The 56,866-nt window shown below is 74.6% G+C and carries 51 protein-coding genes and 1 riboswitch (2 of these 52 only partly in view); of the genes, 26 read left to right on the plus strand and 25 right to left on the minus strand.

Going from position 1 to position 56,866, the window contains the following annotated elements; all coding sequences use genetic code 11:
• Positions 1 to 17: riboswitch (SAM riboswitch) on the plus strand; it begins 112 nt to the left of the window's first position.
• Positions 18 to 29: 12 nt separating this feature from the next.
• The 3 genes from thrC (at position 30) to groL (ending at position 3,637) form a co-directional block, all read left to right on the plus strand.
• Entirely contained in the window at positions 30 to 1,331 is a 1,302-nt protein-coding gene (gene thrC, locus O2V63_RS01345; protein ID WP_269165773.1) for a threonine synthase, read from the plus strand.
• 209 nt (positions 1,332 to 1,540) lie between these two features.
• Positions 1,541 to 1,741 (plus strand): cold-shock protein, encoded by a 201-nt coding sequence (locus O2V63_RS01350; protein WP_036334654.1) that lies wholly within the window; start codon positions 1,541 to 1,543, stop codon positions 1,739 to 1,741.
• 264 nt (positions 1,742 to 2,005) lie between these two features.
• On the plus strand, positions 2,006 to 3,637 hold the full coding sequence (gene groL / locus O2V63_RS01355) for a chaperonin GroEL (RefSeq protein ID WP_036334655.1): 1,632 nt from the start codon (positions 2,006 to 2,008) through the stop codon (positions 3,635 to 3,637).
• A gap of 228 nt (positions 3,638 to 3,865) precedes the next feature.
• Here groL and O2V63_RS01360 read toward each other — a convergent pair whose 3' ends face one another.
• Positions 3,866 to 4,501 carry a hypothetical protein gene (locus O2V63_RS01360; RefSeq protein WP_269165774.1) on the minus strand — a complete coding sequence of 212 codons (636 nt, stop codon included), beginning with the start codon at positions 4,499 to 4,501 and terminating at the stop codon, positions 3,866 to 3,868.
• A gap of 95 nt (positions 4,502 to 4,596) precedes the next feature.
• On the opposite strand from O2V63_RS01360, the gene O2V63_RS01365 reads away from it, so the two are divergent.
• Entirely contained in the window at positions 4,597 to 5,442 is an 846-nt protein-coding gene (locus O2V63_RS01365) for a DUF72 domain-containing protein (RefSeq protein ID WP_269165775.1), read from the plus strand.
• Here O2V63_RS01365 and O2V63_RS01370 read toward each other — a convergent pair.
• Positions 5,400 to 6,395 (minus strand): Gfo/Idh/MocA family protein, encoded by a 996-nt coding sequence (locus O2V63_RS01370; RefSeq protein ID WP_269165776.1) that lies wholly within the window; start codon positions 6,393 to 6,395, stop codon positions 5,400 to 5,402. The genes O2V63_RS01365 and O2V63_RS01370 overlap by 43 nt on opposite strands.
• 31 nt (positions 6,396 to 6,426) lie before the next feature.
• On the opposite strand from O2V63_RS01370, the gene O2V63_RS01375 reads away from it, so the two are divergent.
• A complete protein-coding gene (locus tag O2V63_RS01375; protein WP_269165777.1) occupies positions 6,427 to 6,702 on the plus strand; it encodes a DUF4031 domain-containing protein in 276 nt (91 codons plus the stop codon).
• Here the strand turns inward: O2V63_RS01375 and O2V63_RS01380 are convergent.
• Together O2V63_RS01380 and O2V63_RS01385 are read right to left on the minus strand one after the other, a co-directional pair.
• Positions 6,674 to 7,300: an HD domain-containing protein gene (locus O2V63_RS01380; protein WP_269165778.1), complete on the minus strand. Its 627-nt coding sequence runs from the start codon at positions 7,298 to 7,300 to the stop codon at positions 6,674 to 6,676. The genes O2V63_RS01375 and O2V63_RS01380 overlap by 29 nt on opposite strands.
• Positions 7,301 to 7,617: 317 nt before the next feature.
• On the minus strand, positions 7,618 to 9,042 hold the full coding sequence (locus tag O2V63_RS01385; RefSeq protein WP_269165779.1) for a glucose-6-phosphate dehydrogenase: 1,425 nt from the start codon (positions 9,040 to 9,042) through the stop codon (positions 7,618 to 7,620).
• Between the two features lie 392 nt (positions 9,043 to 9,434).
• On the opposite strand from O2V63_RS01385, the gene O2V63_RS01390 reads away from it, so the two are divergent.
• Together O2V63_RS01390 and O2V63_RS01395 are read left to right on the plus strand one after the other, a co-directional pair.
• On the plus strand, positions 9,435 to 9,566 hold the full coding sequence (locus tag O2V63_RS01390; protein WP_269165780.1) for a hypothetical protein: 132 nt from the start codon (positions 9,435 to 9,437) through the stop codon (positions 9,564 to 9,566).
• A 44-nt stretch (positions 9,567 to 9,610) separates the two neighbouring features.
• Complete coding sequence (locus O2V63_RS01395) at positions 9,611 to 12,580, plus strand: helix-turn-helix transcriptional regulator (RefSeq protein ID WP_269165781.1); 2,970 nt, start codon at positions 9,611 to 9,613, stop codon at positions 12,578 to 12,580.
• A gap of 53 nt (positions 12,581 to 12,633) precedes the next feature.
• On the opposite strand, the gene O2V63_RS01400 is transcribed toward O2V63_RS01395, so the two are convergent.
• On the minus strand, positions 12,634 to 12,978 hold the full coding sequence (locus O2V63_RS01400) for a PspC domain-containing protein (RefSeq protein ID WP_269165782.1): 345 nt from the start codon (positions 12,976 to 12,978) through the stop codon (positions 12,634 to 12,636).
• 247 nt (positions 12,979 to 13,225) lie between these two features.
• Positions 13,226 to 15,001 (minus strand): DEAD/DEAH box helicase, encoded by a 1,776-nt coding sequence (locus O2V63_RS01405; RefSeq protein WP_269165784.1) that lies wholly within the window; start codon positions 14,999 to 15,001, stop codon positions 13,226 to 13,228.
• Positions 15,002 to 15,229: 228 nt separating this feature from the next.
• Between O2V63_RS01405 and O2V63_RS01410 the strand changes: the two genes are divergently transcribed.
• Positions 15,230 to 15,484 carry a hypothetical protein gene (locus O2V63_RS01410; RefSeq protein ID WP_269165785.1) on the plus strand — a complete coding sequence of 85 codons (255 nt, stop codon included), beginning with the start codon at positions 15,230 to 15,232 and terminating at the stop codon, positions 15,482 to 15,484.
• Positions 15,485 to 15,594: 110 nt separating this feature from the next.
• Positions 15,595 to 16,794 (plus strand): aminotransferase-like domain-containing protein, encoded by a 1,200-nt coding sequence (locus O2V63_RS01415; RefSeq protein ID WP_269165787.1) that lies wholly within the window; start codon positions 15,595 to 15,597, stop codon positions 16,792 to 16,794.
• Positions 16,795 to 16,863: 69 nt separating this feature from the next.
• On the opposite strand, the gene O2V63_RS01420 is transcribed toward O2V63_RS01415, so the two are convergent.
• The 3 genes from O2V63_RS01420 to O2V63_RS01430 form a co-directional block, all read right to left on the minus strand.
• A complete protein-coding gene (locus O2V63_RS01420) occupies positions 16,864 to 18,549 on the minus strand; it encodes a DNA repair helicase XPB (protein WP_269165788.1) in 1,686 nt (561 codons plus the stop codon).
• A 233-nt stretch (positions 18,550 to 18,782) separates the two neighbouring features.
• Positions 18,783 to 20,066: an SAM-dependent methyltransferase gene (locus O2V63_RS01425; RefSeq protein WP_269165789.1), complete on the minus strand. Its 1,284-nt coding sequence runs from the start codon at positions 20,064 to 20,066 to the stop codon at positions 18,783 to 18,785.
• A gap of 141 nt (positions 20,067 to 20,207) precedes the next feature.
• The gene (locus O2V63_RS01430) at positions 20,208 to 22,466 is read right to left on the minus strand and encodes a helicase C-terminal domain-containing protein (RefSeq protein WP_269165790.1); all 2,259 of its coding nucleotides are present in this window, start codon (positions 22,464 to 22,466) and stop codon (positions 20,208 to 20,210) included.
• A gap of 94 nt (positions 22,467 to 22,560) precedes the next feature.
• On the opposite strand from O2V63_RS01430, the gene O2V63_RS01435 reads away from it, so the two are divergent.
• The 5 genes from O2V63_RS01435 to O2V63_RS20765 all read left to right on the plus strand — a co-directional run bounded on the left by O2V63_RS01435 (position 22,561) and on the right by O2V63_RS20765 (position 26,546).
• A complete protein-coding gene (locus O2V63_RS01435) occupies positions 22,561 to 23,394 on the plus strand; it encodes a hypothetical protein (protein WP_269165791.1) in 834 nt (277 codons plus the stop codon).
• Positions 23,395 to 23,509: 115 nt separating this feature from the next.
• Positions 23,510 to 24,028, plus strand: coding sequence for a hypothetical protein (locus tag O2V63_RS01440; protein ID WP_269165792.1), 519 nt, complete (start codon positions 23,510 to 23,512; stop codon positions 24,026 to 24,028).
• Positions 24,029 to 24,144: 116 nt separating this feature from the next.
• The gene (locus O2V63_RS01445) at positions 24,145 to 24,366 is read left to right on the plus strand and encodes a hypothetical protein (protein ID WP_036334673.1); all 222 of its coding nucleotides are present in this window, start codon (positions 24,145 to 24,147) and stop codon (positions 24,364 to 24,366) included.
• The gene (locus tag O2V63_RS01450; RefSeq protein ID WP_269165793.1) at positions 24,363 to 26,018 is read left to right on the plus strand and encodes an AMP-binding protein; all 1,656 of its coding nucleotides are present in this window, start codon (positions 24,363 to 24,365) and stop codon (positions 26,016 to 26,018) included. The genes O2V63_RS01445 and O2V63_RS01450 overlap by 4 nt, the downstream gene beginning before the upstream one ends.
• Before the next feature lie 144 nt (positions 26,019 to 26,162).
• Positions 26,163 to 26,546 carry a cold-shock protein gene (locus O2V63_RS20765; protein WP_442928855.1) on the plus strand — a complete coding sequence of 128 codons (384 nt, stop codon included), beginning with the start codon at positions 26,163 to 26,165 and terminating at the stop codon, positions 26,544 to 26,546.
• 37 nt (positions 26,547 to 26,583) lie between these two features.
• On the opposite strand, the gene O2V63_RS01460 is transcribed toward O2V63_RS20765, so the two are convergent.
• Both O2V63_RS01460 and O2V63_RS01465 read right to left on the minus strand, forming a co-directional pair.
• Positions 26,584 to 27,090: a DUF2771 family protein gene (locus O2V63_RS01460; protein ID WP_269165794.1), complete on the minus strand. Its 507-nt coding sequence runs from the start codon at positions 27,088 to 27,090 to the stop codon at positions 26,584 to 26,586.
• Positions 27,087 to 27,260 carry a hypothetical protein gene (locus O2V63_RS01465; RefSeq protein ID WP_269165795.1) on the minus strand — a complete coding sequence of 58 codons (174 nt, stop codon included), beginning with the start codon at positions 27,258 to 27,260 and terminating at the stop codon, positions 27,087 to 27,089. Before O2V63_RS01465 ends, O2V63_RS01460 begins: the two co-directional genes overlap by 4 nt.
• 86 nt (positions 27,261 to 27,346) lie before the next feature.
• Here O2V63_RS01465 and O2V63_RS01470 point away from each other — a divergent pair, with 86 nt between their 5' ends.
• A complete protein-coding gene (locus tag O2V63_RS01470) occupies positions 27,347 to 28,168 on the plus strand; it encodes a DUF3027 domain-containing protein (protein WP_269165796.1) in 822 nt (273 codons plus the stop codon).
• 96 nt (positions 28,169 to 28,264) lie between these two features.
• Here O2V63_RS01470 and O2V63_RS01475 read toward each other — a convergent pair whose 3' ends face one another.
• Positions 28,265 to 28,474, minus strand: a complete 210-nt coding sequence (locus O2V63_RS01475; RefSeq protein WP_166753698.1) for a DUF2530 domain-containing protein — start codon at positions 28,472 to 28,474, stop codon at positions 28,265 to 28,267.
• 165 nt (positions 28,475 to 28,639) lie between these two features.
• Between O2V63_RS01475 and O2V63_RS01480 the strand changes: the two genes are divergently transcribed.
• The 6 genes from O2V63_RS01480 to O2V63_RS01505 all read left to right on the plus strand — a co-directional run bounded on the left by O2V63_RS01480 (position 28,640) and on the right by O2V63_RS01505 (position 34,164).
• Positions 28,640 to 30,199: an NCS2 family permease gene (locus O2V63_RS01480; RefSeq protein WP_269165797.1), complete on the plus strand. Its 1,560-nt coding sequence runs from the start codon at positions 28,640 to 28,642 to the stop codon at positions 30,197 to 30,199.
• Positions 30,200 to 30,256: 57 nt separating this feature from the next.
• Entirely contained in the window at positions 30,257 to 30,691 is a 435-nt protein-coding gene (locus O2V63_RS01485) for a MarR family winged helix-turn-helix transcriptional regulator (RefSeq protein WP_269165798.1), read from the plus strand.
• Positions 30,688 to 32,067: an MFS transporter gene (locus O2V63_RS01490; protein ID WP_269165799.1), complete on the plus strand. Its 1,380-nt coding sequence runs from the start codon at positions 30,688 to 30,690 to the stop codon at positions 32,065 to 32,067. Before O2V63_RS01485 ends, O2V63_RS01490 begins: the two co-directional genes overlap by 4 nt.
• Before the next feature lie 102 nt (positions 32,068 to 32,169).
• Entirely contained in the window at positions 32,170 to 32,718 is a 549-nt protein-coding gene (locus tag O2V63_RS01495) for a hypothetical protein (RefSeq protein WP_269165800.1), read from the plus strand.
• Between the two features lie 35 nt (positions 32,719 to 32,753).
• Complete coding sequence (gene thpR / locus O2V63_RS01500) at positions 32,754 to 33,296, plus strand: RNA 2',3'-cyclic phosphodiesterase (protein WP_269166935.1); 543 nt, start codon at positions 32,754 to 32,756, stop codon at positions 33,294 to 33,296.
• Positions 33,297 to 33,339: 43 nt separating this feature from the next.
• Complete coding sequence (locus O2V63_RS01505; protein WP_269165801.1) at positions 33,340 to 34,164, plus strand: thioesterase family protein; 825 nt, start codon at positions 33,340 to 33,342, stop codon at positions 34,162 to 34,164.
• A 1-nt stretch (position 34,165) separates the two neighbouring features.
• Here O2V63_RS01505 and O2V63_RS01510 read toward each other — a convergent pair whose 3' ends face one another.
• The 8 genes from O2V63_RS01510 to O2V63_RS01545 form a co-directional block, all read right to left on the minus strand.
• Complete coding sequence (locus O2V63_RS01510) at positions 34,166 to 36,853, minus strand: FtsX-like permease family protein (RefSeq protein ID WP_269165802.1); 2,688 nt, start codon at positions 36,851 to 36,853, stop codon at positions 34,166 to 34,168.
• Positions 36,850 to 37,536: an ABC transporter ATP-binding protein gene (locus O2V63_RS01515; RefSeq protein WP_269165803.1), complete on the minus strand. Its 687-nt coding sequence runs from the start codon at positions 37,534 to 37,536 to the stop codon at positions 36,850 to 36,852. The genes O2V63_RS01510 and O2V63_RS01515 overlap by 4 nt, the downstream gene beginning before the upstream one ends.
• A complete protein-coding gene (locus O2V63_RS01520) occupies positions 37,533 to 38,276 on the minus strand; it encodes an ABC transporter ATP-binding protein (RefSeq protein WP_269165804.1) in 744 nt (247 codons plus the stop codon). The genes O2V63_RS01515 and O2V63_RS01520 overlap by 4 nt, the downstream gene beginning before the upstream one ends.
• 12 nt (positions 38,277 to 38,288) lie before the next feature.
• Entirely contained in the window at positions 38,289 to 38,858 is a 570-nt protein-coding gene (locus O2V63_RS01525) for a TetR/AcrR family transcriptional regulator (protein WP_269165805.1), read from the minus strand.
• 74 nt (positions 38,859 to 38,932) lie between these two features.
• Complete coding sequence (locus O2V63_RS01530) at positions 38,933 to 39,700, minus strand: ABC transporter permease (protein WP_269165806.1); 768 nt, start codon at positions 39,698 to 39,700, stop codon at positions 38,933 to 38,935.
• Positions 39,697 to 40,407 (minus strand): ABC transporter ATP-binding protein, encoded by a 711-nt coding sequence (locus O2V63_RS01535; RefSeq protein ID WP_269165807.1) that lies wholly within the window; start codon positions 40,405 to 40,407, stop codon positions 39,697 to 39,699. The genes O2V63_RS01530 and O2V63_RS01535 overlap by 4 nt, the downstream gene beginning before the upstream one ends.
• 87 nt (positions 40,408 to 40,494) lie before the next feature.
• Complete coding sequence (locus O2V63_RS01540; protein ID WP_269165808.1) at positions 40,495 to 42,570, minus strand: putative bifunctional diguanylate cyclase/phosphodiesterase; 2,076 nt, start codon at positions 42,568 to 42,570, stop codon at positions 40,495 to 40,497.
• Between the two features lie 169 nt (positions 42,571 to 42,739).
• On the minus strand, positions 42,740 to 43,714 hold the full coding sequence (locus tag O2V63_RS01545) for an NAD(P)/FAD-dependent oxidoreductase (protein ID WP_269165809.1): 975 nt from the start codon (positions 43,712 to 43,714) through the stop codon (positions 42,740 to 42,742).
• 62 nt (positions 43,715 to 43,776) lie between these two features.
• On the opposite strand from O2V63_RS01545, the gene O2V63_RS01550 reads away from it, so the two are divergent.
• On the plus strand, positions 43,777 to 44,586 hold the full coding sequence (locus O2V63_RS01550) for a TrmH family RNA methyltransferase (protein ID WP_269165810.1): 810 nt from the start codon (positions 43,777 to 43,779) through the stop codon (positions 44,584 to 44,586).
• A 53-nt stretch (positions 44,587 to 44,639) separates the two neighbouring features.
• Positions 44,640 to 44,852, plus strand: coding sequence for a hypothetical protein (locus tag O2V63_RS01555; protein WP_269165811.1), 213 nt, complete (start codon positions 44,640 to 44,642; stop codon positions 44,850 to 44,852).
• Positions 44,853 to 44,875: 23 nt separating this feature from the next.
• On the opposite strand, the gene O2V63_RS01560 is transcribed toward O2V63_RS01555, so the two are convergent.
• From O2V63_RS01560 to sepH, 4 genes are all read right to left on the minus strand, one after another.
• Positions 44,876 to 45,349, minus strand: coding sequence for a general stress protein (locus tag O2V63_RS01560; RefSeq protein ID WP_036334692.1), 474 nt, complete (start codon positions 45,347 to 45,349; stop codon positions 44,876 to 44,878).
• A gap of 150 nt (positions 45,350 to 45,499) precedes the next feature.
• Positions 45,500 to 47,368, minus strand: coding sequence for an ABC transporter ATP-binding protein (locus O2V63_RS01565; RefSeq protein ID WP_269165812.1), 1,869 nt, complete (start codon positions 47,366 to 47,368; stop codon positions 45,500 to 45,502).
• Positions 47,365 to 49,188 carry an ABC transporter ATP-binding protein gene (locus O2V63_RS01570; RefSeq protein ID WP_269165813.1) on the minus strand — a complete coding sequence of 608 codons (1,824 nt, stop codon included), beginning with the start codon at positions 49,186 to 49,188 and terminating at the stop codon, positions 47,365 to 47,367. Before O2V63_RS01570 ends, O2V63_RS01565 begins: the two co-directional genes overlap by 4 nt.
• Before the next feature lie 69 nt (positions 49,189 to 49,257).
• Positions 49,258 to 50,295: a septation protein SepH gene (gene sepH / locus O2V63_RS01575; RefSeq protein WP_269165814.1), complete on the minus strand. Its 1,038-nt coding sequence runs from the start codon at positions 50,293 to 50,295 to the stop codon at positions 49,258 to 49,260.
• A 299-nt stretch (positions 50,296 to 50,594) separates the two neighbouring features.
• Between sepH and O2V63_RS01580 the strand changes: the two genes are divergently transcribed.
• The 3 genes from O2V63_RS01580 (at position 50,595) to O2V63_RS01590 (ending at position 55,842) form a co-directional block, all read left to right on the plus strand.
• Entirely contained in the window at positions 50,595 to 52,379 is a 1,785-nt protein-coding gene (locus tag O2V63_RS01580; protein ID WP_269165815.1) for an N-acetylglutaminylglutamine amidotransferase, read from the plus strand.
• A 138-nt stretch (positions 52,380 to 52,517) separates the two neighbouring features.
• Positions 52,518 to 54,374, plus strand: coding sequence for a S9 family peptidase (locus O2V63_RS01585; protein WP_269165816.1), 1,857 nt, complete (start codon positions 52,518 to 52,520; stop codon positions 54,372 to 54,374).
• A 7-nt stretch (positions 54,375 to 54,381) separates the two neighbouring features.
• Positions 54,382 to 55,842: a circularly permuted type 2 ATP-grasp protein gene (locus O2V63_RS01590; RefSeq protein ID WP_269165817.1), complete on the plus strand. Its 1,461-nt coding sequence runs from the start codon at positions 54,382 to 54,384 to the stop codon at positions 55,840 to 55,842.
• Between the two features lie 32 nt (positions 55,843 to 55,874).
• Here the strand turns inward: O2V63_RS01590 and serC are convergent, their stop codons facing one another.
• Positions 55,875 to 56,866, minus strand: the 3' portion of a protein-coding gene (serC, locus tag O2V63_RS01595; protein ID WP_269165818.1) for a phosphoserine transaminase. The gene runs 124 nt beyond the window's last position; the window shows 992 of its 1,116 coding nt (coding positions 125-1,116); its start codon lies beyond the right edge, outside the window; it ends in the stop codon at positions 55,875 to 55,877.

Raw genomic sequence — 56,866 nt, forward strand, 5'->3', positions numbered from 1 at the left:
CGCGGGGAAGATGAGGAGGTAGTCGTCGAATGACCCTGACCGCTCCCGGTTCCGCCCAGGCAGACTCCACCGCCGGTGGACAGATCTCCCCCAACCCGGCCCGTGGCCTGGTCTGTCGCAACTGCGGCGCCACCTTCGGGCTCATCGCCGAGCACGCCTGCGCGGAGTGCTTCGGCCCGCTCGAGGTCGACTACGACCCCGAGCTCATGCGCGCGGTGACCCGCGAGGAGATCGAGGCCGGGCCGCAGAACATCTGGCGGTACGTCGCCCTGCTCCCGGTGGGGCACGACCCGGCCTCCCGGGTCAGCCTCGACCCGGGCATGACCCCGCTGGTGCGCGCCGACCGGCTGGCCGCCGAGCTCGGCCTCACCGGTGGGCTCTGGGTGAAGGACGACTCGGCCAACCCCACCCACTCCTTCAAGGACCGGGTGGTGAGCCTGGCCGCCACCGCGGCCAAGAGCTTCGGCTACACCAAGATCGCCTGTGCCTCCACCGGCAACCTGGCCAACTCCGTCGCCGCGCACGCCGCGCGGATGGGGCTGCCCTCCTTCGTGTTCGTGCCCAGCGACCTCGAGCCCGGCAAGATCACCCAGTCGGCGGTCTACGGGCAGGCGCTGGTCGCCGTCGACGGGTCCTACGACGACGTCAACCGGCTGACCAGCGAGCTCGCCGAGACCGACGAGTTCGAGGACACCGCCTTCGTCAACCAGAACGTCCGGCCGTACTACGCCGAGGGTTCCAAGACGATGGGCTACGAGATCGCCGAGCAGCTGGGCTGGCGGATCCCGGCCCAGGTGGTCATCCCGATGGCCTCGGGCTCGCTGCTCACCAAGGTCGACAAGGCCTGGCGGGAGCTGGTCGCGGCCGGCATCGTCGCCGACACCGAGTGGAAGGTCTTCGGCGCCCAGTCCGCCGGCTGCGACCCGATCGCCACCGCGTTCGACAACGGCTGGGACGTCGTCAAGCCGGTCAAGCCCACCGGGATCGCCAAGTCGCTGAACATCGGCAACCCTGCGGACGGCCCGTACGCGCTGGATGCCATCCGGCGCACCGGCGGCTCGGTCGGCCGGGTCGGGGACGACGAGATCGTGCAGGGCATCCGGGACCTGGCCCGCACGACCGGTGTGTTCGCCGAGACCGCTGGTGGCGTGACCACCGCGGTGCTGCGGCAGCTGGTGGAGAAGGGGCTGATCGACCCCACGAAGGAGGTCGTCGTCCTCAACACCGGCGAGGGGCTGAAGACCCTCGACCCGCTGCTGCCGGTGGTCGGCCCCTCGCACCACGTGCAGCCGTCGCTGAAGTCGCTGCGCGAGGCCGGACTCATCGCCTGAGGGAGGGGGCCCCTGCCGGGGCCCGGAACGCAGCCGCGGCAGCACTCGGACGGGTGTATGGCGTGGTCAGGGCCGTGACCTGGGACACCCCCTGCTGTACCGTTCCGCGCGGTTCGAGTTCCACGTTCGTGTTCGGCGGGCGGAAGAGCGAGACCCCGGCCCCTCGAGTCTCAAGGGGCCGTCCGCACGCACTGAACGTGGGAGCACACGTGGCACAGGGCACCGTGAAGTGGTTCAACGCCGAGAAGGGCTTCGGCTTCATCGCCGTCGACGGCGGCCAGGACGTCTTCGTCCACTACTCGGCCATCCAGATGGACGGGTACAAGAGCCTCGAAGAGGGCCAGCGGGTCAGCTTCGAGGTCGTCCAGGGCGACAAGGGCCCGCAGGCGGACGCCGTCCAGAGCGCCTGATCCGGTCAGCACCACGAGGCCCGGTCCCCGGTCGGGGGCCGGGCCTCGCTGCGTCCCGGGGCGGGCGCTCCCACCCCCCCTTCTTGCACTCGCCTGGGGCGAGTGCCAGACTTTGGGCTGGCACTCGGGCTACCCGAGTGCCAGCCAGGTCGGAACGGTGAGGCACCGGGACGCGGACCGCAGGAGCGTTCGCAGCACCGGTGTCGTCCGTCGCGGGCGCCGGACCTGACCAGCCAGCGATCCACGCATGGAGGACATCACCACATGGCCAAGATGATCGCGTTCGACGAAGAGGCGCGCCGCGGACTCGAGCGGGGCATGAACACCCTCGCCGACGCCGTCAAGGTGACGCTTGGCCCCAAGGGCCGCAACGTCGTCCTGGAGAAGAAGTGGGGCGCCCCCACCATCACCAACGATGGTGTGAGCATCGCCAAGGAGATCGAGCTCGAGGACCCGTACGAGAAGATCGGGGCCGAGCTGGTCAAGGAGGTCGCCAAGAAGACCGACGACGTCGCAGGTGACGGCACCACCACCGCCACCGTGCTGGCTCAGGCCCTCGTCCGCGAGGGGCTGCGCAACGTCGCCGCCGGCGCCAACCCGATGGCCCTGAAGAAGGGCATCGAGAAGGCCGTCGCCTCGGTCTCGGAGTACCTCCTCTCGACCGCCAAGGACGTCGAGACCAAGGAGCAGATCGCGGCCACCGCCTCGATCTCCGCCGCTGACCCCGCCATCGGCGAGCTCATCGCCGAGGCGATGGACAAGGTCGGCAAGGAAGGTGTCATCACCGTCGAGGAGAGCAACACCTTCGGCCTCGAGCTCGAGCTCACCGAGGGCATGCGCTTCGACAAGGGTCACCTGTCGGCCTACTTCGTGACCGACACCGACCGTATGGAGACCGTGCTCGACGACCCGTACATCCTGGTCGTCAACAGCAAGATCTCCACGGTCAAGGACCTGCTCCCGCTGCTGGAGAAGGTCATGCAGTCCGGCAAGCCGCTGGCGATCATCGCCGAGGACGTCGAGGGCGAGGCCCTCGCGACCCTGGTGGTCAACAAGATCCGCGGCACCTTCAAGTCGGTCGCCGTCAAGGCCCCCGGCTTCGGCGACCGTCGCAAGGCCATGCTGGGCGACATCGCGATCCTCACCGGTGGTCAGGTCATCAGCGAGGAGGTCGGCCTCAAGCTGGACACCGCCGATCTGTCGCTGCTGGGCCGGGCGCGCAAGTTCGTCACCACCAAGGACGAGACGACCATCATCGAGGGCTCGGGTGACGCCGACCAGATCCAGGGTCGCGTCAACCAGATCCGCGCCGAGATCGAGAAGTCGGACTCCGACTACGACCGCGAGAAGCTGCAGGAGCGCCTGGCCAAGCTGGCCGGTGGCGTCGCCGTCATCAAGGCCGGCGCCGCGACCGAGGTCGAGCTCAAGGAGCGCAAGCACCGCATCGAGGACGCGGTGCGCAACGCCAAGGCCGCCGTCGAGGAGGGCATCGTCGCCGGTGGTGGCGTCGCTCTCGCGCAGGCCACGGCCGTCGCGTTCGACAAGCTCGAGCTCGAGGGTGACGAGGCGACCGGTGCCAACATCGTGCGCGTCGCGCTCGAGGCCCCGCTGAAGCAGATCGCCATCAACGCCGGCCTCGAGGGCGGCGTCGTGGCGGAGAAGGTCCGCAACTCCGAGACCGGCTGGGGCCTCAACGCCGCCACCGGCGAGTACGTGGACCTGATCGCGGCCGGCATCATCGACCCGGCCAAGGTCACCCGCTCGGCGCTGCAGAACGCCGCCTCCATCGCGGCGCTCTTCCTCACCACCGAGGCCGTCATCGCCGACAAGCCGGAGAAGAACGCCCCGGCCATGGCCGGTGGCGGCGACGGCGGCATGGGCGGCATGGACTTCTGAGTCCGCACCGCTCAGCGTCCCGCTGAGCACTGCACCACCAGCACTGCCCGGCAGGGGCGGTCCCGCACTCGCGGGGCCGCCCCTGTCGGCGTTCTGGCCTGATCTCCCCGACGATCATGGGTCTGCGGTGGCGACCCGCCGCTGTCGCTCGGCATGTCGGCCCGCTGACTCCATGATCGTCAGCGCCGTGGGTCGGGCGCCGGCGACCACCTCCGTGGTCGCCCGCACCTACCCCGGGTCGCCGATCGCGGGGCCGTCGAGGTCGTGGCCGTTCGAGCGCATCTGCGTCCGCAGCTCGGTGAGCCGGTCGACCACGAGTTCCGCGGCCCACTGTGCCTCGCCGAGTCCGGCCAGCACCCAGGACGGCGGCTCGCCGAGCTTCCCGCTCAGCGCGCTGACCTTGCCCACCGCCAGGACGGCGAGCGTCTGCTGACTCGCATCCGCGTCGGGCTCGCCGGTCCGGCCCCGGGCCCGGTCGGCTTCCGTGCGAGCCGGGTCGCCGTCGTCGTAGCTGCGGAACGGCCGCAGTGGTGACCACGGGCGCAACTGCCAGACCCCGGCCAACACCAGCCGGCCGACCCACTCGTCGAAGCCCGGCGCACCCCAGTCCAGCCAGTCCTGCAGCGAACCGTCGCCCTCGTCGGCCTGCGCGGCGACGTCGGCCAGGCCGATCGCGGCTGCTCGCTGGTGGTCCATCTCCACCGCGTCGTCGGTCAGGGTCAGTGCCCCACCGATCGCCAGGTCGAGGATCAGCCCGCCGCGCACGACGTGGTCGTCGAACGTGAGGCCGCGGGGACGGCCGCGCCGGTTCAGGCACAGTGCCGTCAGCCGGGTGGCGACCAGGTCGCGCAGCGGCTCGGTCACGCGTTGGCCAGCGCCTGGTGGTCGACGGCGTCCAGGCAGAGGTCCTTGAAGCGCGCCGGGGAGTCGCTCATGGTCGAGCAGGGTAGGCGGCTGCGGTGACGGTGATCATCGGGACGTCGGGCTGGCAGTACCGCGACTGGCGGAGCCGCTTCTATCCGCCGGTGCTGCCGCAGCGACTCTGGCTGGAGCACCACGCCGAGCACTTCGCCACCGTCGAGAGCAACAACGCCTTCTACCGGCTGCCCGAGCAGGCCACCTTCGAGCGCTGGCGCGATCGCACCCCGCCGGACTACCGGTGGGCGGTGAAGGCCTCCCGCTTCCTCACCCACCTCAAGCGGCTGCGTGAGCCGGCCGAGCCGGTGTCCCGGCTGATGGACCGGGTGGCCGGCCTCGGCGACCGGCTGGACGTCGTCCTGCTGCAGCTGCCGCCCACGCTCAAGGCCGACGTCGACCTGCTCAGCGAGTGCCTCGGCCAGTTCCCGGCGGGCACCCGCGTCGCGGTGGAGCCCCGGCACGAGAGCTGGTGGACCGACGAGGTCCGCGGCCTGCTCGAGCGGTACCAGGCCGCGCTGTGCTGGGCCGACCGCGCCGAGCAGCCGATCGCGCCGCTGTGGCGCACCGCCGAGTGGGGCTACCTACGGCTGCACACCGGCGAGCACGGGTGGGGCTACCGGCCGGAGACGCTGCAGCTGTGGGCGCAGCGGCTGGCGGAGACCTACGGCGACGACGACGTGCTCGTCTACTTCAACAACGACCCCGGCGGCGCGGCCACCGTCGACGCGGTCACCTTCGCCGACGCGGTCCGGGCCACCGGGGGCACGCACACCCGGGTGCCGACGATGGCCCAGGCCAGCGGTGCGGCCTGGCCGCCCAAGCCACCGCCCAAGACGCCGAGCCGTCAGAGGGCGGCGGGGTCCTCGGCGAAGGTCACGCCCAGCTGACCGGCGGCCTGCTCGAGCACCGACTGGACGGCCAGGGTGTCCGCCAGCGGCATGACGGTGCTCTCGGTCCGCCCGGCCCGCAGGCACTCGGTGACCTCGATCAGCTCGTGGGAGTAGCCGCCACCGACCTGGGGGAGGGTGATCTCCTCCGCCTCCGCCCCGGCCCGGTGCAGCACGATCGTCTGCGGGTGGTGGAAACGGGGGAGGACGTCGATCCAGCCCGCCGTCCCGAACACCCGCGCCTGCCCGGGCAGGGCGTTGCGCAGCGAGGTCATCAGGGTGGCCGAGCGGCCGTCGGCGTAGCCGAGCAGCAGCGAGGACTCGGCGTCGACGCCGGTCTCGAACAGCGAACCGGTGGCGGTCACGGTGTCCGGGTCACCGAGCAGCATCTGGGCGAAGGAGACGACGTAGACGCCGAGGTCGAGGAGGGCACCGCCGCCGAGCTCCTTGGCGAACAGCCGGTCGGTGGGGTCGAACTCGCGGGACACGCCCAGGTCGGCCTGCACGGAGCGCACCTCACCGATGGCGCCCTCGGCGATCAGCTCCCGCGCCCGGACGACGGCCGGCTGGAACCGCGTCCACATCGCCTCCATCGCGAAGACGCCGGACGCGCGCGCTGCGTCGACCACCTCCGTGGCCCCGGCGACGGTCGCGGTGAACGACTTCTCCACCAGCAGTGCCTTGCCGGCCCGGATCGCGCCGAGCGAGACGGCGTGGTGCTGCGGGTGCGGGGTGGCGATGTACAGGACGTCGACGTCCGGGTCGGCCAGGATCTCGGCGTAGGAGCCGTGCGACCGCTCGATCCCGTGCCGACCGGCGAAGGCCTGCGCGCGGTCCAGCGAGCGGGAGGCGACGGCGACCGCCCGCGCGCCGTCGACGTGCGTGAAGTCCTTCACCACCTGCTCGGCGATGCGGCCCGGCCCGACGACTCCCCAGCGGATCTCCTCAGTCACGCCCAGACCGTAGCCGGGGCACACTGTCGGGGTGGCACTGCTGATCGACACCCCCGTGTGGCCATGGCGGGGGCGGCGGTGGTCGCACCTGGTGAGCGACACCGACTACGACGAGCTGCACGCCTTCGTCCAGCAGCACCTGGAGATCCCGCGCCGGGCGTTCCAGGGTGACCACTACGACGTGCCGGAGGAGCTCTACGCGCGGGCGGTCGCCGCCGGGGCGGAGCCGGTGGGCTGCCGGGAGCTGCTCCAGCGGCTGCTCGCCGCCGGCCTGCGGGTCAGGAAGAACGCGCCCGCAGCAAGGTGAGCTCGGCGGTCAGGTTGGCCCGGGCAGGCTCGGTCCACCGCTCGGCCGCCGCGGGCACCCGGAACAGCGCCGGCAGGGCCAGCAGCTGCTCCAGCACGGCGACCCGGCCGGCGGTGAAGTCCTCGTCGGAGAGGTGGCCGTACTCGGCGCGCACCGCCGACGCGTAACCGGCGTAGGCCGCCGGGGGGCTGGCCAGCACGGCGAGGTCGGCGTCGCAGAGCACCGCGCCGTCGGCGTCGTCCGGCTCGGGGTCGTGCCCGGCGGTGAGCAGCACCAGCCGCTCGACCTGGGCGACCGTGGCGTCGTCCACCAGCCCGAGCAGGCCGATCCGCGCCCGCGCGGCGCTGACCTCCTCGTTGTCGCTGCGCTGCGGGTCGTAGGCGACGTCGTGGTACCAGGCGGCCAGCCGGACGGCGACCGGGTCGGCGGCGTGCCCGGCCAGCTCGTCGACGATGCCCAGCACCGCCGCGAGGTGGGCGAGGTCGTGGTAGCTGCGGTGCGGCTCGGACCAGGCGCCGACGACCGCGGCCCACTCGGTGCGCGAGGTGGGGGAGTCGCCGACCAGCGCCGTCCACGCGTCGAAGTCCACCCCGCTCATGCGCGGCAGTCTGGCACGCCGAGGGACTGGACACCGACGGCGTCCGCCCGTGTGGAGCAGGACGACCGCGGGTTCGACTGAGGCACTCGCCACGTGTGTCGGGCCGGACTGCGCGGGTACGGTGGACGACGTCCGGGCCGGGCGACCTGTGTCCCCGGGCTCCACTAGATAACTGCCGCCGTGGAATACCGCTCCGACTCCGGTCGGGGGCTGGAGCCGCGGATGTGCAAACCGCCGCGAGGCGACCAGCGCCCGGTCCGGACCTCAACGCAGAACGGCCCCTCTCCTGCAGGAGAGGGGCCGTTCTGCGTCCTTGCTCAGGCTCCGGTCTCGCCCAGCAGCCAGCCGTGTTCGCCGGCCAGCGCGTTGGCCGCCGCCGGACCCCACGAACCCGGGGCGTAGGAGTGCACCTCGGGGCGGTGGTCCAGCACCGGCTGCAGCGCCCGCCAGGTCTGGGCCAGGCCCTCGCTGGTGGTGAACAGCGAGCGGTCGCCGACCAGCACGTCGTGGATGAGGGAGACGTAGGGCGCCAGCGGCCGGCCACCGGGCACCTTCGACAGGTCCAGGGAGACCCGCGCCGGGGCCATCGCCAGGTCCGGGCCGGGCCGCTTGGCCATGATGTCCACGTCGAGCTGGCCGGCACCGGCCAGGGACAGCGAGATCACGTTCCCGTTCGGCGGCACCTCGTGGACCGGGCCCTTCGGGCGGTGCAGCACCAGGCTGACCCGCTGCTGCTTGTCGGCCAGCCGCTTGCCGGTGCGCAGCAGGAACGGCACGCCGCGCCACCGGCCGGAGTCGATGAACAGCCGGGCCGCCACGAAGGTGTCGGTCTGGCTGTCGTCGGGGACGCCGTCCAGCTCGCGGTAGCCCTCGAACTGGCCGAGGACCACGTCCTCCGGAGCCAGCGGGCGGAAGTGCTTCAGCACCGACTCGCGGGCGGAGAGGATGTCGTCGGCGGAGAAGCTGACCGGCGGCTCCATGGCCACCTCGGCGGCCACCTGGAACAGGTGGGTGACCAGCATGTCCAGGGTCGCGCCGGTGGCGTCGTAGAAGTCGGCACGGTCGGCGACGTCGAGGTCCTCGGGGACGTCGATCTGCACCTGGGCCACGTGCTCGCGGCTCCAGATGTGCTCGAACAGCCCGTTGGCGAACCGGGCCACGTGCAGGTCCTGGGTGCCCTCCTTGCCCAGGAAGTGGTCGATCCGGAAGACCTGCTCCTCGTCGAACACCGAGTGCACCACGCCGTCGAGTTCGCGGAAGCCCTCCGGGGAGTCGCCGAAGGGCTTCTCGTAGACGACCCGGGACCCCTCGGCCAGCCCGTGCGCGCCCACGGCGCGGGTGTAGTCGGTGAAGGCCTTGGGCGGCAGCGAGAGGTAGTGCACCAGTTGGGCGTCCTCGCCGAGCTCCTTGCGGGCGGCGGCCACGGCGTCGACCAGCTGACCCGGGTCGTCGGCGGTGAAGCCGCCGCCGGCGAACCGCAGCCGGCCGCAGAACTCCTCCCACGGGCCCTGCTCCGGGTCCGGCCCGAACTCCTCGAGGGCGCCGCGGACGTGCTCGACGAACTCCTCGTCGGAGCGCTCGCCACGGCCGCTGCCGATCAGCCGCCAGTCGTCGGGCAGCAGCCCGTGCTGGGCGAGCTCGAAGAAGGCCGGCAGCACCATCCGGCGGGCCAGGTCGCCGGTCGCGCCGTAGAGCACGAAGACGGTCGGGGTCAGGTCGTTCGTCGTCCCGGTGTCAGGCACGGGGGCTCCTCTCGGGCACGGGCCGAGCTCCGCGGGTGGTGGCTCGGTCCTCGTCGGCCCGTGCGCCGGTGCACGGTGTCCTGGTCGTGTGCCCACGCGCGGGTACGGGCACCCGCGACGTGGGGATCTGCTGTGCATGAGACCACGCGCAGCGCCGCTTTGTTCCGCGGGTGCGACCGCCCTGCTGCTGACCGGCCGTGGTCGGGACGGGGCCGAGCCCGCTCCCCGTCTCCGAGGACGCCGAGCACACGCTGGGCTGACCCCCGGCTGAGGCCCCTCAGACGCCGGCCGGTCCCGGGCGGGGTCAGGACTGCGTGATCGTCCGATGTGCCGGGCACCCCCTCAGGACGACCGTCCTCCTCGTCCCACCCGGACGACACGAGGAGAAGGTCATGGCGATGCACTACCCGAACCCGGCACTGGAAGCAGAGCTCGCCTACCGGCAGGAGCTGGTCCGGGCGGCGTCCCGGCGCGACGGGAGCCGCCGCGGCTCCTGGTTCGGCACCCGGCGGCGGCCCCGCTGAACGGCCCGGCGTCGCTGTCGGTGGTCTCTGCCACGATCGGCGCCGTGCCGCGCTGGGAGGAACCCCCGCTCATCGGCCGGGCCGGCGAACTGGCCCGGCTGATGACGCACGTCGACCGGGCGGTCGAGGGGCGCCCGTCCGCCGTCCTGGTCGCCGGTGACGCGGGGGTCGGCAAGACCCGGCTGCTCGACGAGCTGGGCCGCCAGGCCACCGCGCGCGGTGCCCGGGTGCTCAGCGGGCACTGCGTCGACCTCGGCGACGTCGGGCTGCCGTACCTGCCCTTCGTCGACCTGCTGCGGCCGGTGGTCGCCGACCCGGAGCTGGCGCCGGTGCTGGCCCGCCACCCGGTGCTGGCCGGTCCGCTCACCGGTCGGCCCGGCGCCGTGGTGCCCGACAGCGCGGCTGCCGACCTGGGCCGCTCGCTGCCGCGGTCGGCGCTGCGCCCGCCGGACGACGACGGACGCCTGCAGCTGTTCGAGTCGGTGGCCGCCCTGCTGGGCGACCTGGCCGTCCAGCAGCCGCTCGTGGTGGTGCTGGAGGACCTGCACTGGGCCGACCGGTCCAGCCGGGACCTGCTTCGCTACCTGCTGGCCCGGCTGGTCGACCGGCAGGTCGACGAACCGGTCACCGTCGTCGCCTCCTACCGCGCCGACGACCTGCACCGCCGGCACCCGCTGCGCCCGCTGCTGGCCGAGCTGGTCCGGCTGCCCGGGGTCGAGCGGCTTCAGCTCGGCCCGTTGCCCGACGCCGAGGTGGAGCAGCTGGTCCGCCGGCTGGCCGCCGACGCCGGGAGGGCGTCCGTCGAGGACGTCGTCGCCCGGGCCGAGGGCAACGCCTTCTACGCCGAGGAGCTGGTCGCCGCGGGGCGGGCCGGTGAGGTCCTCCCGGGTGGGCTGTCCGACGTCCTGCTGGCCCGGGTGGAGCAGGTGAGCCCGGCCGCTCAGCAGGTGCTGCGGGTGGCCGCCGTCGCCGGTCGCCAGGTGCGGCACGAGCTGGTGGCCGCCGTCTCCTGGAAGAGCCCGGAGGAGACGGAGCAGGCGCTGACCGAGGCGGTGCACCACCACCTGCTGGTGGTCTCCGACGACGGCCGCTACCGGTTCCGGCACGCGCTGCTGCGGGAGGCAGTGCTGGCCGACCTGCTGCCCGGGGAGCGGGTCCGGCTGCACGCCGCCGTCGCCGCGCACCTGGCCACCCGGCCGGAGGCGGGCACGGCGGCCGAACGGGCCCACCACCTGCGGGAGAGCAACGACCTGCCCGGTGCGCTGAGCGCGTCGCTGGAGGCCGCCGACGCCGCCCGCCGGGTGGGCGCACCGGCCGAGCAGCTGCAGCACCTGGAGGCGGTGCTCGCGCTGTGGACGGCGGTGCCCGACGCGCCCGAGCGGGCCGGCCGCTCGCAGTGGGCGGTGCTGCTGGACACCGCGGCAGCGGCCCGCGCGGTCGGTGACCTGCACCGGGCCGTGGCGTTGCTCCGCTCGGCCCAGGAGCTGCTGGGCGCCGACGGTGACCCCGAGGCGCGGGCGCGGGTGCACTACACGGCGGCCCAGGTGCTCGGTCGGATCGAGGAGGCGGCCGAGGCCCACCGGGAGAGCAGCGCGGCGATGCAGCTGGTCCCGGCCCAGCCGCCCTCGGTGGTGCGCACCTGGGCGGCGGCGACCCACGCCCGCACCAGCTACAGCATGGGCCTGGTCGCCGAGGCGGACGCAGCGGCGGAGGAGGCACTGGCCGCGGCCGACGCCCTGGGGCTGGACAGCGCGTGGGCCGACACCGCGGTCTCGCTCGCCCGTGGCTCGGGCACCGGTGACCGGGCCGCTGTCCGGGCGCGCTTCGCGGAGGCTCGGGCGCGGGCGGAACGGTCCGGCGACGCCGACGTCGAGATGCGGGTGTGGTTCAGCCAGGCGGTCACCGCGCACGACGCCGGCGAGGTGGCCGAGGCGCTGGAGCACGCCACGGCAGGGTTGGCCCGGGCCCGGGCGCTGGGCGTCGAGTGGTCGTTCTACGGCGCGGAGCTGCGGCACCTGGAGGTGCTGGCCCGGTACGTCCTCGGCGACTGGGACGGCAGCCTGACCGCCGCCGACGCGCTGGCCCGGGTGCCCGACATGGCCGCGCACGTGCGCGCCGACGGGCTGCTGGTGCTGGTCGGGCGGGGCGACCCGCGTGCCGCCGAGCGGCTGGGCTGGGCGCAGGGGCCGGCCGCCCGCTGGGACAACCACGTGCTGCTGATGCTGGCCACGGTCGCGGCGGAGATCGAGCTGGCCGACCAGGCCGGGGACGCCGCGACGGCGGGGGAGCGTGCCCGGTGGACCGATGGTCGGCTGCGGGAGCTGTGGGGGGACGAACGGCTCGCCTCGGTGCGGCTGGTGGCCACCGCGCTGGCGGCGGTCGCCGACGCGGCCACCTCGGCCCGCCGGTCCGGGGACGAGACGGCCGTGGCCCGGTGGGTCGCGGAGGCCGCGGAGCTGGCCGAGATCGGCCGGTCGGCGGCCGAGGTGCAGTACCCGTTCGGGATCGAGGCGCGCGCCTGGGGGACGCGGCTGGCAGCCGAGCTGGCCCGGGTGCGCGGCGAGGCGGCCGTGGAGCTCTGGCGGCAGGCGGTCGCGGAGTTCGGCTACGGGCACGTGTACGAGCAGGCGCGCTCCCGGTTCCGGCTGGCCGAGGCGCTGCTCGCCGTGGACGACCGCCCCGGCGCGGCCGCCGAGCTGGCGGCCGCCCACGAGGTGGCTGTGCAGCTGGGGGCGGTGCCGTTGCGGACGGCGATCGAGGCGCTGGCCCGCCGGGGGCGGCTGGAGCTCCCCGGGGTGCTGACCATCGCGACGACCGTCTTCACCCCACGCGAGACGGAGGTGCTGGCGCTGGTCGCGCGGGGCCGCACCAACCGGCAGATCGGGGCGGAGCTCTTCATCAGCGAGAAGACCGCCAGCGTGCACGTCAGCAACATCCTGGCCAAGCTCGGCGCCTCCGGCCGCACCGAGGCGGTCGCCCTCGCCGCCGCCCGCGGCCTGCTCGGCTCCAGTTGATCATCGGCGAACGGCTGCGCCCGGCGGCGTGTCACCCAGCCGTTCGCCGATGATCAACGCGCGATGTCCGTCTTCGGCCGGGTGAAGCGGGCGCGGAGCCGCTCGACCCACTCGTCGAGCACGTTCGTGCGGTCGGTGGGGCCGGCGGGCGCGACCGGCATCAGCAGCCACAGCGCCAGGTAGAGGAAGAACCCGGCGCCACCGGCGAACGTGAGCGCGACGAACCCGAGCCGCCAGAGCAGCACGTCGATCCCGGTGTGCCGGGCCAGCCCGCCGCTGACGCCGCCGAGCCAGAGGTCGCTGCGGCTCCGTCGCAACGGCGGGCGCACGTTCTCGGTGCCCGGGGTGGGGGTCGGGGTCTCGGTCTGGACGGTCTCGGTCTGGACGTTCTCGGTCATGACACGAGCCTGCGCCCGGCGACGTCCCGCCGGCATCGGGGAACCCCCGGATCCGCCCCTGGTCCTGCAGCTCAGGGTCGCGGGGTGCTGCGGTCACCCCGCCGATCTGCGTCGAGTGACAGCAGAGCGGGCTTCCCGGCTCCGGGATCCCCGCTCAGCTGTCACTCGGTGACGGCAGCGGGGACTGGGGTCGGGGCGGCCTGGCGCCGCTCGCGGGGGTTGGCCCCGGACTGCGGAGGGCGCGACCTCAGAGCATGGTGCGGAGGCGCTCGCGGCGGGCGCGGAGGACGTCGACCGACGCCGAGGCCGAGGGCGGGCCGGGCACCGACTGGCGGAGCTGGGTGTGCACGACTGCCTGCGGCTGCGACGTCTTCGCCGCGACGCGGTTGACCAGCCGGTTGATCTCCCGGCGCAGCTCGGCCGCGTCGCGCCAGGAGCGGCCGGCCTCCTCTTCCTCGGGGTGGTCCTCGACGACCATGAAGTCGTCGTCCCCCCGCGCGTGCGAGGCGGCGATCCGGATCCGGAGCTCGTCGTCCCGCTTGGCCAGCAGCTCGGCCGTCTGCGCCGGGGTGAGCAGCCCGGGGATGCCCAGGAAGTCCTCCGCGTCGGCCTCCAGCGGCACCACCGCAGGGGAGCCCTCGCCGGTGTGTGCCGTCCCGCTGGACAGGACGTGCGCGAACCGGGCGTCGGCCTCCAGCGCCTCCCACTGCTTCATCTCGCCCTCGCGCGGCTCCCGCGGCGGCAGGTCGAGCGCCTCCAGTTCCTCGTCGGGCTGGCTCTTCGGCGGCGGCATGACGTGGTTGCGCTGCTCCTCCATCGACGCGGCGAGCGACAGCAGCGGGCGCACCGCGGGGAGGAAGACGGTCGCCGACTCGTGCGGCGCCCGGGCGCGCACGACGCGGCCGACGGCCTGGGCGAAGAACAGCGGGGTCCGGTAGGAGGTCATCCAGGCCAGGACGGCGGCGCGCGGGACGTCGACGCCCTCGGAGACCATCCGCACGCAGACCGCGATCCGGGCACCGCCCTTGTTGAACTTCTCGATCTTCTTCGACGCCTTGGGATCGTCGGAGAGGATCAGCTCGGGTGCCTTGCCGGTCACCCGGCGCACGATCTTCGCGTACTCGCGGGCGTCGTCCTGGTCGCTGGCCAGCACGAGCCCGGCGGCGTCGGGCATGCCGCCCTCCTCGCGGAGGTGGGTGATCCGGTCGTCCATCGCGGCGATCACGTGCGGCACCCACTGGCCCTTGGGGTCCAGCGCGGTGCGCCACGCCTGCATCTCCACCGACCGGGTGCCGGCCTCGCTCAGCGATGCGGCGACGACCTCGCCGGCGGAGTTCCGCCACCGGGAGGTGCCGGTGTAGGCGGCGAAGACGACGGGGCGGACGACGCTGTCGGCCAGCGCCTCCTTGTAGCCGTAGGTGAAGTCGGCCGTCGACATCAGGCCGCCCTGGCCCTCGAACCCGTCCTCCACGTACTTCACGAACGGGATCCGCTCGTCGGCCTTGGTGCGGAACGGCGTCCCGGTCAGGCAGAGCCGGCGGGCCGCGCGGCCGTAGGCCTCCTCGACCGCCTCACCCCAGGACAGGCCGTCGCCGGCATGGTGCACCTCGTCCAGGATCACCAGCGTCTTGACGGTGGTCGCCCGCGCCGAGTGCAGCATCGGCTTGCCGGCGACCTGGGCGTAGGTGGTCACGTAGCCCTGCGTGCCGGCGCGCACCGGACCGACGGCGTTGGTCAGGTTCGGGTCGAGCGCGATGCCCATCGCGTCGGCGGCGTCGGCCCACTGCATGCGCAGGTGGTCGGTCGGGCAGACCACGATCACCCGGGCGACCTCGCGCTTGGCGAGCAGCCGGGCGGCCAGGGTCAGCGCGAACGTGGTCTTCCCGGCACCCGGGGTCGCGGTGACCAGGAAGTCCTTCGGGGACTCCTCCTCGTACTTGCCGAGGGCCGCCTGCTGCCAGGCCCGGAGCGGTCGGCTGTTCGTCTGCGGGGCCCGGGCCGCCGCCTGTGTCACAGTCGCCATGTCGGGGCCCATTCTGGTCGGCGGGGGAGCAACACGCCCAACCGGGTGCCTCCGGCGCGCCCCCTCCGGCAGGGCGTATGGGGCTCGGCCACCGGGCCGCTGAGCTGCACGTTCGCCGTCCTGGTCGGCTGGTTGTGGCGCTCGTCATGCTCGGGTCGGACCGGCTCGTCACGCCCCGCCCGCCCCGTCGCCCACAGGCGACCCGGCGGCCGCTGGGAGACTCCGACGGTGACCGATCGGACCGGCCTGTCCCCGTCCTGGCTGACCTCTCCTCAGACGGTGGCGGAGCAGCTGCGGGCCGAGCTGGCCGCGCGCTGGCGGGAGGTCGCGAACGCCGGGGGAGCGGGGCACGACGAGTCCTGCGCCGGGTCCGGCTGGCAGGTGGTCGGCCGCTGGCCGAGTGCCCTGCAGATCACCCCGGAGGACCGGCGTGACGAGTTGCTCATGTCCCTGACGCTGACGGCGGCGCCCGGGGCGTCGTAAGGTGGGGGTGGCCCCTTGACCAGGAGGCCCCTCGGCGCGGACCCGGGCGGGACACCCCCCGCCCCCCAGCGCCGCCTTCCCCTCGCTGCGCCGTGCCTCCTGGAGCCCTCGTGTCTGCTGCCGTCCTCGCCCCGCCCACCCCTGCGCTCGCCCAGCGGCTGACCGGGGTCGCCAGTTCCCCGGTCCGCGAGCTGCTGGCCCTGCTCGACCGGCCGCAGGTCATCTCCTTCGCCGGTGGCCTGCCCGCCCCCGAGCTGTTCGACCTGGACGGCGTCCGCGCCGCCTACGACGCCGTGCTCTGGAGCCCGAACGCCCGTCGCGCGCTGCAGTACGCCCCGACCGAGGGCGACCGCGGCCTGCGGGCCCGGGTGGCCGGCCGGATGACCGCGCGCGGCATGTTCAGCTCCGTCGACGACCTGCTGGTCACCTCGGGCTCGCAGCAGGCCCTCACCCTGCTGGCGACCGCGCTGGTCGACCCGGGGGCGGTCGTGCTGGTCGAGGACCCGACGTACCTGGCCGCGCTGCAGTGCTTCCAGCTGGCCGGCGCCCGGGTCGTGCCGGTGGCCACCGACGGGGACGGCATGGACCCGGACGCGCTGGAGGAGGCGATCCGACGGGAGCGGCCGGCGCTGGTCTACCTGGTCCCGACCTTCGCCAACCCGACCGGCCGGACCATGCCCGCCGAGCGTCGCGCCGAGGTCGTCGCGCTCACCGAACGGCACGGGGTCTGGCTGGTCGAGGACGACCCCTACGGCGAGCTGCGCTACCGAGGCCACGACGTCGCACCGCTCGCCGCCCAGCTGGGCGCCGACGGCCACGTCGTCCACGTGGGCAGCTTCTCCAAGATCGCCGCTCCCGGGCTGCGGCTGGGCTGGCTGCGGGCGCCGTCCCGGCTGCTGCCGGCGCTGACCGTCGCCAAGCAGGCGGCCGACCTGCACACCTCGACAATCGACCAGGCGGCCGCGGCGGCCTGGTTCGCCACGGCCGACGTCGAGACCCACCTCGCCCGGCTGCGGACCGCCTACCGGCAGCGCCGGGACGCGATGGTGGACGCGCTGCCGGCGGCCCTGCCGGCGGGCAGCACCTGGACCGAGCCGGCCGGAGGCATGTTCGTCTGGGTCCGGCTGCCCCGCGGCGTGGACGCCGCCGAGCTGCTGCCCCGGGCCCTCGCCGCTGACGTCGCGTTCGTGCCGGGGGCCGCGTTCTACGCCGGCGTCCCGGACCGAGCCACGCTGCGGCTGTCGTTCACCACCCACACGCCGGAGCGGATCGCCGAGGGCATGACCCGGCTGGGCACCGTCCTGAGGTGACGCGCGGGAAAGGCCCCGCCCAGAGGCTCACCCCGAGCGTGCGAGGGCTGAGGAGGGCGGGGTCCTCCCTCAGTCGGCGGGCTCGTCGACCCAGTCGGGGCCGTTGACCTCGCCCGGTCCGGCCAGGTCGGCGGCGTCCACGATCGTGTACGCGTAGCCCTGCTCGGCCAGGAACCGCTGTCGGTGGGCGGCGTACTCGCTGTCCAGGGTGTCCCGGCTGACCACGGTGTAGAAGTGCGCCTGGCGGCCATCGGCCTTGGGGCGCAGCACCCGGCCGAGCCGCTGGGCCTCCTCCTGCCGGGAGCCGAACGTGCCCGACACCTGCACCGCGACCGCGGCCTCGGGCAGGTCGATGGAGAAGTTCGCGACCTTGGAGACGACGAGGGTGCGGATCTCGCCGGTGCGGAACGCCTGGAACAGTCGCTCCCGCTCCTTGTTCGTCGTCGACCCCTGGATCACGGGGGCGTCCAGGGCGGCGCCGAGCTCCTCCAGCTGGTCGAGGTAGGCGCCGATCACGAGGGACGGCTCGTCGGGGTGCCGCTCCAGCACCCGGCGGATCACCGGCAGCTTCGAGTGGGCGGTCGCGGCGATCCGGTAACGCTCCTCGGGCTCGGCGACGGCGTAGGTCATCCGCTCCTCGTCGTCCAGGCTGACCCGCACCTCGACGCACTCGGCCGGCGCGATGTGCCCCTGCGCCTCGATGTCCCGCCACGGGGCGTCGTAGCGCTTGGGCCCGATCAGCGAGAAGACGTCGTCCTCACGCCCGTCCTCGCGGACCAGCGTCGCGGTCAGCCCGAGCCGGCGACGGGACTGCAGGTCGGCGGTGAGCCGGAAGATCGGCGCCGGGAGCAGGTGCACCTCGTCGTAGACGATCAGGCCCCAGTCCTGGGCGTCGAAGAGGTCCAGGTGCCGGTACTCGCCCTTCCGGCGGGTGGTGATGACCTGGTAGGTGGCGATGGTGACCGGCCGGATCTCCTTGCGCTCCCCGGAGTACTCGCCGATCTCCTCCTCGGTCAGCGTGGTGCGGGCGATGAGCTCGCGCTTCCACTGCCGGCCGGAGACGGTGTTGGTGACCAGGATCAGCGTGGTCGCCTTGGCCTCGGCCATCGCGGCGGCGCCGACCAGGGTCTTCCCGGCGCCACAGGGCAGCACGACGACGCCCGAGCCGCCGGCCCAGAAGCCGTCCACGGCCTGCTGCTGGTAGTCGCGCAGGTGCCAGTCCGACTGGTCGAGCTCGATCGGGTGGGCCTGCCCGTCGACGTAGCCGGCGAGGTCCTCGGCCGGCCAGCCGATCTTCAACAGCGCCTGCTTGAGCCGGCCCCGCTCGGAGGGGTGGACGACGACGGAGTCGGCGTCGATGCGCGCGCCGAGCATCGGGGCCACCCGCTTGCTGCGGACGACCTCCTCCAGCACGGCCTTGTCGGTGCTGGTCAGCGTCAGCCCGTGCACCGGGTGGTTGGCCAGGGTCAGCCGGCCGTAGCGGTCCATCGTGTCGGCGATGTCGACCAGCAGGGCGTGCGGGACCGGGTAGCGCGAGTACCGGACCAGCGCGTCGACGACCTGCTCGGCGTCGTGCCCGGCGGCGCGGGCGTTCCACAGCGCGAGCGGGGTGACCCGGTAGGTGTGCACGTGCTCGGGGGAGCGCTCCAGCTCGGCGAACGGGGCGATCGCCGCCCGGCACTCCTTGGACGACGGGTGGTCGACCTCGAGCAGCAGCGTCTTGTCCGACTGGACGATCAGGGGGCCGTCACTCACGCGTGCGCATCCTCTGTTCGGGGGCTCCGACGCAGACGGGCGCGCCGGACTGTCCACGGTAACGCCGGAGGACGACGTCCCCTTCCGGACGGCGGTGTGCGGCTCGTCGCCCGCGGGTCGACCCCGCCGAGGCAGGGTTGAGCCGCAAGCGCCCGCGGCTCAACCGTGCCTGGTGCGGGTCGAGCCGCACCAGGGAGCACGTCGCGATCGAGCCGCAGCGGGATCGGGTCGGGTCAGACCCAGGCGGTGCGGCGCAGGGGCGGCTGGTCGCCGCCGGCCTTCTGCAGCAGCACCTGGTTGACGCCCATGTCCCCGGCCTCGAAGGCGAGCGCGCAGGCGGCCATGTACAGCCGCCAGACCCGCGCGCGGCCCTCGCTGGAGGCGGCGACGGCAGCGGACCAGTTCTGTTCCAGCAGTCGCACCCAGGCGCGCAGGGTGAGCGCGTAGTGCTGGCGCAGCGCCTCGACGTCGAGCACCTCGAGGTCGGCGGACTCCAGCAGGCCGACCGTCTCGCCCAGTCCGAGCAGTTCCCCGTCGGGGAAGACGTAGCGCGCGATGAAGGTGTCCGGGTCGGGGGTGGTCGTGCCGGCGTTCCAGTTGATCGCGTGGTTGAGCAGCCGGCCGCCGGGGCGCAGCAGGGCGCGCAGCTGGGCGACGTACTCGGGCATCTGGGCCCGGCCGACGTGCTCGGCCATGCCGATCGAGCTGATCGCGTCGAAGGGCTCGTCGTCGACCGACCGGTAGTCCTGCACCCGGATGTCGATCCGGTCGGTCAGCCCGGCCTCGGCGACCCGCTTGCGGGCCATCCGGGCCTGCTCCTCCGACAGCGTGATCCCCACGACCTCGGCGCCGTACCGCTGGGCTGCGTGGATGGCCATCGAGCCCCAGCCGCAGCCGACGTCCAGCAGCCGCGCGCCCTCGGTGAGGCCCAGCTTGCGGCAGACCAGGTCGAGCTTGGCCTCCTGGGCGGCGTCCAGCCCGGTCTCCGGGGTGGCCCAGACGGCGCAGGAGTAGACCATCGAGGGGCCGAGGACGAGTTCGTAGAAGTCGTTGCCCACGTCGTAGTGGTGGGAGACCGCCGCCGCGTCGCGGGACCGGGAGTGCCGTCGTCCGGCCCGCCCGAGATCGACCTCCTCGGCCGGGGGTTCCGGCTCGGGGCCGATGGCCCCCAGCGCCACCGCAGTGCCGAGCAGGCCGAGCCGCTCGCGCCAGGTGGGCGGGGCCATCGGGCCGGTCTCGGCCAGCCGGCCGGCGGAGCGCAGTGCGGCGAAGGTGGCGAAGACGTCTCCCTCGATGTCGATGTCCCCGGCGACGTAGGCCCGGGCCAGGCCGAGCTGGCCGGGTGACCACACCAGCCGGCGCAGCGCCCGCCGGGAGCGGATCGCCAGCACCGGCGCACCGGGCGGCCCGGCCAGGGAACCGTCCCACCCGCGCAGCCGCAGGGGTGGTTGCGCCGTCCCCAGCACCGCTCCCAGTGCCGCTGCCAGCCGATCGGCCACCGTTCGCTGCCTCGTCATCTCCACGCTCCTCAACCCTGGCGGCAACCAGCGGAGGGCCGGGATCTACTGCCCGACAGCTGGTTGCACACGCCAACCGATCCGCGCAACGCCGGGCGGATGCTTGATCATCCCGGACTCACCCGATCAAGGGAACAGAGATCAGGACGGCGTGGCCGCGTCCTCCGCCCCGACCAGGGCCACCGAGGTGATCCGGTGGACGGCGAAGGTGCGGCTCTCCCCGCGCCCCTCGTCGAACCCCTGCAGGAACCCGCCGGCCAGCGAGACCGGCTGGACGACCCGCTGGCTGCCGCTGCCCTGCGCGTCGACGTAGCCCAGCCAGACGGCCAGGCCCTCGCGCACGGCTCGGCTCAGCAGCTCCAGCGTGCTCGCGGTGGTCACCCCCGGCACCTGGCGCACCGGGTCGGTGCGCCGGGCGGCGAGGGCAGCGTCCCCGGCCCGGATCTCGCGCACCGTCGCGGCGACGTCGTCCGGCGCGAGCGGGCGGGGACCCACCGCAGCCAACGCGCCAGGACGGCGACCGACCGCCCGCGGGGGCGCCTTCGGCCGGGTCAGCACCGCGCCGCCGGAGGACTCCCCGGCCGGCGCGTACCCGGCGGCCCGCAGCACGGTGAGCACCTCGTCGGCGCCCAGCCCGCTGACCAGCACCCCGGGTGCCAGTCGGCGCAGCTCGGCGCCGGCGGTCCGCCGGTCGCTGAGCACCTGGGACACCAGGCCGTGGTCGTCGGAGCGGACGTAGCACTCGATCGCACCCACCCGCAGCCGCCCGTGCTGACGGGCCACGTCGTCGATCAGGAACTCCAGCGCCTGCGGCACCGGCGTGCGGGAGGCCCGGGTGAAGAGGTCCTGCAGCTCGCCGGCCGACCAACCGGAGTCCAGCGCCCGCCGGATGCTCGCGTCGGACACCCGGTACACCGTGGCCCCGCCCGAGGACTCGACGTCGGCGACGACCGCGAGCGTGGCGGCCAGGTCGGCCACCAGCGGACCGGGGGCGATCAGCGACAGGTCGGGCTGGGCGAGCACGTGGTCGACCGGGGCCGGCAGCAGCCCGCGCATGGCGTCCGCGGCGTCGTCCTCCCCGCCGGTGAGCAGGGCGCGCCCGCCGCTGCTCAGCACGCCGCCGACCAGCACCCCCAGGCGCTCGGCCTCGGCCAGCAGGTCGGGGACCGGGGCCAGCCGGTCGGCCCGCCGCGGGGTGCGCCAGCGCAGCAGCGCCACCAGCTCCGGGGCGGTCAGGCCCTGCCCGGACGGGAACTCGGCCAGCACGCCCAGCGCCGAGCGCCGCAGCGTGGGCGCGGTCTGCCGGACGACGTCGGGGGACAGCACGTTGACCGCCTTGCCGGCCACGTCGCGCTGGCCCACCAGCGAGATCAACCGGACGCTGGTCAGCCAGCCGGCGACCAGCAACGCCCAGCGGTCGGTGAGGTCCTGCTCGCGCCACGCGTCGTACCCGCGGGTGGGCAGCCACTCGTCGCGCTGCGCGCCGCCGACGTCCAGCAGGCCGGCGGCGTGCGCGACCTCGACCAGGAAGGCGAGGTCGGCCTCGCCGATGCGCAGCTCCTTGGCCAGCCGCTTCTGGTCCCGCACACCCAGCCCGCCGCTGCGCAGCAGCCCGGCCGGCTCCTCCTCCAGCGCGGTGAGCACGTCGTTCACCCGGCTGAGCACCTCGAGCGCGGCACCGGCGGCCTGGCGGTCGACGATCGCCGGGTCCCGCTCGCTGACCTCCGGCTCCGGCCGCAGCCTCGGGGGGCCGAGCGGGCGGTCCCCGCGCAACGCCAGGCCGATCTCGCGGGGCAGCTCGACGTTGACCGCGTCGATCCGGGCCAGCAGCCCGGCCTGCAGCAACCGGCGGGCCGGGCTCAACGACCCGTCGGTGCTGTCGGGGAGGTGGCCGACCGGCCGGTCGCCGGCCAGCCGCTCGAGCACCGTGCGCTCGTCGGCGGCCAGGTCGGCGAGCGTGCCGGGCAGGTCGCGGGGGAGGGGGACCCGCAGGTCGGTGGCCCGGCGGCCGAGCCCGGCGGGGTAGCGGACCGCCCGGCGCACCGGCTCGGGGGCGTGCAGGTCGGCGTCGCCCCAGAGCAGCGCCCGGCTGGTCAGCGTCTCGACGGCGGCGTCGACCACCTCGGCCGGCACGTCGGGCAGCAGTGCGGGCAGTTCTGTGCGGGGGACGCCGTCGGTGGGGGAGAGCAGCACCGCGTCCAGCACCTGCAGGGTCGCGGCGTCCAGCTCGTCCAGCGCGCGGTCGACCGAGACGGGCACCGCGAGCCGGGTCGCCAGCCCGACCACGTCGGAGGGCGCCGGGCGTGCGACGTCGGGCCGGGCCACCAGGAGGGCGCCCAGCTGCTCGTCGGTGCGGGTGCGCAGCCAGGCGGCGAGCGTGGCGGGCTGGTCCGTGGGCATCCGCTCCACGCTACGTCGGCCTGTGCGGGTGCTGCTCCGGTGGCCGGTGCAACTCACTCGCCCGGTGGGGCGGGCAGTGGCTAGCGTCGCGCCCGTGGAGCCCCGACCGCCGTCCCGGGCGGTGCTGTCCGCCTTCGGGTTGAGCGGGGAGCCCGTGCTCCTCGCCGGTGGGCAGGGTGGCACCTTCGCCGTCGGCGACGCTGTGCTCAAGCCGTCCACCGATGCCGTCCTCGACGAGTGGACGGCCAGGGTGACGACCGACCTGACGCCGGACGGGTTCCGGGTCGCCCGCCCCTTGGCCGCCGGGACGGCGCACGTCGTCGATGGCTGGACCGCCTGGGAGCGGGTCGCGGGTGAGCACCGTCTCCACGGCGGGCCGTGGCGGGACGCCGTGGCCGTGGCCGACCGCTTCACCGCGGCGCTCCGGGCCGTCGACCGGCCGCTGCCCGAGCTCCCCGACACGGTGTGGAAGCAGGCCGACCGGATGGCCTGGGACGAGACGCCGGCCCACTGGCGCGGGCCGGGGGCCGTGGTGCTGGACCGGCTGCAGGCGCTGAAGCGGCCGGTGTCGGCCGCCGAGCAGCTGGTGCACGGTGACCTGGCCGGCAACCTGCTCTGGCAGCCGACCCTGCCGCCGGCGGTCATCGACCTCACCCCCTACCGCCGTCCCGCCGGCTACGCCAGCGCCCTGCTCGTGGTGGACGCAGTGCTCTCGTACGGAGCCGGTCTCGACCTGCTCGACCTGGTCGCCGACCCGGTCCAGCTCGACCAGGTGGTCCTCCGTGCGCTGCTGTTCCGGCTGATCACCGACGACCTGTTCCTCTGCGGGCTGCCACGTGAGGAGCGGACCTCCGGGCGGTGGGGTGAGCGGGAGGTCCGCGAGCGCCTTGTCCACGCCCGGCCGCTCGTCACGTTCCTGGGCGGCTGAGGCGGCGCGGTCGCCTGCCGGGCAGGAGCGGCGCGACGCGCGCTGGCCACCAGGTGCGCCGGGGATCCACCCGCGGTGCACCCCGTGCCCGGCCGGGCTCTGTCACCATCCCGGGGTGCCCGCGCTCGACGACCCGCAGACCCGCACCGACCTGGCCGCGCTCCGGGCGGGGGCGCTGCGCTGGCTGGCCGGTGGTGTGGTCGCCGTCGTCCTGGGGTGGCTGCTCGGGGCCGCCGTCATCCGGATCACCGCCGAAGGCGGGGCGCGGCCGCCGTTCGCCGGGCTGATGGTCGTGCTGCTCGTCGTCGGCGGGCTGGTCGTGGCCGTCGTCGGGCTGGGCGCCTGGCTGCGCGCCCGCCGGTGGACCGCCGCCCTGGCCCGGGAGCCCTGGCAGCACGGGCGGTTGCGGATCGCCGGCCCGGCGCTGCTGCAGGTCGAGCCGGCCGGGTACGACGAGCTCACCGACGAGCCGCTGCGGCTGCAGCTCAAGTCGACGGCGGTCTGGCGCACCCGCGCGGTGCAGCGGCTGGACGGCGCCGAGGTGCGCTACGCCGAGGTCTCCCCGCGGGAGTGGCTGCTCACCGCCGACGGCGCCGGCACGGTCTACGGCGCCCGGCCGGCCGGCCGGCGCTGACCCCTCCCAGCGACACGGCCACCCCGCGGCGTGCGTGAGCCGGGTGCGACGCGGGAAGATGGCCGACGAGGCACCCGGGCAGCACTCCCGGGCCCGGCAGAGCAACTGGAGGCGTCATGTCCAAGCGCAAGGCGAAGCACGCTCACCTGGTCGAGCCGACCTGGGGGCAGTCGAGTGGCGACGGTCCGCCGGTGACCGAGCTGGTCAGCGAGATGGCCGGCGGTCTCTCCCCGTTCGGTGAGGACCACGCCTTCCCGCTCCCGCCGGAGCGGCTGCGCTATGCCCATCCGGTCGACAAGCCCAACCGGGCCGGCCTGATGGCGGGCGAGGGCCGGTGACGGCCCCCGCGCTGCCGTCCTACAGCAGCGGCACCTCCACGGTGCCCCTGCTGGGCGACACGATCGGGGACGACCTCGACCGGACGGCAGCGCGGGTGGGCGACCACGAGGCGCTCGTCGAGTGCGCCACGGGCCGCCGCTGGACCTACCCCGAGCTGGTCGCCGAGGTCGACGCCTGCGCCCTCGGCCTGGACGCCCTCGGCGTGGCCAAGGGCGACCGGGTGGGCATCTGGGCGCCGAACTGCGCCGAGTGGGTCTTCGTGCAGTACGGGACGGCGAAGCTCGGCGCCGTCCTGGTCAACATCAACCCCGCCTACCGCACCCACGAGCTGTCCTACGTGCTGCGCCAGGCGGGCATCTCGGTGCTGGTGGCCGCGCCGGAGTTCAAGGGCAGCGACTACCGCGCCATGGTCGACGAGGTGCGCGGGGACTGCCCCGACCTGCGCGAGGTCGTCTTCCTCGGTGACGAGGAGTGGACGCAGCTGCTGGACACCGGCCGGGCGGGCGACCGGGCCCGGCTGGCCGAGCGGGCGGCGCAGCTCTCGCCCGACGACCCGATCAACATCCAGTACACCTCCGGGACGACGGGCTTCCCCAAGGGCGCCACGCTCACCCACCACAACCTGCTCAACAACGGGTTCTCCGTGGGCGAGGGCTGTGGCTACACCGAGGCCGACCGGGTCTGCATCCCGGTGCCCTACTACCACTGCTTCGGCATGGGGATGGGCAACCTGGGCTGCACCTCGCACGGCGCGACGATGGTCATCCCGGCGCCCGGCTTCGACCCCGCGGCGACGTTGCGGGCGGTGCAGGACGAGCGGTGCACCTCGCTCTACGGCGTCCCGACGATGTTCATCGCCGAGCTGGCGCTGCCGGACTTCGCCTCCTACGACCTGTCCAGCCTGCGCACCGGGATCATGGCCGGCTCGCCGTGCCCGGTCGAGGTGATGAAGCGGGTGGTCGAGGAGATGGGGATGGCGGAGGTGACCATCTGTTACGGCATGACCGAGACCTCCCCGGTGTCCACCCAGACCGCCGCCGAGGACGACCTGGAGCGGCGGACGTCGACCGTCGGGCGGGTGCACCCGCACCTGGAGGTCAAGGTGGTGGACCCGAACACCGGGCTGACCGTCCCGCGCGGGCAGACCGGTGAGTTCTGCACCCGCGGCTACTCGGTGATGCTGGGCTACTGGGACGAGCCGGAGAAGACCGCCGAGGTGCTCGACGCCGCCCGCTGGATGCACACCGGCGACCTCGCCGTGATGGACGACGCCGGCTACCTCAACATCGTCGGCCGGATCAAGGACATGGTGATCCGCGGCGGGGAGAACGTGTACCCGCGGGAGATCGAGGAGTTCCTCTTCACCCATCCCGACGTCGTCGAGGCCCAGGTGATCGGCGTCCCGGACGAGCGCTTCGGCGAGGAGCTGATGGCCTGGGTGCGCCTGCGGGCGGAGGCCGAACCGCTCTCCGCGGAGGGGCTGCGCGCCTTCTGCGCCGGCAAGCTGGCCCACTACAAGGTGCCGCGGTACGTGAAGGTCGTCGACGCCTTCCCGATGACGGTGACCGGCAAGGTGCGCAAGGTCGAGATGCGCGAGACGTCGATCGACGAGCTGGGCCTGCAGGCCGCAGCCGCGCACCGTTTCGCCTGAGCCCCGCCGCCCGCTCCCGGCCCGGAAAGCGGTGGCCGCGGGGTGGCCGGCCGTGGTTAACCTGGCGGGCGTGCAGCCCACCGCGGCTGCCGACGCCACCGGCCGCGACGGCCGGGACCAGGAACGACTGACTGAGGGATCGACGTGCCCAGCGGCAAGGTGAAGTGGTTCAACGCGGAGAAGGGCTTCGGCTTCCTCGCCCACTCGGACGGCCCGGACGTGTTCGTGCACAAGGACGCGCTGCCCGCCGGCACCACCGAGCTCAAGCCCGGCCAGCGCGTGGAGTTCGGCATCGTCCAGGGCCGCCGGGGTGACCAGGCGCTGCAGGTCCAGGTGCTCGACCCGTTGCCGTCCGCGGTCGCCGGCACCCGCAAGAAGCCCGACGACCTGGTGCCGATCATCGAGGACCTGATCACGCTGCTGGACGGCGTCTCGGAGGGCCTGCGGCACGGGCGCCACCCCGACAAGCCGATGGCCCGCAAGGTCGCCGCGGTGCTGCGCGCGGTCGCCGACGACCTCGACGCCTGAGGGAGGGCCCCGCTGCAGGGCTCCTGCAGCGGGGCCGTCAGCCGGCGGGGCTGGTGGTCGTGTCGGCGCGGATGAAGCCCACCGGCCAGGCGCCGGAGAGCCCCTCGCAGGCGTCGGTGTCGGAGTCCTCCACGACCACCAGGTAGTAGGTCGGGGGGACGACGTCGGAGGTGTTGATCTCGTCGAGGACGGCGGTGCCGGCCGGCACGTCGATGTCGCCGATCCGCTCCTCGAGCCGCTCGTCGAAGACCTGGACGCTCCAGCCGGCCTCGGCCACCGCGTCGGGCACCTCCAGCACGATCTCGGTGTCCGGCGCGACCTCCAGGTACGTCGGCTCGGTCCGGTAGCGCTGGCCCTCCCCGTCCAGGCAGTACTGGGTCGGGTTGACGGTGATCGGGTCACCGCCGGCCCGCACGGTGACCGAGGGGGCGGTCCCGCCGTCGTCCCCGGCGGTTCCGCCGGAGCTGCTGGAGTCCCCGCACCCGGTGAGCAGCAGCACCCCGCTCAGCAGTGCCGTCCCCGATGCCCGTGCTGCCCCGTTCACGCTGTTGCCTCCCGATCGGTGGTGCGGATGACCCAGCGGCTGCCCAGGCTCCCGAGGGTGCAGCCGACGGCGAGCACCGGCAGCGCCGCAGCCGCGGTGGAGCCCCGCCGGCCGGTGACGGCCAGCGCGATCCCGCCACCCCACGTGCGCGGGGCGGGGGAGTCGGGCACCCGCCCATGGTGCCGCAGCCGCCTGTGCGCGCTGCAGGTGGAAGGACGCCTCCCTGGCCGGGACGGCCTTGCCGTCATCGGCGACAATGGGGGACGTGTCCGACTCAACTCCTGCCGCCGCGTCCCCTGGCTCCTCTCCCGACGAGGTGCTGGCCGCTGCGGTCGAGCAGGCCCGGGCCGCCGCGATCGAGGTGGCCGGTGACCCGGCGGCGGTCGGTGAGCACCTGGGGGTGACCCCGGAGGCGCTCGGTGAGCAGGCCGACCCCGCGCTCGGCGTCGTCGGCACGCACTCCTTCGCCGCCACCCTGCTCGGTTACGCCGGGTGGCACTGGGCCGTGACGCTGGCCGCGGTGCCCGGCGCCGACGAGGTCACCCTCGACGAGGTCGTGCTGCTCCCGGGTGACTCGGCGCTGCTCGCCCCGGCGTGGGTGCCGTGGCACGAGCGGCTGCGCCCCGGCGACCTGTCGGTGGGCGACGTGCTGCCCTCCACCGAGGACGACGCCCGGCTGGTGCCCGCGTACCTGGCCGACGACGACTCCGCCGAGGACCCGGCCGGCCGCGTCGTCGCCGAGGAGCTGGGCATCGGCCGGGAGCGGGTGCTCTCACCCGAGGGGCGGATCGAGGCCGCGCAGCGCTGGCGCGACGGGGACTTCGGGCCCCGCTCGTCGATGGCCCGGCACGCCCCCGGCCCCTGCTCGACCTGCGGTTTCTACCTGCCGCTGGCCGGTTCGCTCCGGCTGTCGCTGGGTGCCTGCAGCAACGCCTACGCCCCGGCCGACGGGCACGTCGTCACCGCCGACTACGGCTGCGGCGCGCACAGCCAGGCCAGCCTGGAGCGCACCGACGGCGAGCCGGCCGAGTTCACCCCCACGGCGCGCTACGACACCGCGGACTTCGACGTCATCTGAGCGCCGCGCCCAGGCGCATCGCACGCTCTTCGCCCGCTGTGCACGCCCTACAGCACGTGCAGTGTGTGCACTGGGCGTGCAATGGGGCAGGTCGTCTCAGCGCTGGCCCTGCCAGCGCATGAGCGCCAGTCCGAGGCCGGGCAGCACGACGCCGGCCACGCAGGTCCAGGTCCAGACCGGGTCGACCCGGTCGCCGAGGAAGAGCAGCACCACGAGGGCGATCGCCCACAGCGCGGTACCCGTCAGGACCACCCGCACCGTGTCGACCTGCAGGGGCGGCGGAGAGGGCCGGGTCGGAGCGGGCACCCCCCGACCCTAGGCCGCTGAACCGCAGGTCGGAACGGTGGTCCGTCCGACGCGCCCGGGCGGTGTGGCACGCTGTCGCCGCTCGATGCCACCCGCACCGGGCGGCCCGCCGGGGACGTCGACCCCGCCGGAGCCGCGCCGGTCGCCGTCCCCGGGGGTCCACCCATGCCCGACAAGTCCCGCAAGCGTGCCCGCAAGGTCGTCAGTGGCACGGGTGCGACCGCCGTCGGCGCCGCGCCCGCACCGGCCGACGCCGGGACCCCCGCCGAAGTCGTGACCGGCCCCCGGCGCAGCCCCGGGCCGAGGGTGCGCCCGAAGAACGGGCTGGACCGCTACTTCTCGATCACCGAGCGGCGGTCCACGGTCGCCCGTGAGGTGCGGGGTGGCTTCACGACGTTCTTCGCGATGGCCTACATCGTCGTGCTGAACCCGATCATCCTGTCCGGCGCGGACGTCGACGGGAACACGCTGCCGTTCGCCTCGGTCGCCGCCGTCACGGCGTTCGTGGCCGGCGTGCTGACCATCGCGATGGGCATCGTGGGGCGCTACCCGTTCGCGCTGGCCACCGGCCTGGGCATCAACGCGATCGTCGCCGTCTACGCCGCCACCCAGCTCACCTGGCCCGAGGTGATGGGGCTGGTCGTGCTGGAGGGCCTGCTCATCGCCGTGCTGGTGCTCACCGGCTTCCGCCGAGCGGTGTTCGAGGCGATCCCGGCCCAGCTGAAGATCGCCATCGCGGTCGGCATCGGCTTCTTCCTGACCATCATCGGGCTGGCCGACGCCGGGGTCATCCGGCCCGGTTCGCCGCTGATCAGCTTCGGCGTCGGGGGCCAGCTGGCGGGCTGGCCGCTGCTCACCTTCGTCGTCGGCCTGCTGGTCACCAGCGTGCTCGTCGTCCGGAAGGTCCGGGGCGGCCTGCTCCTCGGCATCGTGCTCACGACGCTGTTCGCCATCGTGGTCGAGGCGATCGCCGGCATCGGGCCGCGGGTGGGCCCCGACGGCAACGAGCTGGACCCGCGGGGCTGGGCGCTGCAGGTGCCCTCGTGGCCCGACGACTGGTTCGGCCTGCCCGACCTGTCGTTGATCGGCAACTTCTCGCTGTTCGGGGGCTTCGACCGGATCGGCGTCCTGGCCGCTCTGCTCATCGTCTTCTCGATCATGATCGCGGACTTCTTCGACACCGTCGGCACCGTGACGGCGGTGGGCGCCGAGGGCGACCTGCTCGACGAGGACCGCAACCTGCCCCGCTCCCAGCCGGTCCTGCTGGTCGACTCGCTGGCCGCGGCGGCCGGTGGCGCGTCGAGCATCTCGTCGAACACCACCTACATCGAGAGCGCCGCCGGCGTCGGGGACGGCGCCCGCACCGGCCTGGCCAGCGTGGTCACAGGCCTGGTGTTCCTGGTGGCCGCCTTCTTCACGCCGCTGGTGCAGGTGGTGCCCTCCGAGGCCGCCGCACCGGTGCTGGTGATCGTGGGCGCCATGCTGATCAGCCAGATCCGCGACCTGTCCTGGGACGACATGTCGCTGGTCATCCCCGCCTTCCTGACGATCGCGCTCATGCCGTTCACCTACTCGATCACCAACGGGATCGGTGCCGGGGTGGTCAGCTTCGTGCTGCTGCGGCTGGCGGTCGGCCGCGGTCGCGACGTGCACCCGCTCATGTGGGTGGTGGCCGCCGTCTTCGTCGTCTACTTCGCACTCGAGCCGATCCAGCAGCTCTTGTGAGCGGTTGCTGGTCGCATCTCGTTAGGCAGGCTTTCTACTCCGGTTAAGGTGGCAGACGTGGCACGGACGACGCTGGACACCGCGGCGCTCGCCCACGACCTGCGGCTGGCCGTCATGCGGTTCTCCCGGCGGCTGCGCAACCAGCGGGTGGACACCTCGGTGACCCTCACCCACCTGGCGGCGCTGTCGACCCTCAAGCGGCACGGTGCGATGAGCCCGGGTGAGCTGGCCGCGCACGAGCGGGTGCAGCCGCCGTCGATGACCCGGGTGGTCGTCGCGCTGGAGTCCCGCGGGCTGGTCACCCGCACCCCGCACCCCACCGACGGCCGGCAGGTGGTCATCGACCTGACCGCGGCGGCCGAGGAGCTCCTGACCGAGGAGGTCCGGGCCCGCGAGGCGTGGTTGGCCGGCCGCCTCCAGGAGCTGTCCGCCGAGGACCGCACCGTGCTGCGCGAGGCCGCGGTGATCATGGAGAAGCTCGCCAGTGGGTGACCTCGACGCCTCCTGACCGCACGGAGCGCGCCGGCATGTTCCGGGCGCTGCGCGTCCGCAACTTCCGGCTCTACGTCTCGGCCAACCTGGTCAGCCAGACCGGTACCTGGATGCAGCGCATCGGCCAGGACTGGCTGGTGCTGCAGCTGTCGGGGGACAGCGGCGTCGCACTGGGCATCACCACCGCCCTGCAGTTCGGCCCGACGCTGTTCTTCAGCTTCTACGGCGGGGTGCTGGCCGACCGGTACGACAAGCGCCGGATGCTGATGCTCACCCAGGCCGTCATGGGCGTGCTCGCCCTGACGCTGGGCCTGATGGTCGCCGCCGACGCGATCGCGCTGTGGCACGTCTACCTGCTGGCCCTGGGCCTGGGCGTGGTGTCCTCGCTCGACGTCCCGGTGCGCCAGTCGTTCGTCTCGGAGATGGTCGGCTCGGACCTGCTGGCCAACGCGGTGAGCCTGAACTCCACGGTGTTCAACAGCGCCCGGCTGGTGGGCCCCGCGGTGGCCGGGGCGCTGATCGCGGTCTCGGGCGGGGACACCGCCCCGGCGTTCCTGGTGAACGCCGCCACCTACGCGTCCACCATCGCCGCGCTGGCCGCCATGCGGGTCGGGGAGCTCAGTCGCAGCACGCCGGTCGCCCGCACGCGAGGCCAGTTGCGGGAGACGCTGGTGTACACCCGGCAGCACCCGGACCTGCAGCTGGCCATGCTGCTCGCGTTCTGCGTGGGCACCTTCGGCTTCAACACCCAGATCACCATCGCGCTGATGGCCCGAGAGGTGTTCGACCTGGGCGCCGGGGCGTTCGGGCTGCTCTCCACCGCCTACGCCGTCGGCTCGCTGTCCGGTGCGCTGCTGTCGACCCGGCGCAGCACCCGGCCGCTGCAGCGGTTCCTCATCGTGTCCGCCATCGCGTTCGGGTTGCTGCTCGTGGTGAGCGGGCTGATGGGCAACTACTACGCGTTCGCCGCCGTCCTCATCCCGACCGGCGCGGCGGCGCTGGTGTTCAGCGTGGCCTGCAACAGCTTCGTGCAGCTGGGCGTGGACCCGCACATGCGCGGCCGGGTGCTGGCGCTCTACTTCATCTGCTTCATGGGTGGGACGCCGGTCGGTGCGCCGCTGATCGGCTGGGTCTCCGAGCGCTTCGGTGCGCCCTGGGGGTTCATCGGCGGCGGCCTGGTCGTCGTGGTGACGGCGATCGCCGCGGGGGCGGTGCTCTCCCGGGGCCGGCAGGTGCGCCTGGAGCTGCACGTCCGCCCCCCCAGCATGCAGCTGCACGTCGCGGCCGCCACGTCGCCGACCCGCGCTGCCGGGCTGGCCGCGGTGGCCGACGGCGAGCCGCCCGGGGAGCAGGGGACGCGCGACCAGATGCGCTGAGACGCGCGCATCTGGGTGATCGGCCGATTCCATTGCGTGACCGGCGCGGTAGCACTCAGCGTTCGCGTTGTCACAGGGCGGTGTCCGACGTACGTTCGGTAGGTGCCCTCAGGAGGGTCTGTCTCCGCGCAAGCCGGGGCGTCGTTGCTGCAGCTGGGTGGCACCGTCGCCCTGTTGGTCGTGGGCGTGGCCGTCCTGGTCCTGCTGCTCCGCTGGGCCACCGGCCAGCTCCAGGCCGACCGGGCGGCCCGCCGCCGCGCCCGGGCCCTCCCCGAGTCCGCCGCCCGCCCGGCCGCGCCCCTCCCCGCTGCGGCACCGCCCCGCCGCCGGGCCACCGGCTCCCATCCCGCCGGGCGTCGGGTGCCGCGGAACACGGTCGCGACCGGGCCGACCGAGCGCCCACATCGGCCGCTGGAGCGGGTCGCGGCCGACCTGCGCCGGCTCGCCCGCGAGCTCGCCATGGTGCCCGGCGGGATGCCGATGGAGCGCCGCCGCGGTCTGCTCGCCGCCTACGACGACCTGCTCGTGGAGGCCGCTGTGCTGCTCGAGGTGCCCCAGCAGCTGACCGAGGTCCCCGAGGAGGCCCGCGAGTTCGAGCGCATCCGGCTGCTCGGGGCGCTCGAGGCCGCCGGGCTGGTGGTGACCGGCTGACCGAGTCGGCACCCCGGCTCCCCTCGGCCGGCCGGCTGTTCCTCGCCGTCGACCCGCCCGTACCGGCCGTCAGCGACCTCGAGCGGGCGCTCCAGCCACTGCGTCCGGCCCCCGGTGCGCCCCGGTGGACGCCGACGTCCCGCTGGCACCTGACCCTGGCGTTCCTCGACGAGGTGCCGCTGCCGCTGCTGACCCCCCTGCGCGCGGCGGTGGCCCCTGCGGTCGCCCGCACGCCGCCGATGTCCCTGCAGTTGGCCGGTGGTGGACGGTTCGGGTCGCGCCGTCGTCCCTCGGTCTGCTGGGTCGGGCTGGGCGGTGACGTGCCGCAGCTGACCGCGCTCGCCGGGCGGCTGGCCGACGCCGCGCGGGCGGTCGGCCTCCCGGTCGAGGACCGGCCGTTCCGGGCGCACCTGACCGTGGGGCGGTGGCGGCCCGGCCAGCCGGCGGACGGCGACCTGCCCGAACGGCTCGCCGGGTACCGCGGCCCGGCCTGGCCGGTGCACGAGGTGGTGCTGTGGCGCAGCCACCTCGGCCCCGAGCCGCGCTACGAGCGGACGGCGGCCTGGCCGGTCGGCTGAGCCCTGCACCTGCGGTGGTGGTCGGCCTGGCACGCTGTCCGCCGTGCCGCAGACCGATCCCCGTTCCGCCTTCGACACCGCGACCGCCGTCGCCCGCACCGAGGGCGGGGGCCTGGCCGCCGACCTCGACCCGGGGTGGGACGTCGGCGGCGGCATCCTGAACGGCGGGTACCTGCTGTCCGTCGCCGGCCGGGCCGCCGTCCTGGAGTCGCCGCACGCCCACCCGGTCGCGCTGTCGGCCAGCTACCTGCACGCCGCCGCGGCCGGTCCGGCGACGCTCACCGTCGCCCCGGGGCCGGCCGGCCGGACGCTCGCCCACTCGGCCGTCGTGCTGGCCGACGCCGCCGGGCCGGCGGTGACCGTCCAGGCGACGACGGCGACGCTCACGGCCGACGCCGCGTCGTACTCGTCGCCGATGCCGGCCGCGACCCCCGTGCAGGACTGCGTCTCCATCGCCGAGAACGCCCACCTGGCGCCGTCGTCGGTGTCGGTGCCGGGGCTCACCCAGCGGGTCGATGTCCGGCTGGACCCGCTGACCGCCGGCTGGGCGCTGGGACAGCCGGGGGAGGAGCCGATGATGCGGGCCTGGCTGCGGTTCGCCGACGGCCGCGACCCCGACCCGCTGGCGCTGGTCACCTTCGCCGACGCGCTGCCGCCGACGTCGTGGGCGATCGGCCTGTTCGGCTGGGCGCCCACGGTGCAGCTGCAGGTGCTGGTCCGTGCGCTGCCGGCGCCGGGGTGGTGCCTGGTCGAGGCGCGGGCGAACGAGATCGCCGGCGGCTGGCTGGACGAGGACTACCGGATCTGGGACTCCACCGGCCGGCTGGTCGCCCAGAGCCGCCAGCTCGCCCGGGCGCCGCGCACCTGACTCAGGCGTCCTCGCGGAGCACGCTCGCCGGGTCGGCGCGGTCGGCGGCACGCTGGGCGTACAGCGCCGCGAGCCCTGCGACGACGACGGTGGCCACCGCGGTGCCGGCGATCGCCGGCCAGGGCACGTCCAGCAGCGGGGTGGGCGGCCGCACCAGGTCGACGTCCAGCCGCCGGTACACCAGCGCCACGGCCCCCGCGGCCAGCAGCGCGCCCAGCAGCAGCCCGGCCACGGCCACCCCGACCAGCTCGACGAGCAGCGAGCGCAGGTGCGCGCCCCGGGAGAGCCCCAGCCGGCGGGCCATCACGTACCCGGAGACGCGGCTGCGGGAGCGCGCCTCCAGGTACAGCAGCAGCCCACCGACGGCGATCACCCCGACGAAGACGGCGAGGGCGGAGAGGTAGCCGAAGGTCCAGGTGATGCCCAGGAAGTTGGCGCTCTCCTGCACCCCGCCGGGGGTGAGGACGCGGATGTTCTGCGCGCCCGCGTCGGTCAGGGCGTCGATCCCGGCGCCGAGGTCACCCTTCGTCCACAGCTCGGCGGCGGGCGCGGCCCCGGCGTTCCGGGTGATCTCCGGCAGCCGATCGGCATCGACGAGGACGACCGGGTCGTCGCTGCGGCGACCGGGGAGGACCCGGGCCGTGGCGGTCACCTCCGCCGGCACCGCCGTGCTGCCCAGTCGGAGGTCGGGGTCGCCGGCCGGGAGCCCGGCGGCGACCACCGGCAGCCGCCCGTCCACTTCCGGGCCGGTCAGCGCCGCCAGCAGCTCGGCGAGCGGGCGGTCGGCGAAGGAGTCGTCCCAGAAAGCGGTGTCGGCGAAGTCGTCGGGGTCGACGGCCAGCACCTGGACGTCCGTCCGCCCGTCGTCGCCGGCCGCGGCGCTGCCGTCGTAGCGGACGACGTAGGTGCCGGCTGCCTCCAGCGCCGGGGTCACCTCGAACCGGGTGACCGTGGCGGCCGCCGCAGCCGCGCCGATCTGCACGCCCACCTTGGCGTCCAGGGTGGTCTGCGAGCTGGCGGTCAGCGTCGCGGTGTAGCCCAGCACGGCGACCGGGAGGGTGACCGCGACCAGCAGGGTCGCGGTGGCCAGCCGGGCGGCGGTGAGCCGGTTGACGGCGAGGAAGACGGCGGGGGAGCGGCGTCCGGCCCAGCGGCGCAGCCGCGGCAGCAGCGCGGTGACCAGCCGGCCGAGCAGGACGGCGGTGCCGGCGATCGCCAGCAGCGGGAAGGCGACCAGCAGCCCGTTGACCTGGGCCACGTAGGCGACGCTGACCACCGCGTCGCGTGACTGCAGCAGCAGCCAGCACCAGGCCGCGCCGAACAGCAGGGCCAGCTCCCACGGCACCCGGGCCGGCCAGCGCCGGGCGGCGCCGAGCGGCCGCTCAGCGGTGCCCCGGGCCCGTAGCCCGGCCACGGTCGAGGCCGCACCCAGTCCGATGACGAAGGCGGCGACGCCGGCCCAGGCGGCAGCGGTGGTGGCGGAGGGGTCGAGGTCGTCTGCGGGGCCGAGCCCGGCGATCAGCACCCGGGACGCCGCCCAGCCCAGGGCCGCGCCGGCCAGCGCGGGCAGCCCCAGCTCCAGCGCCGCCTTGCCGGCCAGCGGCACCGGCCCGACCCCGCGGGCGGCGAGCAGCCGCACCTCGGTGGCCCGCCGGTCGGCCCAGAAGCTCCCGGCGGAGGCGACCAGCACCAGGGCGAGCAGCGCACCGGCCACCGCGACCGGCACGACCGGGCCACGTAGGCCTGACTCGACCAGGGCGGCGCGCTCCAGCACGTCGGGCAGCCGGTCGTTGGGGACGACGATCGCACGGGCACCCGGCGCGAACGCCAGCGGCAGGCCACTGGCCGCGACGATCCGCTCCTGGGCGGCCTGCTGGTTGCGCACATCGCTGACCGACAGGGACGCGGCGTCCACCGGCACCTGCTGCAGCCGCCTGGCCCAACCCCAGCTGGCGGTGGCGAGCCGGTAGAAGGTGGTCTCGTCCGAGGCCAGCAACAGCGCCGGTGGGGCGGTGTTCGCGGAGGCCTCGTTGGAGAACAGCAGCCGGTAGTCACACCAGTAGGGGTCGTCGGCGTTGCCGACGGCGAGGTCACGGTAGATGCCGGCGACCGGTGCGGTCTGGGTGTTGAAGGTGAGCAGGTCCCCGACCGCGAGGCCCTCCTGCTCGGCGACGGACTCCGGCACCCAGACCCCGGGTCCGTCAACGCGGTCGACGACCTCGACGTGGTCCAGGGCGGTCGGGCGGTGGAAGAGGCTGACCTGGGAGGAGAGTAGAGACCCGTCGGGCCCGCCGATGACCGCCGGCCAGGCCAGAGGGGAGGACGAGCCGATGGTGGCGGTGGCCAGCACCGGCTCGGCCTCGAGCCCGGCGTCCGCCCAGGCCTGCAGCAGCGACTCGTCGAGCTCCGGTCGGGTGCTGCCGTCGCCGCCGTCCAGGGGCTGGAACTGCTCGTCGACGAGTGCTGACTGGACGCCGGTCTGTGGGCGGGCCACCTCGTCGCAGCGCTGGGAGAGCTGCTGCTGCAGGGCCGCGGAGCGGGCGGAGGAGAGGAACAGCGGGGCGGAGGCGACCGCGCAGGCGAGGATCGCCGAGGTCACCAGCACGGCGATGACCGCGGCCGGCTGGCGCAGGCCCAGCCACGGCGCCCGGGTCCACGGCGCCAGCCGCCACAGCGGTGGCCGGCTCACGAGGGGGCGCCTTCGGTGACCACGCCGTCGCGCATGGACAGCACCCGGTCGGCGCGGCCCCAGGCGATCTCGTCGTGCGTGGCGATGAGCACCGCGGAGCCCTCGCGGGCCGCGTCGGTGACGGCGTCGAGCAGCCGGTCGGCGTGCCCGCGGTCCTGGTGGGCGGTCGGTTCGTCGGCCAGCAGCACCGCGGGGCGCAGCAGCAGCGCCCGGGCGACGGCGACCCGCTGCTGCTCGCCGAGGGAGGCCTGGTGCGGGTAGCGGTCGGCGAGGTGGTCGACGCCGAAGGCGCTCAGGAGCGACCGGGCGCGGGGCTCCTCGGCGGCCAGGGTGCCGCTCAGTCGGGCCGGCAGCAGCACGTTGTCGGCCAGGCTGAGGTCGGCGACCAGCCCGAGGGCCTGGGGCACCAGCGCCAGGTCCCGCCAGCCGAAGCCGTCGGGACGGCGGTCGGCGAGCGGGCCCAGGTAGGCGAGCTCGCCCTCGTCGGCGGTCTCCCAGCCACAGAGCAGCGCGAGGAGGGTGCTCTTCCCGGACCCGGAGGGGCCGACGAGGGCGACGAACTCCCCGGGGTCGACCCGCAGGTCGACCCCGGCCAGCGCCGAGACCGTCTCCGCGCCGCGCCGGAACCGCTTCACCAGCCCGGTGCCGGTGAACCCGCCGGCCGGCTGCAGGCGCGGGGTCACGCGGCCACCAGCCGGCCGTGGTCCAGCCGCACGAACCCGTCGGCGATGGCCATCACCCGGGGGTCGTGCGAGGAGATGACGAACCCGACCCCGGCCGCGGCGAGGTCCTCCATCGCAACGAGCACCCGCTCGGCGGCGGCGGTGTCCAGCTCGGCCGTGGGCTCGTCGGCGACGACCAGCGCCGGGTCACCGACGACGCCGCAGGCCACCGCCAGGCGCTGCTGCTCCCCGCCGGAGAGCTGTGCGGGGTGGTGGTCGGCGCGCCCGGCCAGCCCCAGCCGGTCGAGCAGGGCGAGCGCCTCGGCCGCGGTGACCGGGACGCCGCGCAGCGACGCGGCCAGCCGGACCTGCGCGACCGCGTCCAGGTAGGGAAGCAGGTTCTCGCCCGGGCGCTGGAAGAGGTAGGCCACCTGCCGCTGCCGCAGCGCCCGGCGGGCCCGGGCGCCCAGCTGGTCGACCCGTTGACCGGCGATCAGCACCTCCCCGGTGTCGGGGGAGTCGATGCAGGCCAGCAGCCGCAGCAGCGAGGACTTCCCCGACCCGGACGGGCCGACGACCACGGTCACCTGGGCGCGGGGGATCGCCACGCTGACGTCGTCCAGCGCGGTCACCGACTCCGTCGCCGTCCGGTAGGTCTTCCGCACCCCCCGGCAGACGGCGGCCGGCGGCGTCTCCGGAGCGGCGAACACCGGGGTGGCCAGTGGGTCGGCCGCGAAGGAGAAGGCCTCGTCGCTGGTCATCGAGGCGAGAGCCTAGGTGCTGGGCGCAACGACACCAGGGAGGTCGACGTCCCCGGTCAGGTACCGCTGGACCGTGGGGCCGATCGCGGCGACCAGCTCGTCGGCCGACGCCGACGCCAGGGGCTCCACCCGCAGCACGTAGCGGGCCATCACCACCCCGATCAGCTGGGAGGCGACCAGGGAGCCCCGCGCCTCGCCCTCGGCGCGGGGCAGTCCGAGCGTGCCGACCACCCGGCGCAGCACGTGGGAGACCAGGAACTCCCGGAGCAGTCGCGCGGTCCACTCGTTGGTCACGGCCGACCGGACCAGGGCGAGCCCCGCCGCCCGGCCGGGGCCGTCCCACACCTGCAGCAGCAGCCGGACGACGCTGGCGCCGAGGTCCGCCGTCCCGCCGGCGAGCAGCTCGGGCAGCAGCTCCTCGGGGTCGGCCGGGGCCTCGATGGCGGCGAGGAAGAGCTTGTCCTTGCTGCCGAAGTAGTGGTGCACCAGCGCCGGGTCGACCCCTGCCGCGGTCGCGATGACCCGGATCGAGGCGCCGTCGAACCCACGCTCGGCGAAGGTGGCCCGGGCCGCGGCGAGCACCGCCTCCCGGGTGTCGGGGTTGCCCGGACGTCGTCCGGTCGGGCGGGTGCGCCGTGGTCGTGCCGCCGGGTCGCTCAGCTGGTCCTCCTCCGCAGGGTGGCCGCCGCGAGCCCGAGGGCCAGCAGCGTCGCGCCGGCCACCACGCCGACGTCGACCCACATGGTGCCCGTCGCCTCCGCCGAGGCGCCCACCTCCTGCAGTGCCGCCACCGCGTAGCTCAGCGGCAGGACGTCGCTGACCGCCTGGAGCCAGCCGGCCAGCTGGTCCCGCGGCACCAGCAGCCCGCAGAGGAAGAACTGGGGCAGCACGACCACAGGCATGAGCTGCACCGCCTGGAACTCGCTGCGGGCGAAAGCACTGGCCAGCAGCCCCAGCGCCACACCCAGGGCGGCGTCGACGACGGCGATGAGCACGACCAGGGACAGCGAACCGGTGACGTCCAGGTCGTAGACCGTGGTCGCGATCGCCACGGTGACCACCGCCTGCGCCGCCGCGGCCAGGCCGAAGGCGAGGCCGTAGCCGAGCAGCAGGTCCAGCCGGGACAGCGGGGTGGTGAGCAGTCGTTCCAACGTGCCGGAGGTGCGCTCCCGCAGCATGGCGATGCTGGTCACCAGGAACATGACCACGAACGGGAAGACGCCGAGCATGGTCAGCCCGACCCGGTCGAAGGTGTCCGGCTGCCCGGGCGGGGTGGGCACGTCGGCCCACAGCAGGTAGAGCAGCCCGAGCAGGGCGCTGGGCAGCACCAGCAGCATCGCGACCGTGCGGTGGTCGTGCCGCAGCTGGCGGAGCACCCGGCCCGCGGTGGCGGAGGTCAACCGGGGGGAGAGCGCGGTGGTCATGCCGCCACCTCCTGCACCAGGGAGAGGAACGCCTGCTCCAGGTCGTCGGTGCCGGTCCGAGCGCGGAGTTCGGCCGGGGTGGAGTCGCTGAGCAGCCGGCCGTCGCGGAGCAGGAGCAGCCGGTCACAGCGCCCGGCCTCGTCCATCACGTGGCTGGAGACGATCAACGTCGTGCCGGCCGCGGCGAGGGCGTGGAAGCGGCTCCACAGCTCCACCCGGAGCACCGGGTCCAGCCCGACGGTGGGCTCGTCCAGCACGAGCAGCTCCGGTTCGCCGACCAGGGCACAGGCCAGGGAGGCCCGGCCCCGCTGCCCGCCGGAGAGGTCGCCGACCAGCTGGCCGGCGGCGTCGGCCAGCCCGACATCGGCGATCGCCGCGTCGGCGGCTGCCGCGCCCCGCCCGTACAGGGCGGCGAAGTGGCGGGCGTTCTCCCGCACCGTGAGGTCGGCGTAGACGCTGGGCGCCTGGGTGACGTAGCCGACCCGGGACCGCAGCGCGGCCGAACCGGCGGGCCGGCCGAGCACGGTCACGGTGCCCGACCGGACCTGCTGGGCACCGACGACGGCGCGCAGCAGCGTGCTCTTCCCGCTCCCACTGGGCCCCAGCAGGCCGGTGACCTGCCCGGACGGGACCGAGCACCCCACCTCGTGCAGGACCTGGCGGGCACCGCGGTGCACGACGAGATCGGTGACGGTGACGGCGTCCATGACGGCCTCCGAACAACTCAACGGCTGATGAACTCAACGGTAGGTGAGTTCTGCGTCGAGCGTCAAGGCCCGCTCGTGCGGGACGGCTCAGGAGCGGGCGGCGGGGGAGCGGGCGGCGCTGCGCAGCCAGTCGGTGACGTCGACGGCCGTCCGTGGCACGGAGAACAGGTGGCCCTGGACGACGTCGCACCGCAGGGAGGCCAGCGCCTCGGCGGTGAGCGTGTCCTCCACGCCCTCGGCCACGACCGTCATCCCCAGTTCGTGGCCCAGGTCGATGACCGAGCGGACCACGGCGGCGTCCTCGGTCGAGGAGGTCATCTCGGCCACGTAGCTGCGGTCGACCTTGATCTCGCTGACGGGGAGGTGCTTGAGGTGGCTCATCGCGGAGAAGCCGGTGCCGAAGTCGTCGATCGAGATCGCCACCCCGGCGGCGTGCAGCCGCCCCAGCACCTCCCGCGCCCGCTCCGGCTCGGTCAGCAGCGCGCTCTCGGTCACCTCCAGCCGCAGCATCGCCGCGGGGACGCCGTGCGTGCGCAGCCGGCTCAGCACCCGGTCGGGCAGGTCCGCGCGGATCAGCGAACGCGCCGACAGGTTCACCGACACCGGCACGGCGATCCCCTCCGCGCACCACTCCCGCAGCTGCGCCAGGACGGCGTCCAGCACCGCGTCGGTGAGCGGCTCGATCAGCGCGGTCCGCTCGACGGCCGGGAGGAACTCCACGGGGCCCAGCAGGCCGCGGACCGGGTGCTGCCAGCGGACCAGTGCCTCCACGCCGGTGACCCGGCCGGAGTCCAGCGACAGCTGCGGCTGGTAGTGCACCACCAGCTGGCTCTGGGCCAGCCCGAGTCGCAGCTCGGAGAGCAGCAGCAGCCGGCTCCGGTCGTGGTCGTCGGCGCTGGGGTCGTAGAGCTGCACCCCGCTCTGCCGCTCCTTGGCCGTGTACATGGCGATGTCGGCCTGGCGCAGCAGCGCACCGATCTCCAGCGACTCGGCACCGGCCACGGCCACGGCCACCCCGATGCTGACGTCCACGTCGAGGGCGAGGCCGTCGACCAGGAACGGCGTCCCGAGGGCGGCCTGCAGGCGGGCGGCCGCGGCGCAGGCCTCCGCCGCGGTGACGCCGGGGAGCAGCACCGCGAACTCGTCGCCACCGAGCCGGGCGACCAGGTCGACGTCGCGCACCAGCGGCCGCAGCCGCGGGCCGACCTGGGCGAGCAGCCGGTCGCCGTAGCTGTGCCCGAGGGTGTCGTTGACCTCCTTGAAGCGGTCGAGGTCCATCAACAGCACGGCGAGCCGGGCCGGCCCGGTGAGCAGCTCGGCGCCCCGGGCGAGCAGGGCCGCGCGGTTGGGCAGCCCGGTGAGCGCATCATGTGTGGCCTGGACGGCGAGTCGCTGCTGCAGTTCCAGCCGGTCGGTCACGTCCCGGGCGGTGATGAGCAGCCCCCCGATGACCGGGTCGCCGCGACGGTCGGAGGAGCTGACCTCCAGGTGCCGCCAGCTGCCGTCGCGGTGCCGGGCCCGGACCACGAACACTCGGGACAGGGGCTGACCGTCCGGGGCGATCGGTGCACCCGAGGCGGTGAACAGGTCGGCGTCCTCGGCGTGCAGCAGCCCGCCGACGTGCCGGCCCAGCAGCTCCTCGCGGGTCCAGCCGAGCACGTCGGCGACCGAGTCGGAGAGGAAGGAGATCTCCCCGGTCGGCGTCAGCAGGGCCATCACGTCGTTGGTGGCGTGCACGACCGACCGGAAGCGGCGCTCGTGGTCGAGGGCGGCCAGCAGGGCGTTGAACGCGGCTGCCGTGATGCCCAGGTCGTCGCGCGAGCCGACCGGGAGGGCCAGCTCGGCGGCCGGTCGAGACGGGCCCTGCGCCGAGGCGACCGGGTTGCCGACGGTGGTCGCGATGTCGGACAGCCGGCCGGCCAGCACCCGGAGCCGGGAGCCGATGATCCGCCGGACCAGCAGCCAGTTGGCGCAGCCCAGCACGAGGCCGGCGGCCAGGCAGGCCGCCCGGAACGTGGGGGCGCCGGTGTACCGGGCGGGCACGCCGAGGAGTTCGGCGAAGGACGGGAAGACCGCGCCGACGGCGAGTCCCAGCACCGCCATGCCCACGGCCAGGAGGGTGAACGCCGACCAGCGCAGCGGGATGTCCCCGTCGTCGGTCATCCGCTCCATGCGGACGGATCGGCGCCCTGACCTGCGCACTTCAGTGCGGCGGTGCGTGTCTCCCCCAGGAGGGTGGGTCACCGTGACCGGTGGCGCACGACGCTCTGCGGCGAGGGCACGGTGCTCCCCTCCGGGGTGGTCCGGTCCGGCGGGCGAGCCGGTGCTGAGGTCAGGTGGACGGTGGGCCGGACAGTGCCCGGCCCAGCGCGTCGCCAGACTGCCATGCACCGGCGACCTTGGACGGCGCGGACCAGCCGTCACCGCACAGACCCACCCCGTCGGTGAGGACGAACGGCTCGTCCCGGGGGGTCGTCGGCTTCGCCCAGCTCCACCGGTGGACGTGGGTCCACACCGGGTCCTCGTCGATCCCGAGCACGGCGCGCACGGCGGCGACCACGGCCGGGACCGCGCCCTCGGGCGCGTCCAGGTGGGCGGCGGCGGTCTCGGGCGTCGTGTGGGCGACGAGCACGGGGGCGCCGTCCCCGCGCCGGTCGCCGTCGTCGGCCAGCCAGTCCAGCACCGGGGAGTCGTGCACGAAGACGCCGTGCAGGTCGGCGGGCCAGCGGCGGTCGGGCCAGCCGAGCGCCACCGCGAGCGTCGGCTGCCAGCCGCCGGTGCCCAGCGCGCCGGCGATGGCCGAGCCGGTGGGCAGCAGTCGGGCCGCCTGCGGGTCGGGCATGGCCAGGACGACGGCGGCCGCCGGGTCGCCGTCGACGGCCGGGTGCCCGCCGGCCCCGGGGGTCACGGCCTGCACCGTGCGCTCCAGCTGCACGTCCAGCCCGGTGGCGAGGTCGACGACCAGGCCGCGGAGGCCGCCGGCGGTGCCGTACCGCAGCGGCCCGGACGTCGTCCGCTCGATGCCGGCCGGGCCGGCGACCGCGAAGGTGTCGGTCCACGGCCGGACCAGTCCGCGGTCCACCCACCCGGCGACGACCCGGGCGAACCCGTCGTCCTCGCCCACGGTGAAGTAGGAGGCGCCCAGGTCGACGGTGCGGCCGTGCAGGGTCCGGCCGCCCATCCGGCCGCCGAGCCGGCGGCCCCGGTCCAGGACCTGCACCGGCAGCCCCCGGTCGGCCAGGGCCCGGGCGCAGGCGATGCCGGCGATGCCGCCGCCGACGACGGTCGTGGTCTCCGCGTTGCTCACCCGGTCGATCCTGCTGGCGGCCACCGGATCGTGCGCGTCGGGGGCCGGGGATGATCGTCGGCGTGCCCGTCCCCCCTGTGCTGATCACCGACCCGGCCGACGAGCGGGTCGCCGACTTCCGCGACCTGTTCGCCGGCGACCGCAAGCCCGGGACCGAACGCGGCACCGGACCGGTGATCGTGGAGGGGGTGCCGGCGGTCCAGCGGCTGCTCGCCTCGCCCTACCCGGTGCGCAGCGTCTTCGGCATCCCCGGGCGGGTGGCCGACCTGCAGCTGCCCGACGACGTGCCGGCCTACGAGGCCGACCGGTGGGTGCTCTCCGACGTCATCGGGTTCCGGCTGACCCGGGGCGTGCTCGCCTCCGCCGACCGGCTGCCGCCGGCGGACCTGGACGAGCTGCTGGCCGGCCCCGACCCGGCCGCGCCGCGCCGGCTGGCGGTGCTCGAGGGGCTCAACGACCACGAGAACATCGGGTCGATCGCCCGGTCGGCGATGGCCCTCGGGGTCGACGGCCTGCTGCTGGACCCCACCTGCGCGGACCCGCTGTACCGGCGGTGCGTGCGGGTGTCGATGGGGCACGTGCTGTCCCTGCCGATCGCGGTGCTGGGCACCTGGCCGACGGACCTGGACCGGCTGCACGACGCGGGCTACCTCACGGTGGCGCTGACCCCGGCGGCCGACGCCGTGGACCTGGGGGACGTCGACCTCGCCGCCCACCCGCGCACCGCCGTCCTGCTCGGCGCCGAGGGCCCCGGGCTCACCGACGCGGCGAAGGCGGCCGCCCGGGTACGTGCCCGGATCCCGATGCGCAGCGGGGTCGACTCGCTCGGGGTCGCCGCCGCGGCGGCGGTCGCCTTCGCCACGCTGCGCTGACGTCGCGCGGCCAGGCGCTCGCGTCACGGCGTTCCGGCCCCTACCGTTCCGCCATGACGTTCTGGATCGTGACCGGGGCCCTGCTGGTGGCGCTGCTCGCTGCGATGGCCCTGATGGACCGCCGGGCGAAGGCCCGCGGTGCCCGGTTGTCCGGCGACATCGCAGGCGGTCTGCGCGGCGCCTCCGTCCACGGGAACGTCGACGCCCACCGCGGCGCGGACGGCCAGGGGCAGCGCACGGGGCTGGGGGGCGTCAGCGGGATGTGAGGGGCGGCGGTGTGCCCGCTGCGTCAGCCGCGCAGGGAGAGCTTGGCGAGCTCGGCGCGGGCCTGCTCGGCGTGCTGCGGCGCGCACATCACGTCGTAGCGGCTGGCCACCACCTTGCTGGTGCTGGTGAAGTCGCGCTGCCCACGGCTGGTCGAGTAGCCGACCGCCCCGAAGACCGCACCGAAGACCAGCCCGATCAGCAGGCCGGTGAGCACCGAGCCGATCCAGCCGCCGCCGTCCGCGGCGAAGATGCCCAGCAGCAGGCCGACGAAGAGCCCGAACCAGGCGCCGCTGGCCGCACCGGCGGCGATCGCCCGGCCCCAGCTGAGCCGGCCGGTGACCCGCTCGACCATCCGCAGGTCGGTGCCGATGATCGTCACGTTCTCGACCGGGAACTTCTCGTCGGAGAGGAAGTCCACCGCCCGCTGGGCCTGCTCGTAGTCCTCGTAGGACCCGACCTGTACGCCGCCGAGCGGCATGGACACCGAAGCTGACATGTCTGTCTCCGTTCCGCGCCGGCCTGCTGGCGGAGGCCGGACGTTCCGGCCACCCCTCGCATCCCGCAGGACGACGACCGGCGTACTACCCGGAACGACCTCCGCGGACCCCCTGTTCCTCCGACCCCCTCCCGGGTCCTTCCCCCTTCATCACACCAGGCTGTCGGCCCAGGCGCGGTGCAGGTCGGCGAACCGGCCGGCACCACCGACCAGCTCGGCGGGGGAGCCGTCCTCGACGACCCGGCCGGCCTCCATCACCAGCACCCGGTCGGCGATCTCCACCGTGGAGAGCCGGTGGGCGATGATCAGCGCCGTCCGGTCGGCCAGCAGCGTCTGCAGCGCCCGCTGCACCAGCACCTCGCTGGGCACGTCGAGGGAGCTGGTGGCCTCGTCGAGCACCAGCACCGCGGGGTCGGCCAGGAACGCCCGGGCGAAGCTGACCAGCTGGCGCTGACCGGCGGACAGCCGCCCGCCCCGCTTGGCGACCTCGGTGTCGTAGCCCTCCGGCAGCGCCCGGATGAACGCGTCAGCCCCGATCGCCCGGGCCGCCGCCTCGATCTCGGCCCGGCTGGCGTCGGGCTTGCCGAAGGAGATGTTGTCGGCGATCGACCCGGAGAACAGGAAGCTCTCCTGGGTCACCATCACCACCGCCCGACGCAGGTCGGCGTCGGCGAGCCGGTCCAGCGGGACGCCGTCCAGCCGCACCTGCCCGGCTCCCGGGTCGTAGAACCGGGCGGCCAGCCGGGCCAGGGTCGACTTGCCCGCGCCGGTCGCGCCCACGAGCGCGACGGTCTGCCCGGCAGGGATCGTCAGGTCCAGCTGCGGCAGCACGGTCGCGCCGCCGTAGCCGAAGCGGACGCCGTCGAAGACGACTTCCCCGGCGGTCGGCGAGGGCAGCGGCAGCGGATCGGCGGGCTCCGGCACGCTGGAGCGCTCCTCCAGGACGCCGGACAGCTTCTCCAGCGCCGCACTCGCCGACTGGTAGCTGTTGTAGAACATCGCGATGTCCTGCAGCGGGTCGAAGAAGCGACGCAGGTAGACCAGGAACGACAGCAGGAAGCCGACCTCCAGGTCGCCGTCCATCACCCGCAGCGCGCCGTAGCCGAGCACCGCGACGGTGACCAGGTTGCCGATCATGGTCACCGTCGGCACGAAGACGGCGATCAGCCAGAAGGCGCGGTGGTGGGCCTTCCGGTTGGCCTCGTTGAGCTCGGCGTGCAGGCCGTCGTTGCGCGGCTCCCGACGGAACGCCTGCACCGCCCGGATGCCGCCGAAGGTCTCGGTGAACTGCACGATCAGCGCGGCGATGGTCTGCCGGGTGCGCCGGTAGGCCACCGTGGAGCTGCGCTGGAACCAGCGGCCGACGAGGTAGAGCGCCGGGAGGCCGAGCAGCGCGACCAGGCCCAGGGGCAGGTCGAGCACCAGCATCAGGACGCCGATGGACACCACGCTGAACAGGGCGGTGAGCAGCCCGTCGAGCCCCTCGTCCAGCAGCTCGGCGAGCGCCTCGACGTCGCTGGTGAGCCGGCTGATCGTCTTGCCCGACGTGTACCGCTCGTGGAAGGACAGGGGCAGCCCCTGGACATGGGTGAACACCCGCCGCCGCAGGGTGAGCAGCACTGCCTGGCCGACCCGCCCGGAGCCGAGGAGGAACCGGTAGCGCAGCGCCGCGTCCAGCACGGCCGCGGCGACCATGGCCGCCGTCGTCCAGACCAGCGGCCAGGGATCGCCGTCCAGCAGCGCCGGGACGGCGACGTCGATGCCGATCCCGATCAGCAGCGGGCCGGCCAGCCAGGCCAGGTTCTGCACGACGATCACGGCCAGCAGCTGCCACAGCACCCGCCGGTGCGGACGCAGCAGCTCGCCGAGCAGCCGCCGGGAGCGGCCGCGGAGGAAGGAGCTGGCGGAGGTGTCGAGGTCGTCGGCGTCCTCGCCGGCCACGCCTCGCCAGTCGGCGTGTGCGTCCGCCGGTGCGCCGGTGGTGGTGGTCACGGCTGCGCCGGTGCCCGGGGTGGTCATGGACAGCCCACCCCGCTCAGGTCGGTGCGGCTCCGGTCGGCGTCGATCGACCCCGCCAGCTCCGATTCCGAGGAGAGCAGCGCCCGGTAGGCGGGCACCTGCGCGAGCAGGTCGGTGTGCCGCCCGACGGCGGTGATCCGGCCGTCCTCCAGCAGGGCCACCCGGTCGGCGAGCAGCACCGTGGAGGCCCGATGGGCGACCACCAGCGCCGTCGTCTCGGCGAGCACCTCGCGCAGCGCACGCTCGACGAGGGCCTCGGTGTGCACGTCCAGGGCGGACAGCGGGTCGTCGAGCACCAGCACCGACGGTCGGCCGAGCACCGCCCGGGCCAGCGCCAGCCGCTGCCGCTGCCCGCCGGACAGCGACAGGCCCTGCTCGCCGATCCGGGTGTCCAGCCCCCACGGCAGCTCGTGCACGAAGTCGGCCTGGGCCACCCGCAGCGCCTCGGCCACCTCGGCGTCCCCGGCGTCCGGCCGGCCCAGCGTGACGTTCTCCCGGACGCTCATGGAGAACAGCGTCGCCTCCTCGAACGCCGTGGCCACCACGGTGCGCAGCTGGGCCAGCGGGAGGTCGCGGACGTCGTGCCCGTCGAGGGTGATCCGCCCGCCGGTGACGTCGTAGAGCCGGGCGACCAGCGCGGTCATCGTCGTCTTGCCCGACCCGGTGGCGCCGACCAGCGCGATCGTCTCGCCGGGCTCGACCTCGAGGTCGACGTCGGTGAGCACCGGGTCGCCGGCGCCGGGGAAGCGGAACCCGACGTGCTCGAAGCGCAACCGGGCCGGCGTGCCCACGGCGGCGGGCCGGGCGCCGGGGGAGTCGGTGACGGTCAGCGGGGCGTCGAGCAGCTCGCCGATCCGGTCACAGGCGCTGGCCGTCTCCTGGGCCTGGGCGAGCAGGAAGCCCAGGGAGAGGATCGGCCACAGCAGCACGGTGAACAACGCGACGAAGCCGATCAGCCCGCCGACGGTCAGGGCACCGCTGCCGACCGCCAGCGAGCCGCCCACCAGGATCACCGCCAGGGTGATCTGCGGCTGGAACTCGAACAGGCACCAGATCAGCGCGAGCGTGCGGACCTTGCCCAGTTCCATGTCGCGCAGCCGCAGGGCCTTGCGGTCGTAGCGGCCGAAGACCATCCCGCTGCGGCCGAGGGACTTGACCACCCGGATGCCCTGGACGGCCTCCTCCACGTCGGTGGCCAGCTCGCCCTGCTCGTCCTGCACCAGCCGGGACTCGGCGTTGTACCGCTTCTCCAGCCGCAGTCCGAAGAAGACCAGCGGCAGGGTCGTGGCCAGCACCGCGACGCCCAGCGGCCAGTAGGTGACCACCAGCAGCACGCCGACGACGACGCAGGTGAGCAGGTTGACGATCAGGAAGACGGCGCCGAAGCCGACGAAGCGCCGGATGGTGGAGACGTCGGAGGTGGCCCGGGACAGCAGCTGACCGGAGGACCAGTGGTCGTGGAAGGCGACCGGCAGCCGCTGCAGCCGCTGGTACAGGGTGTCGCGGAGGTCGCGCTCGATCTGCAGGCTGCTGATGTTCATCGCCCAGCGGCGCAGGAAGAACAAGGCCGCCTCGGCGACGCCGAAGAGCAGCGCCAGGGCGAGCAGCGGGATCAGTGCGGAACGGTCGCCGCGGGCGATCGGCCCCTCGACGATGGCCGGCGTGAGCAGCGGGACGGCCAGCTGGGCGAGGGTGGCGAGCAGTGCGCCGGTGAAGGTCAGCGCGATGAGCCCGCGGTAGGGACGGGCGAAGGGCAGCAGCCGGGTGAGCGCCGACAGCCGGCCCCGGGTGTCGTCGGCGGGGGCGGCGGTCTCGGTCATGGCCGGGTCAGGCTATGCCGGGGGACCGACGGGGACGAACGGATTACGAGCCGGGCCGAGCCGCTGGGTTCAGCGGTTCCGGCGGACCCCGAAGACGATGTCCTCCCAGGCGGGGATGCGGGCGCGCGGGTCCTCGTCCTCGCCGTCGAGCAGCGAGCCCAGCACCGCGGTGTCCTGGCTGTCGGGGTCGACCTCGTCGTAGGCGCTCCGGCGGGGGAGCCCGTCGTCCGGGCCGTCGCCGGCGGGGATCCCGCCGTCAGTGGCGGGTGCGGCGACCGGATCGCCGTCGGCCGGGACGTCGGCCCGGGCTTCGTCGTCCCGGGCTTCGTCGTCCCGGGCTTCCTCGTCCCGGGCTTCGTCGGTCGCCCCCTGGTCGTCCGCGTCGCCGTGGTCGTCGTCGGCCGGCTCGGCGTCGGACTGCGCCTCGTCCTCGCGGTGCTCGTCGCTGCGGACCACGGAGATCCCCCGGCGGGAGACCGGCGCGGCGGGCAGGCCGGCCGGGACGTCCGGGACGACCCGGACCAGCCGGGTGCCCTCGGCGAAGTCCATCGTCGTCGCGTCGACCGGGGTCACCGTCCGGGCCGGGATGTCGTAGCTCCAGCGGGTGCTGCCGGACTTGTGCCCGGCCTGCCAGTCCGCGCGCACCTGCCAGGTGCCGTCCTCGGCGCGGTGCGCGTCCCAGCCGACGGTCTCCAGGTCGGCGCCGAGCAGCCGCAGCCGCTCGGACATGAACTGCTCCAGGGGCACGCTGGGCGTGCCCTCGGACAGCCGCACCCGCGCGCCGCGGGCCTGCTCGGCGACCCGGGCGCGCTCCTGCAGCACCGGGTGGGCGAAGCGCATGATCCGCTCGACCCGGGTGCCGGAGGCGTGCGCCACCTGTTCGGGGGTCTCGCCGGCCCGGATCCGGGCCTGGATGACCCGAGGGGGCAGGTCGTCGGCCACCTCGACCGGGGCCTGGCGCGGGGCCTCGATGCGGAGGGCCGCCCGCAGTCGGTCGTCCACGGGCAGCTCGAAGCGCTCGCCGTCGTCCGTCGAGTCGGGCGCGTCCGCGGCGAGCACCAGGCGCTCGCCGTCCTCGGAGAGCGCCAACAGGCGCAGGGAGCGCATGGGGGCGGCCTCCAGGAGGGGCTCGGTGCGATCGCGGACCAGACCAGCGTCACGCTAACGGCGCACCGTCGGGCCCGCGCCGTCGACACGCCCGGTACGGCGCGTCGGCTCGACAAGGGCCCTCGCGGCGTCCTCGTGCCGGCCGGGAGGCCCGGTCGCCGCCCGCCGGGGCAACGACCAGAATGGTCACCTCGGCAGCCCCGGACCCGCCCGGCCACGTGCCGACGACGACGGCGGGGGACGGTGGGACATCAGGCCGGCGCAGTGCGGCGCCGTTCCAGGACAGGGGAGGGGCGCACGTGTGCGGCATCTCGGGTGAGGTCCGGTTCGACGGTGGCGTCGCCGACATGGCGGCGGTCAGCGCCATGTGCGACCAGCTGCAGCGACGGGGGCCCGACGGCTCGGGCGGCTGGCAGGCCGGGCCGGTGGCGCTCGGGCACCGGCGGCTGAAGATCATCGACCTGACCGACGCGGGCGCGCAGCCGATGGTGGACGCGGAGCTCGGGCTGACGATGGTCTTCAACGGGATCATCTACAACTACAAGGAGCTGCGCGCCGAGCTGGAGGGCGTCGGCTACCGCTTCTTCTCCACCTCCGACACCGAGGTCGTGCTGAAGGCCTACCACCGGTGGGGCGCGGCCTGCGTCGAGCGGTTCCTGGGGATGTTCGCGTTCGCCGTCGTCGAGCGGGACTCCGGCCGGGTGGTGCTGGCCCGCGACCGCTTCGGGATCAAGCCGCTCTACCTCAGCCGCGGGCCGGGGCGGGTCCGGTTCGCCTCCTCGTTGCCCGCGCTCGTCCGCGCCGGGGGCGTGGACACCAGCATCGACCCGGTCGCGCTGCACCACTACATGTCCTTCCACGCCGTCGTCCCGGCGCCGCGCACGATCCTGGCGGGGGTGGGCAAGCTGCCGCCGGCCACGGTGCGCACCTACGAGGCCGACGGCCGGGAGTCCGACTGGGAGTACTGGCGCCCGGTGCACGAGCGGCGGGCCGAGTTCGCCGGCCTGGACGCCGGGGAGTGGCAGGAGCGGGTGCTGGAGTCGCTGCGCGTGGCGGTGCGCCGGCGGATGGTCGCCGACGTCCCGGTGGGCGTGCTGCTGTCCGGCGGGGTCGACTCCAGCCTCGTCGTCGGCCTGCTGGCCGAGGAGGGGCAGCGTGGGCTGGCCACGTTCTCCATCGGCTTCGAGGCCGTGGGCGAGCGGTCCGGTGACGAGTTCGCGTACTCCGACGTGATCGCCGAGACCTTCGGGACCGACCACCACCGGCTGATGGTGCCCAGCGCCGACGTGCACGCCGGTCTCGACGGGGCGGTCGCGGCGATGAGCGAGCCGCAGGTCAGCCACGACGCGGTCGCCTTCTACCTGCTCTCCCAGCAGGTCAGCCAGCACGTCAAGGTGGTGCAGAGCGGTCAGGGCGCCGACGAGGTGATGGCCGGCTACGACTGGTACCCGCCGCTGGACGGCGTCCCGGCCGAGCAGGCCGTCGACGTCTATGCGCGGCACTTCGTCGACCGGCCGCACGGCGAGCTGGCCACCCAGCTCGCCGACCGCTGGATGGTGACCGACGACGTCAGCCGGGCGCTGATCGCCGAGCACTTCGCCCGGCCCGGCGCGGAGACGGCGTTGGACAAGGCGCTGCGGCTGGACTCGACGATCATGCTGGTCGACGACCCGGTCAAGCGCGTGGACAACATGACGATGGCCTGGGGCCTGGAGGCCCGGGTGCCGTTCCTGGACCACGAGTTCGTGGAGCTGGCCGCCGCCGTCCCGCCGGAGCTCAAGCTCGCCCACGGCGGCAAGGGCGTGCTCAAGGACGCCGCCCGCAAGGTCATCCCCGCCGACGTGATCGACCGGCCGAAGGGCTACTTCCCGGTGCCGGCGATCACCGACCTGCACGGCGACTACCTGGAGACGGTGCGCGCGGCGCTGCACGCACCGGAAGCCCGGGAACGCGGCCTGTTCCGCACCGACTACGTGGAACGACTGCTCGCCGACCCGAACAGCCACCGCACGACCCTGGGCGCCAACCAGCTGTGGCAGGTCGGGCTGCTCGAGCTGTGGCTGCAGCGACACGGCATCCGCTGACCTGACGTGGCCGCGCTCACGGCGCGGCGAGGAACACCACCACGCCGTCCGTCTGCTCCACTCGGGGCCGGCGGACGGCGTGGTGCGGTCCAGCACCCGTCGCGCCGTCCGACCGATCCCCGACCGAGGAGGTGTGCCGTGACCGACGTCCTGCGCAAGACCGGACTGTCCACCGAGGTGCGCCTCGCCGTCGCCGAGATCGCCGGCGCCCCGGGCGCCTGGTGCCCCAGCCTGGCGCCGACGGGGGACCGGGTGGCCTACGTGAGCGACCGCTCCGGCGTCCCCCGGCTGGAGGTCGCCGCGCTGGACCAGCAGACCCCGCCGGCGGTGCTGTCCGGTGCCGAGGAGGAGGTCGTCTCGGTCGCGTGGTCGCCGGACGGCGCCTGGCTCGCCTACCTGGTGAGCCCCGGCGGCTCCATCTGCGCGCAGCTGTGGGCGGTCCGGCCCGACGGCACCGAGCGGCACCTGGTCGCCGGGCAGGACCCACGCGCCACCGTCTTCGCCGGCGGGTGGACCGCGGGTGGCCACTACGTCTGCTCGATCGCCCCCGGGGACGGCCCGGGCGCCGACGTCGTCCTGGTCGACGTGGTCAGTGGTGCCCACCGCACCCTGGCCACCGGCGGCTTCCTCGCCGTCACCGCCGTCTCCGCCGACGAGCGGACGGTGCTGGCCCGGCGGGGCCCGCGCGGGCACCGGCACATCGTGCTGGTCGACGTCGCCACCGGCGCCCAGCAGCGGGTCATCCCGCTCGACGCCCCGGGTGGTGACTCCTCCGAGGACGGCCGGTTCGCCCCGGACGGCTCGGCGGTCTTCCTCCGCGCTGCGCTCCCGGCCCGGCCCGGGCTGCCGCGCAGCGACCGCACCGCGCTGGTCCGGGTCCCACTGGACGCCGGTCGGCAGCCGGGCCCGGCCCAGGTGCTCATCGCCCGGCCCGACGCCGACCTGGACTCCTACGCCGTCCGCGCCGACGGCACGGTGCTGTGCGTCTGGAACGCCGACGGGGTCACCGAGCTGGAGCTGCGGGACCTGGCCGAGGGCGGCCTGCTGCGCACCGTGTCGCTGCCGCACCCGGTCATGCCCGGCTGGTCGCTGTCGGCCGACGGCGGCACGCTGCTGGCCGAGCTGACCGGCCCCACGTCCCCCCGCTCGCTGTGGTCGGTCCCGCTGGACGTCGACGGGGAGCCGGTGCCGCTGCCCAGCACGCCCCGCCACCCCGACCCGCACCTCCTGGTGACGCCGGTCCGGCTGCGCTACCCGGCCGCCGACGGCACCGAGCTGGACGGCTGGTTGTACACGCCGCAGGGGGTGGCCGGCCCCAACCGCACGGTGGTGAGCTTCCACGGCGGCCCGGAGGGGCAGGAGCGGCCGGACTACCACCCGGTGGCCCAGTCGCTGGTCGCCGCCGGGCTGACCGTGTTCGCGCCGAACGTGCGGGGCTCGGGCGGACAGGGCCGGGCGTTCATGGCCGCCGACGACCTCGCTGCCCGGGAGGCGTCGTTCACCGACGTCGTCGCCACCGTCGAGCACCTGGTGGGCGAGGGGATCGCGGTGCCGGGCCGGGTCGGTTCGCACGGCTGGTCCTACGGCGGCTACCTGACGCTGGTGGCGCTCACCCGTTGGCCGGACCTGTTCGCCGCCGGTGCCACGCTGGCCGGGATGAGCGACCTGCGCACCTTCTTCGCGGGCACCGAGCCGTGGATGGCGGCGGCCTCGGTCACCGAGTACGGCGACCCGGTCACCGACCGGGACATGCTGGCCGCGATCTCCCCGATGACCGCGCTGGACCGGCTGCGGTCGCCGGTGCTGCTCACCCACGGCGACCGGGACACCAACGTGCCGGTGCTGGAGTCGATCCAGGCGCACCAGGAGCTGACCGCGCTCGGCGCGCCGGCCGAGCTGCTCCTCCTACGGGGTGAGGGTCACACGATCGTGGGACGGGAGAACGTGCTGCACCTGTCGGAGCGGGTCGCGGAGTGGTTCGATCGCTGGCTGTGAACCCGCGATGACCGACGCCTCCGGCGTCTTCGCGCGCTATACCGGCTCGGCGGACGACGAGGCGACGGGTGTGCGGCGGTCGGCCTACCGCCCCGTGCTGCAGGCGCTGGACGACCTCGGTGCCGACGGGATCGGCGCGGTCGTCGACGCGATCGACCGGGAACGCCGGTCGCGCGGGGTGGTGGCCGGCAGCTACGTCGACGGCCGGGTGCAGGAGCGGCCGCTCCCGCTCTGCCCGGTGCCCCGCGTCGTCCCGGCCGCCGACTGGGCGCACGTCGCCCGCGGCGCCGAACAGCGGCACCGGGCGCTGAACGCCTTCCTCGCCGACGTCTACCGCCCGGCCGGGCGGCGCCGCACCGACCCCGACCGGCACCCGGAGGTGGTCCGCGCCGGCGTCGTGCCGGCATGGGTCGTCGCCGCCAGCCCGGGGCTGCGCGCGTCGGCGGCCGGCCTGGCCGTGCCCGGTCAGCAGCGGGCCACCGTCGCGGGTCTGGACCTGCGGCACGGTCCGGCGGGCTGGGTGGCGGTCGCGGACGACCTGCGGACGCCGACGGGCATCGGGTACGCCCTCAGCGACCGGGCCAGCAGCCGGGCCGCGCTGCCGGAGCTCCACGCCGCGGCCGAGGCCGCCGGGCTCGCCGACCCGGCCGAGGCGGTGCCCCTGCTGCGGGCGGCGCTGGCCGAGGCCGCACCGTCGGCGTGCACCGGAACGCCGCAGCTGGCCCTGCTGTCGGAGGGGCCGCGCAGCACCAGCTGGTTCGAGCACCGGCAGCTGGCCGAGGCGATGGACGTCCCGATCGCCACGCCGGACACGCTCTGGCCGACCCGCGGTGGGGGAGTCGCGGTGCAGGTGGACGGGCAGCGGCTGCGGGTCGACGTCCTCCACCTGCGGCTGGACGAGGCCGGGCTGGCCGCACACCTGACGCCGAGCGGGGCGGCGCTGGACGTGCTGCTCGGTGCCGCGGTGCGGGCCGGGGAGCTGGCGCTGGCCAACGTGCCGGGCAACGGCGTGGCCGACGGCGAGGCCACCTACCGGTACGTGCCGGAGCTGATCCGGTTCTACCTCGGTGAGGAGCCGGTGCTGGAGACCATGCGCACCTGGCTGCTGGCCGACGACGCCGAGCTCGCCGAAGTGCGCGACCGGCTGCACGAGCTGGTCGTGACGCCGGTCGACGGGTACGGCGGTCGCGGGATGGTGGTCGGTCCGCGCTGCTCGGCGGCCGAGCTGGCCGAGCTGCACGCCGAGGTCGCGGCCGCCCCGCACCGCTTCATCGCCCAGGAGCCGCTCGACGTCTCCACGGTGCCCGCCGTCGTCGACGGCTCGCTGGCGCCCCGCGTCGCCGGCCTGCGGGTGTTCACCGTCGCCGGCGCCACCACCCGGGCACTGCCCGCGCCGTGGACCCAGGTGACGCTGGCCGAGGGCTCAACCGTGCTGGACGGCAGCAAGGACACCTGGCTGCTGCCCTGACGGCCCCCGTCCCGGAGCTCGGGACGGCGTCCCTACAGCTTGCCGACGACGTGGTCGACGCAGGCGGTCAGTGCGCTCACGTCGTCGGGGTCGATCGCCGGGAACATGCCCACCCGCAGCTGGTTGCGGCCCAGCTTGCGGTACGGCTCGACGTCGACGACGCCGTGGGCGCGCAGCGTCGTGGCGACCAGCGCGGCATCGACCGACTCGTCGAAGTCGACCGTGCCGACCACGAGGGAGCGCTGTTCGGGGTCGGCGACGAACGGCGAGGTGTAGGAGGTCTTCTCCGCCCACCCGTAGAGCCGGCTCGCCGACTCCTCGCTCCGCGCCACCGCACCGGACAGCCCGCCCAGGCCCAGCATCCAGTCGATCTGGTCGGCCAGCAGGAAGAGCGTGGCGACCGCCGGGGTGTTGTAGGTCTGGTCCTTGCCGGAGTTGTCGACGGCGATCGACAGGTCCAGGAAGCCGGGGATCCAGCGGTCGGAGGCCTTGATCTCGGCCACCCGCTCCAGCGCCGCGGCCGACATGAGCGCGATCCACAGACCGCCGTCGCTGGCGAAGGACTTCTGCGGGGCGAAGTAGTAGACGTCGGTCTGCGCGACGTCCACCGGCAGCCCGCCGGCACCGGACGTCGCGTCGATGAGCACCAGGGCGTCGGCGTCGATGCCCGACGGGCGGGAGACCGGCGCCATGACCCCGGTCGAGGTCTCGTTGTGCGCCCAGGCGTAGGCGTCGACCCCGGCCTCGGCCGTCGGCAGCGCCAGCGAGCCGGGCGCGGCCTTGGCGATCACCGGGGCCTCGAGGAACGGCGCCTCGGCGACCCCGGAGGCGAACTTCGCGGAGAACTCGCCGTAGCTGCCGTGCGCGCTGCGCCGGCGGATGAGGCCGATGGTCGCGGCGTCCCAGAACGCCGTCGTCCCGCCGTTGCCGAGCACCACCTCGTAGCCGTCGGGCAGGTCGAAGAGCTGGGACAGGCCCTCCCGGACCCGCTTGACCAGGCCCTTCACCGGCGCCTGCCGGTGCG

The organism is Modestobacter sp. VKM Ac-2977, assembly GCF_026968045.1.
Lineage (GTDB): Bacteria > Actinomycetota > Actinomycetes > Mycobacteriales > Geodermatophilaceae > Modestobacter.

Bases quoted from the DNA above. Each gene is read 5' to 3' on its own strand.
- sepH (WP_269165814.1), bottom strand. From the start codon at position 50,295: ATGCGCTCCCTGCGCCTGTTGGCGCTCTCCGAGGACGGCGAGCGCCTG.
- O2V63_RS01555 (WP_269165811.1), top strand. From the start codon at position 44,640: ATGACGTTCTGGATCGTGACCGGGGCCCTGCTGGTGGCGCTGCTCGCT.
- O2V63_RS01540 (WP_269165808.1), bottom strand. From the start codon at position 42,570: ATGACCGACGACGGGGACATCCCGCTGCGCTGGTCGGCGTTCACCCTC.
- O2V63_RS01530 (WP_269165806.1), bottom strand. From the start codon at position 39,700: ATGACCACCGCGCTCTCCCCCCGGTTGACCTCCGCCACCGCGGGCCGG.
- O2V63_RS01405 (WP_269165784.1), bottom strand. From the start codon at position 15,001: ATGGCGACTGTGACACAGGCGGCGGCCCGGGCCCCGCAGACGAACAGC.
- O2V63_RS01380 (WP_269165778.1), bottom strand. From the start codon at position 7,300: ATGAGCGGGGTGGACTTCGACGCGTGGACGGCGCTGGTCGGCGACTCC.
- O2V63_RS01390 (WP_269165780.1), top strand. From the start codon at position 9,435: ATGGCGATGCACTACCCGAACCCGGCACTGGAAGCAGAGCTCGCCTAC.
- groL (WP_036334655.1), top strand. From the start codon at position 2,006: ATGGCCAAGATGATCGCGTTCGACGAAGAGGCGCGCCGCGGACTCGAG.
- O2V63_RS01400 (WP_269165782.1), bottom strand. From the start codon at position 12,978: ATGACCGAGAACGTCCAGACCGAGACCGTCCAGACCGAGACCCCGACC.
- O2V63_RS01535 (WP_269165807.1), bottom strand. From the start codon at position 40,407: ATGGACGCCGTCACCGTCACCGATCTCGTCGTGCACCGCGGTGCCCGC.
- O2V63_RS01590 (WP_269165817.1), top strand. From the start codon at position 54,382: ATGACCGACGCCTCCGGCGTCTTCGCGCGCTATACCGGCTCGGCGGAC.
- O2V63_RS01430 (WP_269165790.1), bottom strand. From the start codon at position 22,466: ATGCCCACGGACCAGCCCGCCACGCTCGCCGCCTGGCTGCGCACCCGC.
- thrC (WP_269165773.1), top strand. From the start codon at position 30: ATGACCCTGACCGCTCCCGGTTCCGCCCAGGCAGACTCCACCGCCGGT.
- O2V63_RS01570 (WP_269165813.1), bottom strand. From the start codon at position 49,188: ATGACCGAGACCGCCGCCCCCGCCGACGACACCCGGGGCCGGCTGTCG.
- O2V63_RS01520 (WP_269165804.1), bottom strand. From the start codon at position 38,276: ATGACCAGCGACGAGGCCTTCTCCTTCGCGGCCGACCCACTGGCCACC.
- O2V63_RS01565 (WP_269165812.1), bottom strand. From the start codon at position 47,368: ATGACCACCCCGGGCACCGGCGCAGCCGTGACCACCACCACCGGCGCA.
- O2V63_RS01425 (WP_269165789.1), bottom strand. From the start codon at position 20,066: ATGACGAGGCAGCGAACGGTGGCCGATCGGCTGGCAGCGGCACTGGGA.
- O2V63_RS01560 (WP_036334692.1), bottom strand. From the start codon at position 45,349: ATGTCAGCTTCGGTGTCCATGCCGCTCGGCGGCGTACAGGTCGGGTCC.
- O2V63_RS01480 (WP_269165797.1), top strand. From the start codon at position 28,640: ATGCCCGACAAGTCCCGCAAGCGTGCCCGCAAGGTCGTCAGTGGCACG.
- O2V63_RS01470 (WP_269165796.1), top strand. From the start codon at position 27,347: ATGGGGGACGTGTCCGACTCAACTCCTGCCGCCGCGTCCCCTGGCTCC.
- O2V63_RS01445 (WP_036334673.1), top strand. From the start codon at position 24,145: ATGTCCAAGCGCAAGGCGAAGCACGCTCACCTGGTCGAGCCGACCTGG.